Origin of the sequence: Campylobacter concisus (assembly GCF_902460535.1) — a bacterium.
In the GTDB taxonomy this organism is placed as follows: domain Bacteria; phylum Campylobacterota; class Campylobacteria; order Campylobacterales; family Campylobacteraceae; genus Campylobacter_A; species Campylobacter_A concisus_AS.
In genome coordinates this window covers 115,343-173,013 of record NZ_CABPTV010000001.1, presented here as the reverse complement: position 1 = coordinate 173,013, position 57,671 = coordinate 115,343, and the positions used below count along the sequence as shown (strand labels likewise).

49 protein-coding genes, 3 tRNA genes, 4 rRNA genes and 1 pseudogene (2 of these 57 running past the window's edge) are annotated in these 57,671 nt (G+C 40.7%); 29 read left to right on the top strand and 28 right to left on the bottom strand.

Annotation, left to right across the window (positions count from 1 at the left end; all coding sequences use genetic code 11):
• The 3 genes from FZ945_RS00860 to groES all read right to left on the bottom strand — a co-directional run.
• Positions 1-1,278, bottom strand: partial view of a phosphomannomutase/phosphoglucomutase gene (locus tag FZ945_RS00860; protein ID WP_103599582.1) — the 5' portion only. 90 nt of this gene lie to the left of the window's left edge; only the first 1,278 of its 1,368 coding nucleotides appear in the window; its start codon is at positions 1,276-1,278; its stop codon lies off the left edge, out of view.
• A 135-nt stretch (positions 1,279-1,413) separates the two neighbouring features.
• Positions 1,414-3,048: a chaperonin GroEL gene (groL, locus tag FZ945_RS00855; protein ID WP_103599581.1), complete on the bottom strand. Its 1,635-nt coding sequence runs from the start codon at positions 3,046-3,048 to the stop codon at positions 1,414-1,416.
• A gap of 17 nt (positions 3,049-3,065) precedes the next feature.
• Positions 3,066-3,326, bottom strand: a complete 261-nt coding sequence (gene groES, locus FZ945_RS00850; RefSeq protein WP_009293641.1) for a co-chaperone GroES — start codon at positions 3,324-3,326, stop codon at positions 3,066-3,068.
• Positions 3,327-3,494: 168 nt separating this feature from the next.
• Here groES and FZ945_RS00845 point away from each other — a divergent pair, with 168 nt between their 5' ends.
• From FZ945_RS00845 to FZ945_RS00825, 5 genes are all read left to right on the top strand, one after another.
• Complete coding sequence (locus tag FZ945_RS00845; protein ID WP_148801815.1) at positions 3,495-6,038, top strand: translocation/assembly module TamB domain-containing protein; 2,544 nt, start codon at positions 3,495-3,497, stop codon at positions 6,036-6,038.
• The gene (locus FZ945_RS00840; protein WP_148801813.1) at positions 6,039-7,166 is read left to right on the top strand and encodes an MFS transporter; all 1,128 of its coding nucleotides are present in this window, start codon (positions 6,039-6,041) and stop codon (positions 7,164-7,166) included.
• 72 nt (positions 7,167-7,238) lie between these two features.
• A complete protein-coding gene (locus tag FZ945_RS00835) occupies positions 7,239-8,018 on the top strand; it encodes a DNA methyltransferase (protein ID WP_148801812.1) in 780 nt (259 codons plus the stop codon).
• Positions 8,018-8,713: an NlaIII/IceA1 family type II restriction endonuclease gene (locus FZ945_RS00830; RefSeq protein WP_148801810.1), complete on the top strand. Its 696-nt coding sequence runs from the start codon at positions 8,018-8,020 to the stop codon at positions 8,711-8,713. Before FZ945_RS00835 ends, FZ945_RS00830 begins: the two co-directional genes overlap by 1 nt.
• Complete coding sequence (locus tag FZ945_RS00825; RefSeq protein WP_148801808.1) at positions 8,710-9,714, top strand: DNA adenine methylase; 1,005 nt, start codon at positions 8,710-8,712, stop codon at positions 9,712-9,714. Before FZ945_RS00830 ends, FZ945_RS00825 begins: the two co-directional genes overlap by 4 nt.
• Positions 9,715-9,809: 95 nt before the next feature.
• Here FZ945_RS00825 and uvrB read toward each other — a convergent pair whose 3' ends face one another.
• Positions 9,810-11,786: an excinuclease ABC subunit UvrB gene (gene uvrB / locus FZ945_RS00820; RefSeq protein ID WP_148801806.1), complete on the bottom strand. Its 1,977-nt coding sequence runs from the start codon at positions 11,784-11,786 to the stop codon at positions 9,810-9,812.
• A 125-nt stretch (positions 11,787-11,911) separates the two neighbouring features.
• On the opposite strand from uvrB, the gene FZ945_RS00815 reads away from it, so the two are divergent.
• The 8 genes from FZ945_RS00815 to FZ945_RS00780 all read left to right on the top strand — a co-directional run bounded on the left by FZ945_RS00815 (position 11,912) and on the right by FZ945_RS00780 (position 19,079).
• A complete protein-coding gene (locus FZ945_RS00815) occupies positions 11,912-12,145 on the top strand; it encodes a hypothetical protein (RefSeq protein WP_002940382.1) in 234 nt (77 codons plus the stop codon).
• Between the two features lie 23 nt (positions 12,146-12,168).
• The gene (locus tag FZ945_RS00810; RefSeq protein ID WP_012001557.1) at positions 12,169-12,405 is read left to right on the top strand and encodes a hypothetical protein; all 237 of its coding nucleotides are present in this window, start codon (positions 12,169-12,171) and stop codon (positions 12,403-12,405) included.
• Entirely contained in the window at positions 12,402-12,815 is a 414-nt protein-coding gene (locus FZ945_RS00805; protein WP_148801804.1) for a type II secretion system protein, read from the top strand. The genes FZ945_RS00810 and FZ945_RS00805 overlap by 4 nt, the downstream gene beginning before the upstream one ends.
• Positions 12,815-14,665 (top strand): primosomal protein N', encoded by a 1,851-nt coding sequence (locus FZ945_RS00800; RefSeq protein ID WP_148801802.1) that lies wholly within the window; start codon positions 12,815-12,817, stop codon positions 14,663-14,665. The genes FZ945_RS00805 and FZ945_RS00800 overlap by 1 nt, the downstream gene beginning before the upstream one ends.
• Positions 14,666-14,957: 292 nt before the next feature.
• Entirely contained in the window at positions 14,958-16,016 is a 1,059-nt protein-coding gene (gene ispG, locus FZ945_RS00795; protein ID WP_107848391.1) for a flavodoxin-dependent (E)-4-hydroxy-3-methylbut-2-enyl-diphosphate synthase, read from the top strand.
• 4 nt (positions 16,017-16,020) lie between these two features.
• Entirely contained in the window at positions 16,021-17,433 is a 1,413-nt protein-coding gene (locus tag FZ945_RS00790) for a replicative DNA helicase (protein ID WP_107829419.1), read from the top strand.
• Between the two features lie 2 nt (positions 17,434-17,435).
• Complete coding sequence (locus FZ945_RS00785; RefSeq protein WP_148801800.1) at positions 17,436-18,686, top strand: ComEC/Rec2 family competence protein; 1,251 nt, start codon at positions 17,436-17,438, stop codon at positions 18,684-18,686.
• Positions 18,687-18,722: 36 nt separating this feature from the next.
• Positions 18,723-19,079 (top strand): hypothetical protein, encoded by a 357-nt coding sequence (locus FZ945_RS00780; RefSeq protein ID WP_148801798.1) that lies wholly within the window; start codon positions 18,723-18,725, stop codon positions 19,077-19,079.
• Between the two features lie 72 nt (positions 19,080-19,151).
• Here FZ945_RS00780 and FZ945_RS00775 read toward each other — a convergent pair whose 3' ends face one another.
• From FZ945_RS00775 to FZ945_RS00740, 8 genes are read right to left on the bottom strand one after another with little or no spacing between them, the layout of a single operon-like run.
• Complete coding sequence (locus FZ945_RS00775; protein WP_148801796.1) at positions 19,152-20,015, bottom strand: EamA family transporter; 864 nt, start codon at positions 20,013-20,015, stop codon at positions 19,152-19,154.
• Positions 20,012-21,247, bottom strand: a complete 1,236-nt coding sequence (locus tag FZ945_RS00770; protein ID WP_148801794.1) for a TolC family protein — start codon at positions 21,245-21,247, stop codon at positions 20,012-20,014. Before FZ945_RS00770 ends, FZ945_RS00775 begins: the two co-directional genes overlap by 4 nt.
• Positions 21,244-24,270, bottom strand: a complete 3,027-nt coding sequence (locus FZ945_RS00765; RefSeq protein WP_148801792.1) for an efflux RND transporter permease subunit — start codon at positions 24,268-24,270, stop codon at positions 21,244-21,246. The genes FZ945_RS00770 and FZ945_RS00765 overlap by 4 nt, the downstream gene beginning before the upstream one ends.
• Positions 24,267-25,010 (bottom strand): efflux RND transporter periplasmic adaptor subunit, encoded by a 744-nt coding sequence (locus FZ945_RS00760; protein ID WP_148801790.1) that lies wholly within the window; start codon positions 25,008-25,010, stop codon positions 24,267-24,269. The genes FZ945_RS00765 and FZ945_RS00760 overlap by 4 nt, the downstream gene beginning before the upstream one ends.
• Entirely contained in the window at positions 25,007-26,272 is a 1,266-nt protein-coding gene (locus FZ945_RS00755; RefSeq protein WP_148801788.1) for a TolC family protein, read from the bottom strand. Before FZ945_RS00755 ends, FZ945_RS00760 begins: the two co-directional genes overlap by 4 nt.
• A complete protein-coding gene (fliP, locus tag FZ945_RS00750) occupies positions 26,272-26,994 on the bottom strand; it encodes a flagellar type III secretion system pore protein FliP (RefSeq protein WP_196779718.1) in 723 nt (240 codons plus the stop codon). Before fliP ends, FZ945_RS00755 begins: the two co-directional genes overlap by 1 nt.
• An 11-nt stretch (positions 26,995-27,005) precedes the next feature.
• Complete coding sequence (locus FZ945_RS00745; RefSeq protein WP_004318176.1) at positions 27,006-27,785, bottom strand: flagellar motor protein MotB; 780 nt, start codon at positions 27,783-27,785, stop codon at positions 27,006-27,008.
• Positions 27,785-28,552: a motility protein A gene (locus tag FZ945_RS00740; protein ID WP_021086711.1), complete on the bottom strand. Its 768-nt coding sequence runs from the start codon at positions 28,550-28,552 to the stop codon at positions 27,785-27,787. The genes FZ945_RS00745 and FZ945_RS00740 overlap by 1 nt, the downstream gene beginning before the upstream one ends.
• Before the next feature lie 136 nt (positions 28,553-28,688).
• On the opposite strand from FZ945_RS00740, the gene glmU reads away from it, so the two are divergent.
• From glmU to truA, 7 genes are read left to right on the top strand one after another with little or no spacing between them, the layout of a single operon-like run.
• Positions 28,689-29,999 carry a bifunctional UDP-N-acetylglucosamine diphosphorylase/glucosamine-1-phosphate N-acetyltransferase GlmU gene (gene glmU, locus FZ945_RS00735; RefSeq protein WP_103569053.1) on the top strand — a complete coding sequence of 437 codons (1,311 nt, stop codon included), beginning with the start codon at positions 28,689-28,691 and terminating at the stop codon, positions 29,997-29,999.
• A complete protein-coding gene (coaBC, locus tag FZ945_RS00730) occupies positions 29,986-31,158 on the top strand; it encodes a bifunctional phosphopantothenoylcysteine decarboxylase/phosphopantothenate--cysteine ligase CoaBC (RefSeq protein WP_148802027.1) in 1,173 nt (390 codons plus the stop codon). The genes glmU and coaBC overlap by 14 nt, the downstream gene beginning before the upstream one ends.
• Complete coding sequence (locus FZ945_RS00725) at positions 31,155-31,841, top strand: hypothetical protein (protein ID WP_148801786.1); 687 nt, start codon at positions 31,155-31,157, stop codon at positions 31,839-31,841. Before coaBC ends, FZ945_RS00725 begins: the two co-directional genes overlap by 4 nt.
• 3 nt (positions 31,842-31,844) lie before the next feature.
• Positions 31,845-32,516 (top strand): polyprenyl diphosphate synthase, encoded by a 672-nt coding sequence (gene uppS, locus FZ945_RS00720; protein ID WP_148801784.1) that lies wholly within the window; start codon positions 31,845-31,847, stop codon positions 32,514-32,516.
• Between the two features lie 7 nt (positions 32,517-32,523).
• Entirely contained in the window at positions 32,524-33,312 is a 789-nt protein-coding gene (locus FZ945_RS00715) for a prepilin peptidase (RefSeq protein WP_148802025.1), read from the top strand.
• Complete coding sequence (locus tag FZ945_RS00710) at positions 33,305-34,333, top strand: LptF/LptG family permease (RefSeq protein WP_148801782.1); 1,029 nt, start codon at positions 33,305-33,307, stop codon at positions 34,331-34,333. Before FZ945_RS00715 ends, FZ945_RS00710 begins: the two co-directional genes overlap by 8 nt.
• Positions 34,333-35,064: a tRNA pseudouridine(38-40) synthase TruA gene (truA, locus tag FZ945_RS00705; protein ID WP_148801780.1), complete on the top strand. Its 732-nt coding sequence runs from the start codon at positions 34,333-34,335 to the stop codon at positions 35,062-35,064. The genes FZ945_RS00710 and truA overlap by 1 nt, the downstream gene beginning before the upstream one ends.
• 40 nt (positions 35,065-35,104) lie before the next feature.
• On the opposite strand, the gene FZ945_RS00700 is transcribed toward truA, so the two are convergent.
• A tRNA-Arg gene (locus FZ945_RS00700) sits at positions 35,105-35,181 on the bottom strand.
• A 109-nt stretch (positions 35,182-35,290) separates the two neighbouring features.
• On the opposite strand from FZ945_RS00700, the gene FZ945_RS00695 reads away from it, so the two are divergent.
• Positions 35,291-35,476 (top strand): hypothetical protein, encoded by a 186-nt coding sequence (locus tag FZ945_RS00695; protein WP_148801778.1) that lies wholly within the window; start codon positions 35,291-35,293, stop codon positions 35,474-35,476.
• A gap of 50 nt (positions 35,477-35,526) precedes the next feature.
• Positions 35,527-36,351: an adenylosuccinate lyase gene (locus FZ945_RS00690; protein WP_148801776.1), complete on the top strand. Its 825-nt coding sequence runs from the start codon at positions 35,527-35,529 to the stop codon at positions 36,349-36,351.
• A gap of 137 nt (positions 36,352-36,488) precedes the next feature.
• Here the strand turns inward: FZ945_RS00690 and FZ945_RS00685 are convergent, their stop codons facing one another.
• The 13 genes from FZ945_RS00685 to mqnE form a co-directional block, all read right to left on the bottom strand.
• Positions 36,489-37,079 (bottom strand): isoaspartyl peptidase/L-asparaginase, encoded by a 591-nt coding sequence (locus tag FZ945_RS00685; RefSeq protein WP_262367131.1) that lies wholly within the window; start codon positions 37,077-37,079, stop codon positions 36,489-36,491.
• Positions 37,080-37,365: 286 nt separating this feature from the next.
• Positions 37,366-37,484 (bottom strand): 5S ribosomal RNA (gene rrf / locus FZ945_RS00680).
• A gap of 473 nt (positions 37,485-37,957) precedes the next feature.
• A complete protein-coding gene (locus FZ945_RS00675) occupies positions 37,958-38,548 on the bottom strand; it encodes an isoaspartyl peptidase/L-asparaginase (RefSeq protein ID WP_262367131.1) in 591 nt (196 codons plus the stop codon).
• A gap of 286 nt (positions 38,549-38,834) precedes the next feature.
• Positions 38,835-38,953: ribosomal RNA gene (rrf, locus tag FZ945_RS00670) — 5S ribosomal RNA — on the bottom strand.
• A 133-nt stretch (positions 38,954-39,086) separates the two neighbouring features.
• A 23S ribosomal RNA gene (locus FZ945_RS00665) occupies positions 39,087-41,991 on the bottom strand.
• A 434-nt stretch (positions 41,992-42,425) separates the two neighbouring features.
• A tRNA-Ala gene (locus FZ945_RS00660) sits at positions 42,426-42,501 on the bottom strand.
• Between the two features lie 12 nt (positions 42,502-42,513).
• A tRNA-Ile gene (locus tag FZ945_RS00655) sits at positions 42,514-42,590 on the bottom strand.
• A 94-nt stretch (positions 42,591-42,684) separates the two neighbouring features.
• A 16S ribosomal RNA gene (locus FZ945_RS00650) occupies positions 42,685-44,195 on the bottom strand.
• Together the 16S, 23S and 5S rRNA genes with 2 tRNA genes alongside form the textbook arrangement of a ribosomal RNA operon.
• A 399-nt stretch (positions 44,196-44,594) precedes the next feature.
• On the bottom strand, positions 44,595-45,281 hold the full coding sequence (locus FZ945_RS00645) for a type II secretion system protein (RefSeq protein ID WP_148801772.1): 687 nt from the start codon (positions 45,279-45,281) through the stop codon (positions 44,595-44,597).
• Positions 45,282-45,284: 3 nt separating this feature from the next.
• Complete coding sequence (locus FZ945_RS00640; RefSeq protein ID WP_148801770.1) at positions 45,285-46,502, bottom strand: glycosyltransferase family protein; 1,218 nt, start codon at positions 46,500-46,502, stop codon at positions 45,285-45,287.
• 9 nt (positions 46,503-46,511) lie between these two features.
• The gene (locus tag FZ945_RS00635; protein WP_103636256.1) at positions 46,512-46,952 is read right to left on the bottom strand and encodes a phosphoribosyltransferase; all 441 of its coding nucleotides are present in this window, start codon (positions 46,950-46,952) and stop codon (positions 46,512-46,514) included.
• Positions 46,953-46,964: 12 nt separating this feature from the next.
• A complete protein-coding gene (locus tag FZ945_RS00630) occupies positions 46,965-48,257 on the bottom strand; it encodes an NCS2 family permease (protein ID WP_148801768.1) in 1,293 nt (430 codons plus the stop codon).
• Between the two features lie 11 nt (positions 48,258-48,268).
• Entirely contained in the window at positions 48,269-49,333 is a 1,065-nt protein-coding gene (gene mqnE / locus FZ945_RS00625; protein WP_107946109.1) for an aminofutalosine synthase MqnE, read from the bottom strand.
• Between the two features lie 110 nt (positions 49,334-49,443).
• On the opposite strand from mqnE, the gene FZ945_RS00620 reads away from it, so the two are divergent.
• The 7 genes and pseudogenes from FZ945_RS00620 to FZ945_RS00595 all read left to right on the top strand — a co-directional run bounded on the left by FZ945_RS00620 (position 49,444) and on the right by FZ945_RS00595 (position 56,073).
• Positions 49,444-51,942 carry an HD domain-containing protein gene (locus FZ945_RS00620; protein WP_148801766.1) on the top strand — a complete coding sequence of 833 codons (2,499 nt, stop codon included), beginning with the start codon at positions 49,444-49,446 and terminating at the stop codon, positions 51,940-51,942.
• A 3-nt stretch (positions 51,943-51,945) separates the two neighbouring features.
• Positions 51,946-53,757 (top strand): glutamine--fructose-6-phosphate transaminase (isomerizing), encoded by a 1,812-nt coding sequence (gene glmS, locus FZ945_RS00615; RefSeq protein WP_148801765.1) that lies wholly within the window; start codon positions 51,946-51,948, stop codon positions 53,755-53,757.
• Positions 53,758-53,903: 146 nt separating this feature from the next.
• Entirely contained in the window at positions 53,904-54,692 is a 789-nt protein-coding gene (locus FZ945_RS00610) for a CsgG/HfaB family protein (RefSeq protein ID WP_148801763.1), read from the top strand.
• Between the two features lie 49 nt (positions 54,693-54,741).
• On the top strand, positions 54,742-55,110 hold the full coding sequence (locus FZ945_RS00605; protein ID WP_262367124.1) for a gamma-glutamyl phosphate reductase: 369 nt from the start codon (positions 54,742-54,744) through the stop codon (positions 55,108-55,110).
• Positions 55,111-55,219: 109 nt separating this feature from the next.
• Positions 55,220-55,753, top strand: a complete 534-nt coding sequence (locus FZ945_RS00600; RefSeq protein WP_148801759.1) for a DUF4172 domain-containing protein — start codon at positions 55,220-55,222, stop codon at positions 55,751-55,753.
• 5 nt (positions 55,754-55,758) lie between these two features.
• A pseudogene (locus tag FZ945_RS10490) lies at positions 55,759-55,821 on the top strand (hypothetical protein); the annotation flags it as partial.
• 30 nt (positions 55,822-55,851) lie between these two features.
• Positions 55,852-56,073, top strand: a complete 222-nt coding sequence (locus FZ945_RS00595) for a hypothetical protein (RefSeq protein ID WP_262367123.1) — start codon at positions 55,852-55,854, stop codon at positions 56,071-56,073.
• Positions 56,074-56,103: 30 nt separating this feature from the next.
• Here FZ945_RS00595 and FZ945_RS00590 read toward each other — a convergent pair whose 3' ends face one another.
• The gene (locus FZ945_RS00590) at positions 56,104-56,598 is read right to left on the bottom strand and encodes a type 1 glutamine amidotransferase family protein (protein WP_148801755.1); all 495 of its coding nucleotides are present in this window, start codon (positions 56,596-56,598) and stop codon (positions 56,104-56,106) included.
• 11 nt (positions 56,599-56,609) lie between these two features.
• On the bottom strand, positions 56,610-57,671 hold the 3' portion of the coding sequence (locus FZ945_RS00585; protein ID WP_148801753.1) for a tetrahydrodipicolinate N-succinyltransferase N-terminal domain-containing protein. It continues 138 nt past the right edge of the window; the window shows 1,062 of its 1,200 coding nt (coding positions 139-1,200); the start codon falls outside the window, past its right edge; it ends in the stop codon at positions 56,610-56,612.

Below are 57,671 nucleotides of genomic sequence, written 5' to 3'. Positions count from 1 at the left end.
TGGCGTTGTATTTGACGCACGCACCAGCGCCCAGCCATTTTCAAACTGAATTCTTATGCCATCAATGTCGATGATATTTTTTATCTTCGGCAGGTCGCAACTCTCGTTTTTCACGCACTCTTTTAGCTTGGCTACTATCTTAAATTTAGCCTCGTCAGTCGTCTTTATCTTGATCTCATCGGTACTAAAGACAAGTGGCATCTTATCAAGCTCGCCGTCAAGATCAAAGCCCTTATGAACTAGCTCAAGCACCCTCATCATCGCATAAAGTGCATCGTCAAAGCCAAAATATCGCTCTTTAAAGAAGATATGACCGCTCACTTCAGCCGCAAGATCAACATTTAGCTCTTTCATCATCTTTTTTATATTGCTATGTCCAGTTTTTCCCATAAAAACTTCGCCGATTTTTGCGATCTCATCATACATATTTTGTGAGCATTTTACCTCGCCAAGCACCTTTGGATGTTTCATATTTAGCGCATAAAGATATGCTAGCTCATCGCCTTTTATATCTCTTTTTGGCGTTATCACGGCGATCCTGTCGCCATCTCCGTCAAAGCCAAATCCAAGGTCAAATTCCTTCTTTTCGATGAGCGAAAATATCTCTTTTAAATTCTCTTTTTCGCTTGGGTCTGGATGGTGATTTGGGAAATTTCCATCTGGATCTTCATATAAAATTTTCGCATTTAGCCCAAGTGCCTTGACGATAGGCACTAAGCTCACGCCTACAGCACCATTTGCGCAGTCTATGACAAAAGGCTTTTTGAAATTTTTAAGCTCGCTAAATTCTTTTACAAAAAACTCAACATATTTTTCTAAGATATTAAATTTCTCACAGCTCTCATCGTCTGCTATTTGCTCACCAGATGCGATTATCTCGTTCACTTTATCTTTTAAAATTTGCAGGTCTTTGCCAAAAAAACTATCTTTTTTAATGGTGATCTTAAAGCCGTTATAATCTTTTGGGTTGTGAGAGCCCGTGATCATAATGTTTGCGTCGAAATAATCAGCATAAACACTAAAGTAGCCAACAGGAGTTGGTAGCAAGCCGATGTTATAAATTTTAAAGCCACCAGCCTTGTTTAGACCGCTTAGCAGGTACCTAAAAAGTGTGCTAGCACTTAGCCTTGCGTCAAAGCCAACGCTTAAAGTTTTCACGCCAAATTCGTTAAATTTCTTACCCAAAGCAAGCCCTATAGCCTTGACGCTGTCCTCTGTCAAGTCTTTTTCAAAAATACCACGGATGTCGTATTCTCTAAAAATTTCATCATATTTCATTGTAAATTCTCCCTAAAAGAATGCAAAAATGATACAAGAATAAATTTAAAAAGGAGTAAATAATTTTATAAATTTAGTGAGGTTAAATTTAAATATAAATTCGAGCTAGAAAAGGCTCTAGCTCGAAAGGGGCTGCTACATCATGCCGCCCATGCCACCCATTCCGCCCATATCAGGCATTGCAGGCATTGCTTTTTCTTCTTTTATCTCGCTGATAGTTGCCTCAGTTGTTAGTAGCAAGCTAGCCACGCTAACAGCGTTTTGTAGAGCAACTCTCTCAACTTTAACTGGATCGATGATGCCAGCTTCAAACATATTTACATATTCGCCAGTTGCAGCGTTAAAGCCAAAATCTGCATCTTTGCTTGTCTCAACTGCGTTTGCTACTACGCCAGCATCAAAGCCAGCGTTCTCAGCGATTTGGCGAAGTGGAGCACGAAGCGCTCTTCTAACGATCTCAGCACCGATTGCCTCGTCACCTTGTAAATTTAAATTTACACTCTTTGAAGCAAGGATAAGAGCCGAACCGCCACCTACTACGATGCCCTCTTCAACAGCTGCACGAGTAGCGCTTAGAGCATCATCTACGCGGTCTTTTTTCTCTTTCATCTCAGTCTCAGTCGCAGCACCTACTTTGATAACTGCCACGCCTCCACTTAGTTTTGCAAGGCGCTCTTGAAGTTTTTCTTTGTCATAGTCGCTTGTAGTCTCTGCGATTTGAGCTTTTATTTGAGTGATTCTAGCGTCGATCGCTGACTTCTCGCCTGCACCATTTACGATAGTTGTGTTATCTTTGTCGATAACTACGCTTGAAGCTTGTCCAAGGTCGTTTATAGTGGCACTCTCTAGTGTTCTGCCTAGCTCTTCGCTGATAACTTCGCCACCTGTTAAGATAGCGATATCTTCAAGCATCGCTTTTCTTCTGTCGCCAAAGCCAGGAGCTTTAACAGCTGAGATGTTTAGAACGCCGCGAAGTTTATTTACAACAAGCGTTGCAAGTGCCTCACCCTCGATATCTTCAGCGATGATTAGAAGTGGTTTGCCACTCTTTTGTACTTGCTCAAGCACTGGAAGCAGGTCTTTTAGATTTGTGATCTTCTTGTCAAATAGCAATATGAATGGATTGCTTAGCTCAACTTGCATCTTTTCAGGGTTTGTGATGAAGTATGGGCTTAGGTATCCGCGGTCAAACTGCATACCCTCAACAACGCTTAGCTCGTCTTGGATAGACTTTGCCTCTTCTACTGTTATGACGCCGTCTTTGCCGACTTTCTCCATCGCATCAGCGATAAGCTTGCCGATGCTCTCGTCTGAATTTGCAGAGATAGTAGCGATCTGAGCGATCTCTTTTGAGCCAGAAACTTTTTTAGAGATGTTTTTTAGTGCATCTATAAGAGCTGCTACTTCTTTATCCATACCACGTTTTACTTCGATAGGATTTGCACCAGCAGTTACGTTTCTAAGACCCTCTTTAAATATCGCGTGAGCTAGCACAGTCGCTGTTGTAGTGCCGTCACCTGCTTGGTCGTTTGTCTTGCTTGCTACTTCTCTAACTAGGCTTGCACCCATGTTTTCGATAGTATCTTTTAGCTCAACCTCTTTAGCCACGCTAACGCCGTCTTTTGTGATGTTTGGCGCGCCAAAGCTCTTTTGGATAAGGACATTTCTGCCTCTTGGTCCCATTGTCACTTTTACAGCGTCATTTAGTTTTTTTACGCCCTCGTATAGGCGGTTTCTTGCATCATCAGAGTAAAAAATTTCTTTTGCCATTGTCTTTCCTTTTTAAATTATTTAATCACGCCTAAAATGTCGTCGATGTTTAAAACAAGATATGTTTTATCATCTAAATTTACCTCAGTGCCAGCGTATTTAGCAAATACTACTTTTTCGCCAACTTTTACGCCCTCAGCTTCAGCGCCAACTGCTTTTACCTCGCCGCTTAAAGGTTTTTCTTTTGCGTTATCAGGTATAATTATGCCCGAAGCTGTCGTCTTTGTCTCTTCTACGCGTTCGACTAGGACACGCTTGCCTAATGGTTGAAAGTTCATTGTTCATCCTTTTAGTTTAATTGTCTTTTTTAGCACTCTTTATTTTTGAGTGATGAAATCCTAGCATTTTTTTCTGAAAAAGTCAATAATTTATAGTGAATTTTATTAAAAACTTTAGTCTAAGTGACTAAAGTTTTATGATATATAAAACTAATATAAAGGAATTTTATGAAAAAAGTAGCTTACATAGTTGGCACGCTTGTGCTCATAATAGCTTGCATCTTTGGCCTTTTATTTAGCCCATTTGGGAGTAAATTTATCGCTGGCAAGATCGAAAAAGAGGCCCTCGCTCGTGGTATTGATCTTAAATTTAAATATTTTAGCCTAGGATTTAGCACGCTAAATTTAGATGCGACCGTGATGAACGCCATAAATTTAAAGGCAAATGGCGAGCTTTCGCTACTTGCTCAAAGTATGAATTTAAATATAGATATAGATGCCGACAAGGCAAAGGCTAGCGAGCTTGGGCTAAAAAAAGATGTAGCCCTTAAAGCAAACGTGGCTGGTAAATTTAGCGACTTTAAGCTAGCGGCAACTGGCACGGCACTTGGCTCAAACATAAATTTAAACGCAAATTTAAAAGACTACCTGCCAAAAGCGCTAAATCTTGATGCTAAGAACATCGAGCTTTCTGAGATCTCAGCTCTTGCGCAAAAGCCAAATTTAGCTAGCGGCAAGCTTGATCTAACGAGCAATATGCAAGGGGTTGATGAGAAAAATGAGCCCATCATAAACGCTCAAATTTTAGCAAGCGATGCAGCGATAAACAAAGAAATTCTTAAAAATGAATTTGGGCTAAATTTAGCAAAAGATATAAACTTTAAAGGCGGTGTAAATGCTAAATTTGCAAATGAAAAAGTGAGTGCAAAAACCCTTATCATCGCGCCAGAAGCCACTTTAAAAGCAAATGAGACTACTTATGATCTAGCTAGCAAAAATTTAAAGAGCGACTTTTCGCTAAATGTGCCTGATCTTGCCCTTTTTGGCAAGCTCTTGGGAGAGCAGCTAAGTGGTGCAGTGGATGCAAATGGCGAAATTACGATGCAAGAAAATGCTCTTAAAAACCTAAAAGCTGAGATAAATGGCCTTGGTGGCAAGATAAATGCAAATTTTGATAGTAAAAATTTAATCCTAAATGCCACAAATATCAAACTAAAAGAGCTTCTAGCACTTGCCTTGCAGCCAAACTACGCAGACGGGCAGATAAATTTAAACGCAAATTTTAGCGGCTTTGACGAGCTAAAAAAGCTTGCAGGCGAGGCTAAATTTGAGATAAAAAACGGCCTTATAAATAATGGTCTTACAAAGCTTAAAAATGCGGCTAAATTTGAGCTAAAAGGCGGCGCCACTGCAAAAAATGAACTTGTAAATTTTGAAGCAAACGTGCTTAGTGATCTTGGCGAGCTAAAGGATATAAAGGGCGTTTTTGACCTAAAAAACAGCCAAATTTTTAGCAAATTTGCCATGCTCATTAACGACCCTGAGAAATTTAAAGCGGTTAGCGGCTTTGAGGTGGGCTCAAAGATGGCGCTTGCTGGCGATATAAAGGTCAAAGCAAGCAAGATAGATGAGCTAAATTTAGGCGGTGATGCCTTTGCTGGCAAGCTAAACGCCACCATAAAAAATGAAAATCTTGATCTTAACCTAAAAGAGGCGCAGCTAGGAGAAATTTTAGCACTTAGCGGCAACGACAGACTAGCAAACGCCAAGGCAAATGTCCAGGCAAAAGGACAAAATATCTTTAGTAAAAGCCCAAGCGTCACCGCAAAGATCGCCCTAAATGATGGCAAATTTAACGCCGCAGCGCTTAGCAAAATGCTTGATAAAAAATTCCCTGAAAATGAGAAATTTAGCTCAAATTTAAGCCTAAGTTGCAAAGGTGATGTAGCGAAATTTAGTGGCGACTTTCTTAGCTCACTAGCTGATATAAAGGGGATAGATGGCAGCTTTGATGTGGGCAAAAGCACGCTAAACTTAAAGCTTCAAGCGGTGGTTTCAGAGCTAAATAAGCTTGCATTTTTAGCTGGTCGTGAACTTCACGGTAAATTTGTAGCGCTCGTAACGGCAGAGGGCAAAGTGGATGATCTAAGCGTAAAAGCCACTTCAGATGATCTATTTAAGGGCAAACTCGAGGCAAACTACAAAGGTGGCGTGCTTGATGCGGTGCTAAAAAACTTCGAGGTAAAGGGGCTAACGCAGACCCTAGCGCTTGATCATCTCTATGACGGCAACGGCGATGCTAAATTTGACTATGAGACAACGCAAAGGGTGGGTAAATTTGACATCTTGCTAAAAGAGGGCCACCTAGCCAGCACAAATCTCACGAACAACATAAAAACCTTCACCGGCAAGGACATCACAAAAGAAATTTACAAAGACGGCAAAATTTATGGCGATATAAAGGGCGACAACGTCATCTTTAACGTAAATTTAAGCTCGCCAAAGAGCGATATAAAGGTTACAGGCGGCACTTATAATACCGCCACAAAAATGCTTAACGTGCCGCTTGTTTGCAGGCTAGAAAAGACCGATCTAAACGTGCAAATTTCAGGCACGACAGACAAGCTAAAATACGACGTCAGATCGCAATATCTTGAAAATAAGGTCAAAAAAGAGATAGGTAGATTTTTAGATAAAAAGCTTGGCAAAGATGATGAAAGTACAAACGGCGACAAGCAAAATTTAAAGGGGCTTTTAAAAGGGCTATTTTAGATGAAAAAGGCGGAAAATTTAAAGTATCTAATGGGGCTTGGGCACTTTTGTAGCGACATAAACCAAAGTGCCCTTGGCGCGATGCTGCCATTTTTCATCGCGAGCTACCACTACGACTACGCAACAGCCGCTTCGCTCGTGACCGCCACAAATTTAGCAAGCTCGCTCATCCAACCGCTGATAGGCCGCTTAAGCGACAAAAAAGAGCTGCCCTACGTCATCCCGCTTGGGCTACTGCTTGCAGGCGGGGGCATGAGCCTAACTGGCTTTGTCACAAACTACTACCTCATTTTACTCTGCGTGATGATAAGCGGTATCGGCGCTGCGCTCTTTCACCCAAGTGCCGCAAGGATCGTAAACTACGCCTCAAACGCCAAAAATAGAGCCAAAAGCATAAGCATATTTTCATTTGGTGGCAACGTAGGCTTTGCCGTTGGGCCTATTTTGGTCGCTGTTTTTGTGGGAAATTTTGGTCTAAAAGGGACGCTAGTTTTCATCATCCCTCAAATTTTTCTAACGCTTTTATACCTTAAAAAAGGCAAATTTATAAAAGCGCTAGAAGGCAGTCATAAAAAGCAAATTTCACAAAAAACAAGCGCTCTAAAAGACGATCTGGGTGCATTTTTGAGGCTTTGTCTATGTATATTTTCACGCTCTATCGTCGCATTTGGCTTTGCGGCATTTTTTAGCATCTACCTCATCAAAATTTTTGGTCTTAGCAAAGAGGCTGCAAATGTAAATTTAAGTATGTTTTTTGCTGCTGGTGCGATCTCTACGCTATTTGGCGGGGCTCTAGCTGATAGATACGGCTTAGTTAAGCTCATCAAAATAAGCCTAAGCATCGCCGCGCCGCTAGTCGTGCTAATGCTCTTTATCGACAGCTACGCACTATTTCTCGTGGCCTCCATGTGCGTAAGCGCCTGCATCAGCCTATCTTTTAGCCCCTCAATCGCCCTTGCGCAGCTTTATCTGCCAAATCAAATCGGCCTAGCCTCTGGCGTAACTCTTGGACTTAGCATAACAATCGGCGGTATATTCGCGACGGTCATCGGCAAGATCGCTGACATCTTTAGCCTAACGCACTCATTTTACTTTATCGCCGCAGTTTCGCTTATCTGCGCGGTGTAGAGCTATTTTTTAAAGTCAGTTAGTAGAACTTAAATTTTTAGTATAATTCAAATAAATTTTTTGGAACTTTTAATGATAAACGACATAAATTTAAATGACTGGAAAAACTGCGACATAAATACTGATAGTCTATGGATTATTGCTGAGCGTGACAAAAGCGGTAAACATAAAAACATCTATCACGGTAATTTTATCCCGCAGATCCCAAATCAACTCGTGCGCAGATATACCAAAAGGGGAGAATTTGTGTTTGAGCCTTTCATGGGTAGTGGTACGACGCTGTTTGAGTGCGAAAATTTGAATCGAAAATATATCGGTTTTGATATAAATCCATTGATGTTGGATTATGTGCGCCAAAGTATGCAAAGCTCTAATTTTAGTGATTTTTTTATAGCCGAATGTGATTCGATGAACACCCAAAGTGTTGATAAAAATTTTGATAATATTGGAATTAAAAGTGTACAATTCGTCCTTATGCATCCACCTTATATGGATATCGTTAAATTTACGGATGACAAAAACGACCTATCTAAATGTAACAACATAAATGAATTTATAACAAAATTTAAGCTTGTCTGTGAAAATTCTTTAAATTTTTTGGACAAAAACCGCTATTTTGCCGTAGTGATCGGCGACATTTATAAAAATAGCGAAATTTTGCCGCTTAGTTTTTACTGTATGGATATGATAAAGAGAAATTTTAAAGTCAAGTTAAAAGGCATAGTCGTAAAAAATATCGAAGGTAATCGTGGCAAACTCGGAGCAGGTGGCATATGGCGATTTAGAGCTTTAAAAAATGACTATTATATTTTTAAACACGAATATATATTAATTTTTAAAAAGGAGTTTTGATGAGTAAAAAAAGCAAATGTGATCTATTTTTGGAACTTGCAATACCAGATAAAAATGGATTTTCTCGCTGGGTAAATGTTGGAGAATTTGTCGGAAAATACAAGGAGCTTCAGCTTGGCAATGGCGGTAGTTGGTGTAGGGGCAGTTCTGCTTTGGCTAAAAAATATATAGTAGAATTTGACAAAAAACAAACTAGAGGTAATTCTATAGATAGAATTATGTTAAACGGTTTGAATACAGTCCAAATTTTTAATCAAACCATAAAAAAAGATATAAAAGATTTTTATAAAGACAAAAACTGTGTAATGCTTGGCGTAAATGGAAATTCGGAAAATACTAAAATTGAAATAGATCATAAAGACGGCAGAAAAAATGACCTAAGAGTAAGTGATGTTACTACTCAAAAACTTGAAGATTTTCAACCCCTTTGTAAGGCAGCAAATGATATAAAACGTCAAATTTGTAAAAAATGCAAAGAAACAAATAAACGCTGGAATGCCAAAAACATACTCGGCAATCCATATGAATTTTATCAAGGTGATGAGAATTATACGGAAGAACTTGGTTGTATAGGCTGTTATCAATACGATCCAGTTGAATACCGCAAAACATGCGTAAAGAAAATTTCAGATGAAGCCTCAAAACATACTAGCGAATTTATATTTAAAAAACTTTATCCGAGCGATCAGCAATGAACTATATAGGCTCTAAATTTAAACTTTCAAACTGGATAAGAGACGAGATTTGCAAAGTTGTTGGCAACGATTTATCGCAAAAAATCTTCTGCGATATCTTTGCGGGTACTGGCATAGTAGGGCGGACTTTTAAAACTTACGTTAAAAAGGTTATCGCAAACGATATAGAGCCATATAGCTATGTCTTAAATAAAAATTACATCGGTAATCATATAATTTTAAGTCAAACGGACGATTTGATAAATGAATTAAATGATCTTATACCAGTTGAAGACGGGTTTATTTACAGGAACTACTGCTTTGGCAGCGGTTCAGGTCGTCAATACTTTAGTGATGAAAATGGTCAAAAAATAGATACTGTCAGGCAGGAAATAGAAAGCTGGCATAAAATCGGAAAAATAACCGATGAAATTTACTATTTTTTGTTGGCTTCGCTTATAGAAAGCGCAGATAAAGTCGCTAATACTGCATCTGTTTATGGAGCGTTTTTAAAAAATATCAAAACTTCTGCCTTAAAGCCATTGGTTTTAGAAGCAGCCAAATTTGAAATAAGCGATAATGTTCATGATGTTTATCAACTGGATGCAAATGAATTGATAAGAAAAATTGATGGTGATATTTTGTACCTGGATCCACCATACAATGCTCGCCAATATGGCGCAAACTATCACTTATTAAATACCATAGCACTTTATGATAAATTTACGCCAAATGGCAAGACTGGATTACGAAACTATTTACGCTCAAAATATTGTTCAAAAAATGATGTTGCAACTGAATTTGAAAATTTAATAAAAAATGCAAAATTTAAATATATTTTTTTGAGTTACAACAATGAAGGGCTTATGGATAAGCAAAAAATTAAAGAAATTTTACTTAGATATGGCAAATATGATTTAGTAAAAAAAGAATATCAAAGGTTTAAAGCTGATAAAAGCGAAAATCGTAAACACAAGGCCAACTCTACATTCGAATATCTACATTTTATAGAAAAACAATAATTGTTTATCTATATAAAACCGAACGACATTTTTATATAGTTCATCAAGGGAGAAAATTTCTAGTTCATTTAAAAGCGCACAAGAGACGAGCCTTTTTACAACTTTCTCATCTTTGCTATCTCATCACGTAACGCCGCCGCCTTCTCAAACTCTAGCTGCGCCGCCGCTTCAAGCATCTGCTTTCTTAGCTCTTTTACGATCGCAGCCCGCTCGCTAGCTGGCATCTTTTCTAAATTTTTACCACACTTGTAAATTTCGCCGTCATCCTCGACGTGCAAGCTCTCTTCGATATTTCTGCTGGCAGAGTGCGGCGTTATGCCGTGAGCTTTGTTGTATTCATCTTGAAATTTACGCCTAGCAGTCGTCGTATCGATCGCCTCTTTCATCGATTTTGTTATATTTTTGGCAAACATCAGCACCTTGCCATTTACATTTCTGGCCGCGCGCCCCATCGTCTGTATAAGGCTCGTTGTCGAGCGCAAAAAGCCCTCTTTATCGGCGTCCATTATCGCTATCAGGCTCACTTCAGGCAGGTCCAGCCCCTCACGGAGCAAATTTATGCCTATTAGCATGTCAAATTCGCCACTTCTAAGCCCTCTAATGATCTCATTTCGCTCGATCGCATCGATGTCTGAGTGCATATACTTGACCTTGACGCCAAGCTCGATGTAGTAGCGGCTTAGCTCTTCGGCCATCTTTTTAGTTAGCACCGTAACTAGCACACGCTCACCTCTAGCGATCACCGCCTTTGCCTCGTCAAATAGCGCCTCGACTTGATTGTCGCTATCTTTTATCTCGATGATCGGATCAAGCAGTCCCGTAGGACGCAAAATTTGCTCATAGACGTGGCCCTGGCTGATACCAAGCTCATACTCGTTTGGCGTGGCTGAGACAAAGAGAAATTTCGCCTTTTTGCTTATAAACTCATCAAATTTAAGCGGCCTGTTGTCAAGCGCTGAAGGCAAGCGAAATCCATACTCCACAAGCACCTCTTTACGGCTCCTGTCACCCGCATACATACCCCTAAACTGCGGCAAACTCACGTGGCTCTCATCGACGATAACCAGATAGTCCTCGCCACTTATCTCAAAGTAGTCAAACATCGAGTACGGCGTCTCTCCAGCCTTTTGACCAGTCAGATGTCGCGCGTAGTTTTCGATGCCTTTACACATGCCAGTGCTCGCCATCATCTCAAGGTCAAACTCCACTCTTTGCTTTAGCCTCTGAGCCTCAACTAGCTTGCCCTGCTCGTTAAATTCTTTTAAGCGCGCATCAAGCTCCTCTTCGATCTCTTTCATAGCGATCTTTAGCCTATCAGCACCCACGATGAACTGACTGGTGGCGTAAAGTGTAAATTTAGAGATGTCCTTTAGCCTTTTGTTATCAAGCACGTCAAAATGATACATCGCATCGATCTCATCGCCGAAAAACTCGACCCTTAGGGCTTCATCGTTGTAGTATGCTGGATAAATATCCACCACATCGCCATTTACACGAAAGTCGCCCCTGTCAAAGTAGTTGTCATTGCGCTTGTAGCCCATATCGACAAGCTGTTCTAAAAGCTTTCTTTGGCTTATCTTCTCGCCCACGCTAAGATATGCCACCATCCCTTTATACTCGCTTGGATTACCAAGGCCGTAGTTTGCAGAGACTGAGGCAACGCAGACGACGTCATCAAAGCTTAGCAAGCTAGCCGTCGCAGAGAGGCGCAGGCGCTCAAGCTCCTCATTTACCGAGCTATCCTTTTCTATATATAGGTCACTTCTTGGGATGTAGGCCTCTGGCTGGTAGTAGTCGTAGTAGCTTATGAAGTACTCGACATGGTTTTTTGGGAAAAAGCCCTTAAATTCGCTGTAAAGTTGCGCGGCAAGGGATTTGTTATGTGTCATGATGAGCGTTGGCATATTTAGCTCACGTATGACATTTGCCATGGTAAAGGTCTTGCCAGATCCTGTCACGCCTAGAAGTGTTTGGTATTTATTGCCTGATTTTATGCTTTTTACTATCTCTTTTATCGCTCTTGCTTGGTCACTGCTTGGGCTAAATTTAGATGAAATTTCAAATTTACTCATTGATCGCCTTTAAATTTGGGCGAATTTTATAGCAAAGATAGTGCTTTGTCAAATGAGAATTTTAAAAAGAATTTAGCCTCTGCGTGTTAGAATACGGCATTAATTATTATTTTAAAGGAACCTTTATGTTTGAAGATAATGCGATCTTAACCACACTAAGCGATAAAGTAAATGACCTCATCACAAAATACGATGAAGTTTGCAGAGTAAATGAAGAGCTACGTAACGAGATCGTAACATTAAAAGCACAAAATGAGGCAAAAACCAACCAGATCATGCGCCTAGAAGAGGATCTAGATAAGAAAAATAGCGAAGCCGATGATGTAATGAAGAAGATCGAAGCCGTCCTTGGTAGATAAGCTAGGCATTTTTGGCATAAAAAATGAAACAGATCACGCTCACCGTATCATCTCGCGACTACACGATAACGCTTGATGATGATTTTGCTGAAATTTTTGAGCGCGACTGGCAGAAATTTATGGGGGGAAAGAAATTTATCGAGCCTCGTGAGCTTATAAACGCCTTTGTCGAAAAAAGCTACGAGAGCTACACAAATTTGCGCGTCGTAAAGGACGTCACAAAAGAGATAGAAGAGATACTAAAACCGGAAAATAAATGAAAAAAAGAGCTTTTACCCTAATAGAAATTATATTTGTCATCGTCATACTTGGCATTTTAAGTGCTGTTGCGATACCAAAGCTTTTCTTTACTAGAGGCGACGCCATAGTCGCAAACGCAAGAACACAAATAGCCGCCATAAAAAGTGGCATCTCACTAAAATACAATGATAGCGTCCTAAAAGGCACTCCAAAGTATCCTGATACGCTTGAGAGCCCAGGAAGTAACCTTTTTCAAAACGTTGTGAGCGTGCCTGTAAAAGACAACGGCACAAAAAACGGCTGGCACAAAACTGGAGCAACAACTTATACCTTCAAACTAGACGGACAGATAGCAAATTTCACTTACAAAAACGCAACTGGCGAATTTGACTGCACGAGCAGCGACGGACTTTGCAGCGCTCTTGAGTGATGAGATACTACGAGGTCGTATTTAGCGGGGTAAATTTAGCTACACTCACATATAAAAGCGAGCTAGATATTACGCCGTTTCGCGCCATCACTGCAAAACTTAGAGGCAAAAGCCTAGTTGGCTTTATACTGCGCGAAGTGGATGAGCCAAGCTTTAAAACAAGCTTTATTGATGAAATTTTACCTATTAAACTAAACGACATCCAAGCAACTTTGGCTAAATTTATCGCCTACTACTACACCTGCGAGCTTGGCGTTGCTATAAATTTATTTGAGCCACAAAGCCTTGTGGATGATGAAATTTATAGTGGCACAACCGACTTTAAAGCGCCAAATTTAAGCCAAAAGCAGCTTGAAGCGCTAAATTTTATAAACGCACGAAAAAGCTCGCTCATCTTTGGCGACACTGGAAGTGGCAAAAGCGAAATTTATATAGCAAAGATAAGAGAAATTTTAAACGCGGGTGGCCAAGCGCTATTTTTGATGCCTGAAATTTCACTAACACCGCAGATGCAAAAGCGCTTAGAGAGCTTCTTTGGCGAGGCTGTGGCTGTGTGGCACTCAAAGATCACGCCAAAGAAAAAAGAGCAAATTTTAAAGGATATTAAAAGCGGCAAGGCAAGGCTCATCGCAGGAGCTAGGTCTGCCCTATTTTTGCCACTTGAGCGGCTAAAACTTATCATCATCGACGAAGAGCACGACGATAGCTACAAAAACACAGGCTCAAAGCCCCACTACAACGCAAGAGACCTAGCCCTCTTTTTAACTAGCAAATTTGACCTACAAGTGGTACTTGGAAGCGCCACGCCAAGCCTTACTAGCTTTTACAAGCAGGAGCATTTTCGCCTAAAAGGGACATATTTTGCGTCGCAAAAGAGCTATATATTTGACGAGAGCGAGACTGGCATAAGTGAAATTTTAAAAGAGCAGATCGCAAAAACACTTGAAAATAAAAAACAAGCCGTCATCTGCCTGCCAACAAGGGCAAATTTCAAATATCTAGTCTGCAAAAACTGCGGCGAGACGGTGAAGTGTCCATTTTGTAGCATCGGCATGAGCTACTACAAAAAACAAAACGTGCTAAAGTGCCAATACTGCGAGCACAAAATGGCCGTGCCAAAGAGCTGCCACCAGTGCGGCAGCGAGATGATAGAGGCTAAAAAGATCGGCACGAGTGAGCTACTTGAGAGGCTGCAAGCCGAGTTTGCAAACGCTAGGATCGCTAAATTTGACAGGGACGAGATCACGACGCAAAACAAGCTCGTAAAGGCCTTGAAGGAATTTAACGACGGTAAGATAGACATCCTGCTTGGCACGCAGATGCTAAGCAAGGGGCATGACTATCACAACGTCGAGTTAGCCGTCATCATGGGCTTTGACGAACTTTTAAATTTTCCTGATTACAGAGCTAGAGAGCGCACACTTGCCCTTGCTATGCAAGTAGCTGGAAGGGCTGGTAGAAACGGAGCTGGCAGGGTCATCATCCAAAGCAAGCAAAGGGAGTTTTTCGAAAGCTTCATTAGCGACTACGACGCGTTTTTAAAGGATGAGATCGGCTACCGAGAGGGACTGTATCCGCCATTTACTAGGCTTCTTCGCGTGGTCGTTTCGCACAAAGATGAGAGCACTGCAAAGGGTGCAATGAACGAATTTACAAAAAGGCTAGAGCCACTAAAAGGCGATGAACTAGAGATCGTGGGATATGGCAAATGCCAGATCGAATATCTTGGGGGCAAATTTAGATATGAAATTCTGCTTCGCTCAAACTCGCACACCATACTTTTAAAAGCGGCAAACCTCTGCAAAAGCGAACTTAGCGATATCGATATAGATCCGGTAAATTTTAGTTAAAGGCAAGTGAATAAATTTTTAAAATTTGCAAATTTGTTTCGTAGCTTATAAATATCAAACAAATTTTAAAATTTCATGAACGACTAATTTCGGCTCTAAAATTTGAGCTAAGCTGCTAGCGAAGCCAAATTTTAGTAGCTAACTCTTAGAGGTGAATGAAAGTTTAAAATTTGCATTTACGATACATGAGCCTTAATTGCAAACTGCCTGTATTTAAAAACTTTATTAATTTTTCAAGCCTTTTAAAAGCCATTTTTTTTTATAATCCCCAATAAAATTTAAAGGCAAAATTTTGCAACGATACCCGACAAAACAGATAAAAATTCGCGATGTTTTAATAGGCGGTGACGCACCGATCTCCGTGCAGTCGATGACATTTTCAAAGACAAAGGACGTAAAAGGCACGCTAGAGCAGATACAAAGGCTATATTTTGCAGGCTGTGACATCGTGCGTTGCGCAGTTTTTGACAAAGAGGACGCCAGCGCGCTAAAGCAGATCGTCGCAAGCTCCCCAATCCCAGTCGTTGCAGACATACATTTTAACCACACCTATGCGCTCATCGTTAGCGAATTTGTCGATGCTATCCGCATAAATCCAGGCAATATCGGCTCAGCTAAAAACATAAAAGCAGTCGTTGATGCCTGCAAGCAGCGAAATTTACCTATTCGCATAGGCGTAAATTCTGGCTCGCTTGAAAAGCAGTTTGAAGACCGCTACGGCCGCACGGTGGAGGCCATGGTCGAAAGCGCCATGTATAACATCAAGCTTCTTGAGGATTTTGACTTTACAGACATTAAAATTTCGCTCAAATCAAGCGACGTCGAGCGCACTATGCAAGCTTACAGAGCGCTTCGCCCAAAGACAAACTACCCATTTCATCTAGGTGTAACGGAGGCTGGCACTACTTTTCACGCTACCATAAAATCAGCCATCGCACTTGGCGGGCTTTTGCTTGAAGGCATCGGCGATACGATGAGAGTTAGCATCACGGGCGAGCTTGAAGAGGAGATCAAAGTCGCAAAGGCGATCTTAAAAGATAGTGGCCGCCAAAAAGAGGGGCTAAACATCATCTCATGCCCAACTTGTGGGCGTTTGCAAGCTGACCTCATGGCAGCAGTAAAGCTCGTAGAAGAAAAGACAAAAGGGATAAAAGAGCCGCTAAACGTCTCAGTAATGGGCTGCGTGGTAAATGCGATCGGCGAGGCAAAAGGCGCAGACGTAGCCATAGCATTTGGCAAGGGAAATGGCATGATCATGCGCCACGGCGAAGTGGTCGCAAGGCTGCCTGAGAGCGAGCTTGTGGATAGATTTTTACAAGAGATCGACGACGAGATAAAGAGCAGAGGATAAAGAAGTGGCAAAAGAGAGACTTAACGAGATAGAATTTAGCAACCTTTACGACCTTGATATGGAGCGAGCCATACTAAGCTCGATCATCGCAAACAACGACGCTTTGGGCGAAATTTTTGACACGATAAAGGCTGGAGACTTTTACCTAAAAGCTCACGCACAAATTTACAAAGCGATGGTTGATTGTCTAAACGGTGACGTGCCTATCGCATCGACGTTTATCAAAAACAAGCTTGGCGAAAACTACGATGACAACGTCATGGCGAGTATTTTAGCCACAAACTCGATCATCGATATCCAAAGATATGCAAACGAACTTAAAGAAAAGTCGATAAAACGAAGCCTTGTTAAGATCGCCCACGACATCCCAAGCAAGGTAAATGAAGACAAAGCCAGCCGCGATATGGTCGATGAGCTAAGTCAGGAGTTTTACTCGCTAGTCGACGGCAGCGGCACTGGCAGTATCAGAGATAGCGAAGATATCATAAAAAGCTTGATAGTGCATATGCAAAAGCAAGCTGCCCTAAACGAGCGTGACATCATCGGACTAAACACCGGCTTTAAAAAGCTAAATGAGATGATAAAGGGCTTTAAAAATGGCGACCTCATCATCATCGCAGCGCGCCCTGGCATGGGTAAAACGACGCTTTGTCTAAATTTCATGGGGCACGTTTTAAAAAGTGGCGCAGGCGTCGTCTTTTTCTCACTTGAGATGCCAGCAGAGCAGATCATGATGAGGATGCTAGCAGACAAGACCTCGATCCCACTTCAAGAGATAATGACAGCGAGCCTTGACGATGAGAAGCTCGCTCACTTTAGCCACGCATGCAGCGAATTTTCGCACGCTAAACTCTTTGTGCATGATAGCGGCTACGTAAATATCCACCAAGTAAGGACGCAGCTTCGCAAGCTAAAGTCAGCTCACCCTGAAATTTCACTCTGCGTCATCGACTACATCGGCCTTATGATGAGTACAAACAACTTCGCCGACCGCCACATACAAATAGCTGAAATTTCTCGTGGCTTAAAGCTTCTAGCGCGCGAGCTGGATATGCCTATCATCGCACTTTCGCAGCTAAACCGTGGCCTTGAAGCACGCGCGAACAAGCGCCCTATGCTAAGCGATCTAAGAGAGTCAGGCGCGATCGAGCAAGACGCCGACATCATCCTTTTTGTCTATAGGCACGAGGTCTATCTGGAGCAAGAAGAGAACGAGAAAAAGAGCAAGGCAGCAGCCGAGGGCAAACCTTATCAAAGCGAGCACGTTTTTAACAAGCTTCAAGAAAACGCAGAGATCATTGTTGGCAAAAACAGAAACGGCGAAGTGGGATCCATCGACGTGCTCTTTCAAAAGCAATACTCTCGCTTTTGCGATATCGCCACCACACCGGTGCAATCAACTGAATTTAAAGAGTAAATTTGCCAAAAAGCAGGCGTATATTTTATTTTCTCCTGCTTTGCCTATTTATTTTTGGCCTAAATTTAGCGCTTAAATTTCATGAATACAGCGCTTTTATGGAGCTTGGCGAGCAAGATATCGTTGGCAAAGTAAGCGTAAATTTCACCAAAGAAAAAAATGGCAAAAAGCGCCAGATAATAAGGATCGACACCTCAAATTTTAGCTTTTACACAACCGCCTCTAAAAAAGATGAGATCAGCCTTTATGACGTCGTAGCGCTTAGTGTTCAGCCAATAGACGTGAGCTTTACGGACTATCTTAGCGGCACATTTTATATGCCAAGCTACGATAGAGCCGTCATCAAAAAGGATGATAGCCTAAGGCAAAGGGCTATAAATTTCATCTCCGCCCAACACCAAAACGCTAAAATTTCGCAGCTCTACACGGCGCTCTTTCTTGGCACAAACGTTTTTGGCGAGCTAAGAGATGACGTCTCAAACTGGGGCGTGGCGCACCTCATCGCCATTAGCGGCTATCACCTTGGCGTTATAAGCGCAGTTTGCTTTTTTGTTTTAAGGCTCGTTTTAAGACCTTTTTACGCAAGGTTTTTGCCATATCGCTCATATATCTTCGACATCTCTATCGCCGTATTTTTAGTGCTTTGTTTCTACTTTTATATGATTGGCTTTATCGCAAGCTTTTTGCGGGCATTTTTGATGAGCGTGGCTGGCTTTTACATGATCTGCAAAAAGATAAAGATCTTAAATTTCTACACGCTCTTTGGCGTTATTTTATTTAGCGTCGCCCTATTTCCGCAGCTTCTTTTTAGCGTTGGCTTTTATTTTTCATGCCTTGGCGTCTTTTATATATTCGTCTATCTTTTCTATTTTGCGCCCAAATTTAGCCTGCTAGCGAACTCGCTACTTTTAAATTTATATGTCTTTTTTGCGATGGAGGTTGCGGTGCTTTACTTTTTCCCGCTCATTAGCCTCTTGCAGCTTAGCGTGCTAGCTTTAAACTACATATTTAGCATATTTTATCCGCTAAGCTTTTTACTTCACCTCTTTGGATATGGCGGCATTTTTGATGAAATTTTAAGCAAGATGTTAGCCTTTAGACTAAATCCTAGCAGCTTAGAGATTAGCACATTTGTATTTTTGCTTTATAACGCTTGTGCGCTTTTATCCCTTAAATTTAAAGTCTTGTCTTTGCTGCCACCTCTTTTTGGCATAACCTCATTTTTACTCTATCTACTAAAAAATTTTATTTAAATTTGCCGATATGCTTTTAAATTTAAAGGTGTGGCGATGCAGATAAACTCAAATTTTATAAATTTAAACAAAAGCGGCTCTACGGCTACTGCCGATGAAAATTTAAAAAGCAAAAATTTGCCAAAACCAGATAAGAGTGAAATTTTACACGACGCTTCAAATTTAGCTAGCGAGGTAAATAATGAGAGCGAGAGTAGCGCCGATGTCATAAAAAAGCAGTTAGAAAAACTGCAAAAACAGCTAAAAGAGATTGATAGCGCGATAAAACAGGCAAGTGCTAGCAAAAATCCATACGCAAAAGAGCTGGTTGCTTCGCTTCAGAGCAAAAAGGGAGCTATCTTTGCTCAGATAATGCAGCTAAACGCCCAGCTTGTAAAGATGCAAGGCGCTTAAGTAGATCAAATTTGATACTTTTAAAATTCTCTACTTAACTTAAATAACTCAAATTTGATCTTAAATTTTACCTCACACAGCCTTTACGCCGTAAAATTTCATGATTTTATTGTGAATTAGTAGCGAGATGTACATTATCACAGCTCCTAAAATGAGCCTAGTTAGGTTGGCGTCCTTTTGCCAAAAGAGTAAATTTACGATGATAGCAGCTGGTATGAGAGCGTTGTTCATGATGGCAAGCACGCCGCTATCGACCTCGCAAGCCCCTTTGTTCCACATAAAATATCCCAGCCCGCTAGCGACTACGCCAAGCCACAAAAGCACCAAAGTTTGGGTTAGATCTACATGAAATTTAGCTGGATTGCCAAGGGTTATGAGCGCTATGACAGCCACAAAAAACGCCCCAAAGTGAAAGTAGCCAAAGACCTTTTTTTGATCAACTTCAAACTTCTCCAAAAGCGCCTTATAGGCGCTTTGCCCTGCTCCAAAGCATATATTTGCCCCTTGCACCAGCAAAAAGCCCTTTAGCACGCCCTCATTTATCGCGCCATACTTTATGACAAGCGCGCCAAAGACCGCAACGCCCACGCTAAAAAGATAAAGCGGCCTAAATTTAAAGCTAAACGCATCATATATGAGCGTCACATAAAATGGCGTAAAAATGGTGAAAAGTGCTACTTCTGGCACGCTTAGATACAAAAACGAGTTGTAGTAGCAAAGATACATTAGCCCTATTTGCACCGCTCCGATTGCCATGATGCCAAGGGCGAGCTTTGGATTTATCCCGCGAAATTTCGTAAATGGCAAAAAAACTAGGCTTGCAAGTGTCACGCGCACAAAAACGGCTAGATAGCTATCCACCTTGCCCGCTAAAAACTCGCCTATCAAGCTAAAGCTAAATGCCCATAAAATGGTCACGAAGATCAGTTTATTCATTCTATCACCACCTCATTTATATTTCTTGCGCATTCAAAAAAGTATTCAAGCTTGTTTAGCTCGAGCAGATCGCCATTTAAGATGAAATTTGCCCTGTCGCTAAAATTTTTCTCGCTCACAAATAAAAACTGCTCAAATTTTACCTTGCCGCTAAGATAGCCATTTAGCAGGTCATTAAAGTCGTTATCAAGGTTATCTTGCTTTAGCGAGTCTAAATTTAGCCTAGCACTTAAGCCCTCTATCACGCCTCTTAGATCCTTTAGCCTAGCCATTATCCTGTTTTCTTCATCGCTTAAATTTAGAGCCGCGCGCTGCTGCTCGATACGCTTTGTCTGAGCTTGTTTGCTAAGACTTAGGCTATCTGGTAACTTCCACTCAAACTCCACTCTAGGCTTGTTCGCATCAGCGTATGCCTCAGCCATCTGCGTAGCCGTCCTCTCGCCTTTTTTAAAGCTGTTATTATTCACACTTTGCGTATCTTTTAAGTAAATTTTTGGAGCAAATTTACTCTTTTGCTTCTCATTTTCTTGCTCTTTTATATATTTTTCTTGCTCCATCGCCCCAAGCTTGGCGCTTAGATCATCCTTGCTAAAATCAGGCATCACTATCTTTGAGCCAGCATTAAAGCCGATCTCGCCGTTTGAGAGCAAATTTATCCTTGAGTTTAGCTCAGCTAGCTTAAGCCCAAGCTCGTCTAGCTCGGCTCTTTTTTTATTAAGAGTGAAATTTATCGCATCAAACTCGCTCTTATCTATCCAGCCAAACTCAAACCAAAACTCATTTTCAGCCGCAGCCTTGGCAAAGCTATCAACAAATTTAGTCTCTAAATTTATAAGAGAATTTAGTGCAACAGCGTTAAAATAGACCTTTGCGACCTGAAAAGCAGTGAGATTCATAAGCTCTTCATCTTTGTAAATTTTCTCCACGCCCTTATGGTCTAAAATTTTATCCGCAGCCTCACTCGCACCGCCGTCAAAGATGAGATACTCAACCTTTGCCGTGATCGATCCAGTCTTTGTCATATACCCGCCCTTTAGCTCGTCAGGCACAAAGGTATATCTGCCATCAAGGGATAAATTTAGCTTGTTGCTCTTATTTTTATTTATATATTCGTTTTTATTAAATTCTTTCAAACTCTCAAGCTTCGCACTTTGCGCCAGAGCGATGATCTCTAGTAAATTTCCAGCCCAAAGAGGCAAAGCAAAGAGCAAAACCGCCAAAATCTTCTTCAAATTCTCTCCCTTTCATAAAATTTTCTTATAAATTTATCAAGATTATAGACCCAAGCAAAAAGCACTGGCACGACAAGCAAGCTTAGCAAGGTCGAGCTAATGAGCCCAAAGATGATACTTATAGCCATAGGCGAGTTGGCTTCAAAGCCAGCGGCTCTGCCAAGCGCAAGTGGCAGCATGGCAAATATCATCGCAAAAGTGGTCATCAAAACGGCTCTTAAGCGCTTTTTAGCAGCCATTTTCACAGCTTCATTTGCCTCTATGCCGCTATTTGCAAAGTGATTTGCAAAATCAACCACCAAAATGGCGTTTTTACCGACCATGCCAAAGAGCAAGATGACGCCAACCATGACAAATAGGCTAAATGGATTGCCGCTTATAAAAAGTCCAATCACCACGCCACAAAAGGCAAGCGGCATGGCTAGCATGATGAGAAATGGCAGCAAAAAGCTCTCATAAAGCGCAGCAAGCACCATGTAAATAAGCACCGCACTAGCGCTCACTGTAAAGATAAAAGAAGCGTTCGTATCGTCCATCAGCTCGACAAAACCAAGAAATTTATACTTGAAATTTGCTGGCAAAATTTCATCAAGCTTCTTTGAAATTTCATTTGCCACGTTATTTAGCGGAGCGTTGTTTTTTGTATTTGCTAGAAATTTGATCTCATCGGCTCTATTAAACCTTGAAATGCTAGCTGGCTTTTGCTCAAAACTAATCGTCGCCACATCGCCAAGTGTCACGAAAAAGCCATCATTGCTTCTTATCTTGGTCTTTAAGATATCATTTGTATCGCTTCTAAATTTATCATCAAGACGCATGTAAAGCTCATACTCTTTGCCATTTTCGTTTTCAAAAACAGAGACCTCGTTCTGGCTAAATGCGCTATAAACGGCGCTTGCAATGCTAGCTTTATCTAAATTTAGCCTCTTAGCCTTATCTTCATCGATAGAAATTTGCACACGCTTTAGCAGATCTTCTTCAGGCGAATTTACATCCGTTGCGTCATTTATCTCCTTTAGCATCTTGCTGATCTTTGGTACAAATTTCTCTAGATCTTTGCCATTTTCAGATGTGATAGTAAGCTTAACTGGCTGCACATCGCCACCTTCAACTACCGGAAGATCAGCCACGATGACGCTCATATCGTCACTTTTTAGCTTGTCGCGAAACCTCTGCATGATAGCGTTTTGCCGCTCGTGATTAGCTCTATCTTTTAGCTCCTTTAGCCTAACGTAAGCTTTTACAAGATAAGGCTGCTTGGCGTCTGTGTAGCCAAGGATGAAGTAGACGTAAGCGACCTGAGGATCGGCGTTTATGAGTGAAATTTTATCTTTTAGCCTCTCTTTGCTAGCTTGCAGGCTAAGTGGAGGATCAAGCTTAAAGTAGATGTTAAACTCCGAGTTATCCTCGCTTGGCATGAAGTCGCCACCTACAAATTTAGCCAGTCCAAACGAGCAAACAACGGCCACAAGCGTTATGGCTAAAAATATGAGCTTAAATTTAAGCGCTAAAGTTAAAAGCTTTTCATAGAAATTTTCAAGCGCTTCAAAAAATGGCTCGCTCTTTATATAAAATTTGCTCTCCTTAGCATCTACAAACCTAGCGCTAAGCGTTGGCACAAGAAATATACTCACAAAAAACGATATGACGATGCCAGCTGCTACGCTCATCGCAAATGAGTTAAAGTACTTGCCAACGATGCCACTCATAAAGGCTATTGGCACAAAGACGCAAAGCAGCACGAGTGAGATCGCAAAGACGCTAAATGCTATCTCTCTTATACCTGCAAAGCTTGCCTTGAGGGCATTTGGCTCATCTTTTAGCCGGCTAGCGATGTTTTCAGTGACGACTATCGCATCATCGATAAAAATTCCAATACCAAGCGTAAGCGCTATAAGGCTTAAGCGGTTGATGTCGTAACCTAGGGCATTTATGATGAAAAATGTCGCCACGATGCTAGTTGGTATCGCCACGACCGAGATGATGGTGATCGAGAAATTTCTTAAAAACAGATATACGATCACGATGGTTAGCAAGACGCCAAGGATCATATCAAAGGCGGTTTGATCGATGTGCTTTTGTATCACTTCGCTCTTATCGTAGGCTATTTTTACGTCGTATTCGCTGCCAAGCAGGCTTTTAAACTGATCTAGTTTTGACTTAGCTAGAGCGATAACCGTTAGAGCGTTTGCGTCTGGAGCTAGCTCAAGACCCAGCAAGACGCCACTTTTTTTATCCATTATCGCTGCTTCGTTTGCATCTTTGTAAGCAAGATCAACACTTGCGATATCTTTTAAAAAGACCCCTTGCTTGATCGTTAAATTTCTTATCTCATCTATGCTTTTGGCGCTGAAATTTGACTTGATCGCCATTTGAATCTGCTCATTTTCTATCTTGCCAAGTGGCGCTTTTAAATTTTCAACCTTTATCAAATTTGCCACTTCGTTTGCACTAAGGGCGTTTTTATCAAGCTTAAATCTATCAAGTAAAATTTTCACCGCTGGCTCTAAAAAGCCATTTGTCTTGACCTTCGAAACGCCGCTTATGCGCTCCAAAAATGGCTTTGCCACGTCATCGATCTCTTGCATGAGCCTAGTTTCATTGCCATCAAGCCTTGTGATAAAAAGGCTAAATACAGAAGAAGAGAGCCCGTTTAGCTTTTCTATCTCGTAGTTTGCGCCAACTCTCGCCTTTTGCATCTTGTCACGGACGTCGTTTGTAGCGCTCTCTAGGTCTTTGTTTAGCTCAAATTCGATGCTTACCACACTTAGGTTGTCAAAGCTAGTTGAGTAAAGCTTTTTTATCCCCTCGATGCTTGAGACCTCGTCCTCGATCTTTTGCGTGATCTTTGTCTTGATGTAGTTCATATCGCCATTTGCGTAGGTCGTGATCTTTACTATCGGGATATTTACTTGCGGATATAAATTTACATTCATCGTCTTTAGCGAGTAGACGCCAAAGACAACAAGGCTTAAGAATATCATAAGCGTAGTTATGGGGCGGTTTATAGCTGTTTTTATCATTTATTTTCGCCGATTATCACTTTTCCTTGACCAAACATGCCTGGCTTCATCCCCACATCGTAAGCTTCGGCGTAAAATTTTCTAGTTTCTCTTTTTATCTCTGGATGAATGAGCGCGATTTTAACCTCTTTTTCTTCACTTGTTGCGTCAAGCTTAAATTTAAACATGTCGCCTATTTTTACTAAATTTGCATATTTTTCGTCGATAGCTATTAAAATTTTAACTTCCTGTGAATTTAGCACAAATGCTGGCTGAAGCGGCGAAGCGCTCTCGCCAAGCTCGACATTTTTACTAGCTATGACGCCATCAAAAGGAGCTTTTAAAACGGCCTTTTTAAGATGATCATCTGCGTTTAAAATGGCGATCTGGGCACTCTCTACCCTAAGAGCTGCCTCGTCAAATTTATACTTCATCTCATCAAATTCTTGCTTTGAGGTGACGTCCTTTACTTGGCTAAATTTATTAAAGGTGTTTTTAGCAAATTCTTTGGCATTTTTGGCAAGCGCTAGGTCGTTTTTTGCCTTTTTTAGAGCGATATCTAGGCTCGTTTGATCAAGACTGGCTAGCATGTCGCCCTTTTTAACGTGACTTGAGACATCTACAAAAATTTTATCTACCTTGCCGCTGCTCTCAAATGCAAGCTTTGAGCTTTGCTTGGCATAGACTTCAAAATCAGCAAAAATTTCCTCCCCTGCAAATGAAAAAATGCAAAATATCATTAAAATTATCAGCTTTTTCAATCCCTAATCCTCTCTAAAATACTCTCCCCACTCTCAAAAAAATACTCCGCCTTTTTTATCTCCAGCTCATCTTTCGCCCCTTCAAAAAGGCTAATGGCGTCAAATTTTTGTGAGAGCGCCTCAAGCAGGTCGCTATATCCTAAAAGCCCAGAGTTATACTTCTCAAAACTCGCTCTTAGCGCAAGCTCGCTCGCCTTTACATACTCATTTAGCGAGGTGATCTTTGAGTTAAGTGTGGCGATCTCGTTTTGTAAATTTTTAAGTTTTGTCTCGTTTTCACGCTTTTTATACTCTAAATTTAGTCTCGCTTCATCAAGCGCGATCTTGCTAGCTTGGCTCATCTTGCTAGTGGCAAAAAAGTCAAAAATTTTCCACCTAAAGCTAACGCCAAATTTATTGCCGTGCGTATCTTCTTTTAGATATTTATCAAGATATGGGCGGTAAGCGCTATACTTGCCAAGGTCGATGTCATAGTTGTTTTTGTAAAATCCATAGGTGTCATAGAGCATTATTTGGGGTAAAAAGCCAGCTCTTGTCTCGCTAAGCTTAGCTTCGCTTATAAAAATATCTTGATTTAGCCTGTCAAGCTCGGCGTTTTTTGAAGCTAAATTTAAGCCAGTCTCAGCCATTTTTGCCCCGCTAAGTGGCGAAATTTGCTCACCTGTTAGCAAATTTATCTCGTTTAAAATTTGCTCCATTTTGTTTTTGTATTCAAGCTGCGTGCTATTTGCCAAGTGATATTTTGCCCGCACATTTTCTAGTTCGTCTTTTGCGGCAAGCCCTGCTTTATTTGCCTTTTCAAGCTTGTCTAAAACGCCTTTTAAGAAATTTGCCTGAGCATTTTTGGCAGCTATTATATTTTCAAGCGCGCAGGCGTTAAAGTATAAATTTACAGCCTTAAAGGCAAGGTAATTTTTAGCCTCATCACTTGCGATGGCGGCTTTATTTTTTAAAAGCTGGTTCATCTTTAACCTAGCCTCTCTCGCCCCGCCGTCGTATAGTAAAAAATCGATCCTTGCTAGCACTCCAGCTGACTCTTTAGCGACTATGCTTGGGAAGGTGCTTGCGTTTTTGCCGTATGAGCCCTCCAAACTAAGACTTGGCAAGTAGGCACTAGTGGTAGCCTCGCTATTTAAATTTGCTCTTTTTAGCTCAAGCTCTTTGATCTTTGAAATTTCGTTTTGAGTAGCCTTGTTCGCTATCTCGCTCAAATTTGATCCAAGCAGTGCCAAAGGCAAAAGTGCTAATAAAATTTTTTTCATCAGTGAAAGCTCTTTACTAAATTTCCTATTAGCAAATTCCAGCCATCAACTAGCACGAAGATGAGTAGTTTAAATGGCAGCGAGATCATGACAGGAGGTAACATCATCATACCCATCGCCATCAAAACGGAGCTTACAACCATGTCGATGACAAGAAATGGCAGATAAAGCAAAAAGGCTATCTCAAAAGATGTCTTTAGCTCGCTTATCATAAAGGCTGACATCGCGATGCTTAGCGGGATATCCTCGATATTTGCTGGATTTTGTAAATTTCTTATCCTAAAAAATAGCGCAAGATCTTTTTCTCTAGTGTTTTTAACCATAAATTCTTTAAACGGCTTTAAACTCTTATCAAGCATCTCCTCATAGCCTATCTGCTCGGCTATATAAGGCTTTATGCCCTCATCGTAGCTTCTTTGGCCAACTGGCTCCATGATAAAAAATGTAAGCACCATCGCAAGCGAGATGAGCACCGTTGAAGGCGGCACTTGCTGTGTGCCCATCGCTTGACGCAAAAATGAAAAGACAATGACAAGGCGCAAAAAGCTAGTCATCATAAAGATGAGTGAAGGAGCGAGTGCAAGTGCGGTGAGGATTAGTAAAACATTTAGAGAATTTACAAGCTGCTCGGCATTTTGCGGTGAATTTAGGCTTAAATTTATAGTTGGTAGCGCAGGATCAGCGCCAAAAACTACACAAAACAAAACCGCTAAACTAAGCAGTGCTTTCACGACTAATTCCTCGTATCAAGGATACTTTTCTTAGTAGCCTCTTTATTTTTTGGCTCGAGCGAAACGAAGTGAATTTCCACCCTATTGTTTTTAGCTCTGCCCTCGTCTGTGCTGTTGCTAGCGATCGGATCAAAAGAGGCTCTGCCAGAAGTGATAAGCCTCTCTTGTGGTACGCCATCGCTAACTAGCTCTTCAAGCACGCTTAGCGCCCTTGCAGTAGAGAGCTGCCAGTTATTTTTATATATAGAGTCTTTACTTGGATTTGTATTATCAGTGTATCCGATGATATCTGTTTTTACCTCATTTGGCATTTTGGCTATGATCATGCCTATTCGCTTTAAAAAGAGCTTTGCATCCTCGCCAGAAATTTCAGCGCTATCTTTGTCAAAGAGCATCGCAGCTGGAAGCCTAACGATAAAGCCATCCTCGCTCTCCTCCATCGTGATCTCAGGTGCTCCACTAGCCGTTAGTAGCTCATTTATCTTTTTAACAGTCGAAGTGACCTCATTTTGAGCGCCTTTTTGAGCTTTTGGTTTTGGAGTGCGTCTGCTTTCAGGATCTGTCTCTTTTTCTACCTGACTATCTGGTCTTGCGCCACCCTCTAGCACACTTAGCGCACCAGCTAGCGAGCCAACAGCAGCCTCCATCTTTTTAGCATCCATCGTCGCCATAGAAAGGAGCAAAACAAAGAAGCAAAGTAGGAGCGACATAAGGTCGCCAAAGGCAGCCAGCCACTCAGGCATGCACTTTGGGCACTCTTCTGGTTTTATTAACTTACCCATTATTCAAACTGACTTTTTCTATCTTTTGGAGGTAAAAATGCTAAGAGCTTAGCTTCAAGCGTTCTTGGGTTATCCCCTGCTTGTATCGCCATGATCCCCTCTAAAATGACTTGCTTCTCAAGTGCCTCATCAGCATCGCGGATCGAGAGGATGTTTGCAACAGGCGAGCCGATGATGTTACCTATCATCGCACCATAAAGTGTCGTAAGCAAGGCAACCGCCATAGATGGACCGATCGCACTAGGATCTGACATGTTAAGAAGCATCGCAACAAGGCCAATGAGCGTTCCGATCATACCCATCGCACCTGCAAAACCGCCTACTTGCTCGAAAATTTTGATGTTATTTGCATGCCTTGTGCTAGTTTGATCGATGTCAATCTCTAAAAGCGCCCTTATCGCATCTGGCTCATTGCCATCGACTGCCATTGAAAGGCCTTTTTTTAAAAACTGATTTGTCTCATTATTTACTTCGCTCTCAAGTGCTAAGATGCCATCTCGCCTAGCTTTGGTTGAGTAATCAACTACTTTTTTTATAGTCTCAGGTAAATTTACAACAACTGATGGCTTAACAGCGACTCCGTAAAATTTACCGATACCTTTAAGCGTCTCCATCTTGAAGCCAACCATCATAACGCCGATAGTACCACCAAAAACGATCATCACAGAAGGGATATCGATGTATGGTCCTATACCAACGCCTATCGCCATTGATCCAAACAAAAGCACTAGGGTCAAAACCCAGCCGACGACGGTTCCTAAATCCATTTAAACTCGCTTTATTTATAAATTCTTAAGAATTGCTATTTTATTAGCTTTTTGTTGAAACAATCGTTAAATTAAAAAAAATGTTTGCCATTTTTTGCTACAATCTGCGAAATTTTTAACGTTAAAAGGCTTAAAAATGAACAATAATACTTCAATCATAATCCTAGCTGCTGGTCTTGGCACCAGGATGAAATCAAAACGTCCAAAAGTCCTATTTGAGCTATGCGGCGAGCCGATGATCATTCACATCTTAAAGCAAGCTTATGCGATCACAAATGACGTTAGCGTCGTGCTTCACTACGAAAAAGAGTTAATTAGCAAAAAGATAAAAGAAATTTTTCCTCAAACTAAAATTTTCGAGCAAGATCTAGCAAATTTCCCAGGCACAGCTGGCGCGATAAAAGGCGTAAATTTAAGTGGCGAAAAGGTGCTTGTCACTTGCGGCGACATGCCACTTGTTAGATCAACTGATCTTATGCGTCTAGCAAATGCCGAAGCAGACGTAGTTATGAGCTCATTTGAAGCGGCAAATCCTTTTGGCTACGGCAGAGTCATCATAAAAAACGGCAAAGTTGAGGCCATCGTTGAGCAAAAAGATGCGAGTGAAGCGCAGCTTGCCATAAAGAGCGTAAATGCTGGCTGCTACTGCTTTAAACGCGAGGCGTTAGAGCAAATTTTACCGCTCATAAGCAACCAAAACGCACAAAAAGAGTACTATCTAACTGACGCCATCAAAATAGCAAATGAAAAGGGTTTAAAGTGCGTTGCAGTAAATGTTAATGAGCAAAATTTCATGGGTATAAATGATAAATTTCAGCTAAGCATTGCTGAGAAAATAATGCAAGATGAGATCAAGCAAAATTTGATGAAAGCTGGCGTTTTGATGCGCATGCCTGAGAGCATTTTCATAGACAGCAGGGCTAAATTTGAAGGCGAGTGCGTGCTCGAAGAAAACGTAAGCATCCTTGGCGAGTGCGTCATAACTGAGAGCATCATCAAAAGCTCGTCGGTGATAGAAAGCAGCGTCATCAAAAATTCAGACATCGGCCCACTAGCCCATATAAGGCCAAATTCTGAAATTTCTGACACACACATAGGAAATTTCGTCGAGGTTAAAAAAGGCGTTCTTAGCGGCGTAAAAGCTGGACATCTAAGCTATCTTGGCGACTGCGAGATAGAAAGTGGCACAAACATCGGTTGTGGCACGATCACATGCAACTACGACGGCAAGGCAAAATACAAAACCAAAATCGGCAAAAACGTCTTTGTTGGCTCAGATACACAGCTAGTTGCCCCTGTAAATATCGCCGATAACGTCATCATCGCAGCTGGCAGCACCATAACAAAAGACGTTGAGAGCGGCGCTCTAGCTATCAGCAGAGGTCGTCAAGAGAACAAAAGCGGCTTTTTTGAGAAATTCTTTGGCAAAGACGATGTTAAAAAATAAGAAAATTTTACTTGCTGTTTGCGGCAGTATCGCCTTTTATAAGGCATTCGAAATTTTATCGTTGCTTAAAAAGCAAGGCGCTGATGTTTATGTGGCTTTAAGTGACGGAGCGCTTGAGTTTTGCAGTGTAAGCGGCTTTGAAGCGCTAAGCGAGCATAAAATTTTAAGCTCACAAACGCAAAACTGGCAAGACGGCGTAAATCACATAGCCTACTCTAAAATGGATCTAGTCATCATCGCACCTGCCTCGGTAAATACGATAAATAAACTAACAGCTGGCATCTGCGACAATGTCTTCATGCAAACGCTAATCGCCGCCTCGCACGTACCTTTAGTCGTTGCCCCTGCTGCAAATAACAATATGATCGAGCACTTAGCGACGCAAAATTCACTTGAAATTTTAAAGAAGAACGGCGCTTTAGTGGTTGAGCCAGTCCTTAAAACTCTAGCTTGTGGCGACGTTGGCAAAGGTGCTTTAGCAAGCCCTGAAGTGATAGCAGAAGCTGCCATTAAAAGGCTTAGCAAGCCACTTTTTGCAGGCAAAAAAGTGGTGATAACTGGTGGTGCGACAACTGAAAAGATAGATGATGTTAGAGCCATTACAAATTTTTCAAGCGGCAAGATGGCAAGAGCCTTGGCTAGGGCCTTTTACTACGCAGGTGCAGAGGTAAAACTGCTTGCTAGTTTTGAAACTAGTAACGAGCCGTTTCTTAGCCTTAAATTTAGCTCAAGTAGCGAGCTTTTAGAGCTTTGCAAGAGTGAGTGCGAGGGGGCAAATTTACTTGTAATGTGTGCTGCGGTGAGTGATTTCGTACCGACAAAGATAGATGGCAAGATAAAAAAAGAGGACGTTGGAGAAAGCTTAAATTTAAGCCTAAACAAAAATATAGATATTTTGCAAAGTTTAAGTAAATTTAGCTGTAAAAAGATCGGCTTTAAACTTGAAATTTCAAGCAAAAACGCTCTTAAAAGCGCTAGATCAATGCTAGAAAAAAAATCGCTTGATGCAGTTTGTCTAAATATTTTGGGTGAGAAAAATGGATTTGCAAGCGAGCAAAACGAGGTAAATTTCATCACAAGGGGTGGCGAAACCCTAATGCCGCTTGCTTCAAAAGATGAGATCGCAGGGCGCATAGTGGAGCTAGCAGCAAATTTATGATAGAGCAGATCTCACGCGTCCAAAAGATAGCAAAAAACAGCCAAGCCCCGCTAGTAGCGATAAATTCGTCCTTGCCGCTTAGCATTTTGGTGAGCCAAAAGGTCGGCTTTAATAGATATATCTTAAATTTTGCTAATAGAAATTTAAACACAAAAAGCGTAAAAGAGCTAAACGTGGGCTCAAGATACTGGGGCGAGGTGCATAGTCAGGGCGAAAACATCGTCATAAAAAATTTATACGAAAAGACAAAAATTTTAGATGAAGACGTTTTGTCCGATGGGCTAAATTTGATAGAAAATTTGGTAAAAAACGAGAATTTATCGTGGCTTTACAGCTATTTATTTAAAAACTTAAGCGAAGTTAAAACAAAAGATGAGATGAGAGTGCTGGCAAAAATGCTCTTTGCTCTGCAAGAAAACGTCGTGCATATACCCTTTGCATATAGCGGTATAAACGGCATTTTCCAGCTCAAAAAAGAGGCAAATGAGATGAGAATTTTTCTAGTATTTTCAAATTTTGCGCCGCTTATTTTTAAATTTAAAGATGAAAATTTATATGAGATCGCAACTCCATTTAGCAACGTCGCAAGCTTGCTAAAAAGCGAATTTGACACGCCAGTTTTGGTGCAAAACGTAAGCGCTCTTTGGAGTAAAAAAGAGCAGATAATTGACTTTAAAGGCTAGATATTGAACAAACTTAACCACCTCGCTATCATCATGGACGGCAACGGACGCTGGGCGAAAAAGCGTGGATTTTTGCGGATAAATGGGCACGAGGCCGGAGCAAATGTGGTGAGCGATATGTGCGAATTTTGCATCGACAATGGAGTGAAAATTTTAAGCCTTTACGCATTTAGCACCGAAAACTGGAAAAGACCGCAAAAAGAGGTTGATTTTTTGATGAATTTGCTTAAAAAATTTCTTCTTTTAAAGCGTGATGATTTTATAAAAAATGGGATCAAATTTAACACGATCGGCGACATCTCGCCATTTAGTGATGAGCTAAAAAATGAGATAGAGATCACCAAAGACGCAACAAGGGAAAATACAAATTTGCTTTTAAATTTAGCGATAAACTACGGCTCAAAAGATGAGATCATAAGAGCCATAAAAAAGCTAAATTTAGAGGGTGCTGATATAAATGAAGCGAGCCTAAATGCGGCACTTGATGAGAGTGAGCCAGTCGATCTTCTCATTAGAACTGGGGGCGAGAGTAGGCTTTCAAATTTCATGCTTTGGCAGGCTAGCTATGCGGAGCTCTTTTTCACGCCGACACTTTGGCCAGACTTTGGCAAGGATGAGCTTGCAAGCATCGTTGCCAAATTTAAAGATATAGAGCGAAGATTTGGCGGAGTTTAGTGAGATAATGGATATTTTAGTCATCTTTTTTGCCGTTTTTGCTTTTGTTTTTGGCATCTGCGTGGGATCATTTTCAAATGTGCTAATCTACCGCTTGCCACGAAGTGAAAGTATAAATTTCCCAGCCTCATACTGCCCAAAGTGCTCTCACAAGCTAAATTTTTATCACAACGTTCCACTTTTTTCATGGCTATTTTTAGGTGGAAAATGCGCCTTTTGCAAGCAAAAGATAAGCCTTGTCTATCCACTAGTTGAGCTAGCCTCTGGCCTGCTTTTTCTGATCTGCTTTTTTAAAGAGTGCGGCGAAGCTTTAAGCATAGAAACCTTGCTTTATGCGCTATTTTTAGGACTTTGCTTTATCATGCTACTAGCCCTTAGCGTCATAGATATAAGATATAAAGCCGTGCCAGATCCGCTTCTTTTTGCAGCGCTATTTTTTGCATTTGCCTATGCATTGCTACTTTTTATCTTTAAAGGAAATTTTGCTCAAATTTTAAATTTAATCCTCTTTGGATTTATATTTTGGGCGCTTAGATTTGTCGTGAGCTATGCGATGAAGCGCGAAGCCATGGGCAGTGCTGACATATTTATCGCAGCGATCATCGGAGCCATTTTACCAGCCAAGCTAGCCCTTGTGGCGATCTATCTGGCCGCACTTCTTACGCTTCCAGTCTATGCGCTCGTTCGCAAAAGGGGCTACGAGCTAGCCTTTGTGCCGTTTTTAAGCCTGGGGCTGCTTGTCACCTACGCTTTTGACGCACAAATTTTAGAAATTTTAAGGTTCATTTATGAGTAGAGTAAATAAATATCTTTTGTTTAACTTTTTAGGCACGTTTGCATCGCTATTTAGTACGCTTTTTTTGATCATGTCGATCGTCTTTTTCATCCAGATCGCGCGTATCACCTCATATATCGAGATCAGCTTTGGCGAGCTCTTTAAACTCTACTCATTTATGCTCCCACGCGTGCTGCTCTTTGTCGTACCTATCGCGTTTTTCGTCTCACTTGCGATGACACTTTTTAGGCTATCAAAAGAGAATGAAAGTATCGTCATCTTTACACTTGGTGGCTCGCCAAATAAAATAGCAAGGTTTTTCCTTGCATTTTCAGCCCTTTTAAGCGCTGCCTTGCTGGTAGTTGCCATCGTCATGATACCAATAGCCGCCCAGCTAAATGCAAATTTCATCGACTATAAAAAGACAGTTGCTAAGCTAAATTTAAAGCCAACCCAGTTTGGACAAAAATTCTCCGACTGGATGGTCTATGTGGGCAGCGAAAGTGAAGACAAAAATGGCACGACCTACAAAGATATCGTCATGTTTAACCCCTTTGTCAAAGACTCACAGCGCCTAATAACCGCCAAAAACGCAAAGATAACAAATGTCAACCAAAGCATCGAACTTTCCTTAAATGAAGGAAAAATGTACGACATCAGAGATGAAATTTATCATCAAAGCAACTTCAAATCGATGAAGATAAGAACCGCCCAAAGTGAGGAGATAAGCGACGTTGGCAGCATCAAAGAGTACTGGATGGAGGCAGCTAGCAGCGATAAACGCAGAAAAGACCTTAGCACTTACGTCCTAGTGGCCCTCTTCCCGCTTGCTAGCACGCTTTTTGCGATCAGCCTTGGCATCGTCACATATAGATACGAAAAGGGCATGGTCTATGTGGGCACTTTTAGCGTATTGTTTGGATATTTTACGCTCATCATGCTCTTTTCATCAAAGCCATCGCTTGCAATACCGCTCATATTTTTCGTCTTTTTGATAGCTGGCGCCTTGCTTTATAAAGCCAAGATCACACGCAGATACTAATGAAAATTCAGCTAATCTACAGCTACGATGGCTCGAAATTTCAAGGCTCACAGACCCAGCCACACGAAAATGGCGTAGAGGATGAGCTTGCGCGCGCCTTAGCTCACGTTGGCATTTTCGAAAGAGTAGTCTCTAGCTCGCGCACTGATAAAAGCGTGCACGCAAATAACCAAAGCTCAAGCGTCGTTTGCGGCGATCACTTTAAAGACTTAAATCGCCTAAAAGATATTATAAACCGTCACGCACATCCAAGCATTCACATAAAACGCATAAATTTGGTGGATGAAAGTTTTCAAGCAAGATTTGATGCGGTCGCAAGGTCTTATAGATACGTGATAGATCACGGTAAATTTGATGTTTTTAGCTCAAACTACAAGGTGTTTTTGCCTAAATTTGACATCAAAAAAGCAAATGAAATTTTGCGAAATTTTATCGGCGAGCATGATTTTAGCGCATATATGAAAACTGGAAGCGACACAAAAAGCCCAGTGCGCGAAATTTATAAAGCGTTTTGCTACGCACGCAAAGAGCAAACTATCATAGTTTTTAAGGCAAATGGCTTTTTACGCGGACAGGTGCGGCTCATGATTGCAAATTTACTAAAAGCGCTGAAGCAAAAAAATGGCGACAAGCTCATCAGAGCTTCGCTAAATGGACGTCCTGCCCTAACTCGCATACCTGCACCTGCTGAAGGGCTATATCTAAATAGAGTTTTTTATAAATTCAACTAATCTCAAAAGTGGTCTGAAATAAAATGTGGGAGAAAAAGGATGGTGCGCCCGAGAGAATTCGAATCTCTGACCTTTTGAACCGCAATCAAATGCTCTATCCAGCTGAGCTACGAGCGCACATGAAAAATTAAGTTGTGATATTAACCAAACTTTCCTTAAAAAGAGATTGTATTCATTTTAAATTTATAACCTTTTTAGTAAAATCCTTTGTACAAAAGGAGCAAAAATGAACGATTTTTTCGATAGTCTAAAAGAGATCAAAAAAGAGCTTGCAAAAGAGCAAGGCTTGACTAAAAAGCCTCAAAAAGAGGCAGTTTCACACACAAAAGAAGAGGCAATCTTGCACAAAGAACAAAAGTTAAGAGATGAGTTTTTGGCATATACAAAAGATAGCAATATCAGGAAAATTTAACTTTGGAACACTAGTTGCTTTAAATGGGGATATTTTGAATGGAGAAACCCATGAATATAACCCAAACTTTAGAATCTTTAAGCATTTTAACCGATAGCGACGCTCTTTTTTGCGAGCTTCGCGCACTGATAAGTAAAAATTTCACAAAAACCCTAGCAAACAAAGACAAGATCATCTCTTTTTACGAAGAGAGCGAGATCCCGCAACGAAAATGCTTCTTAAAATTTATAAAAAAACTCTACGAAAAACAGGGCAACGAGCTTGACGTGACCTTTGCAAAATACAAAACCATAAAACTATCTTTAGTGCAAAGAAATGCCCTAACAAATATCTACAACATCGACATTGAGTTTTTATATGGCGAGATGATCTTTATGCTAAACAACACTCCAAAAGCTTTTGCTAGCTACATTTTGCAAAATTTCAAGAGCAATGAGTCTAAATTTGACGAGAAAAATCATAAATTTAGCCTAAAAATAAAAAAAGATAGCGATTTTGACTTAATAGAAGAGATCATTTCAAGACGCGAGCATCTAAAATTTATAGTAAATTTTAACTACAATGAAGTCAAATTTAAAGAGTTCAAAAGAAACTACAAGGTTCAAAACTCAGCCAAATTTAAAAGTCGCTTCAGTGCTTTAGCAAATTTACTAGAAGAAAATTTTGAAATTTTAGGTTGCTCAAATAGCGATAGCTTCGAAATCGTAAGAGATAGCTACCTGACCCTTGCTAAAATTTACCACCCAGACAGACACTCAAGCAAAAGCGAAAGCATAAAAAGTGAGTATAACGCTAAATTTAAAAAGATCCAAGCAGCTTATGAGGCGCTAAAACCGTTCTTTAAAAACCAAGAGAATTTTATAAAAGTTGGTTAAATAAGATAACACTTAATATAAATTTGCTTAGCGGTTTTTGCCTAAGAGCATTTATCGTTCTTGGAGCAATTTATATATTTTAATAAACTTTCTCCCTTTAAAAACTAGGCCGGATATAATCCGACCTAGCTATCTAATCATTTCTCGCCAAGTGGCCAGTAAACAACTGGTTTAGCTCCTAGTCTTGCCTCACCATGATACATACCAAGTTTATCTTTAGTCCAAGCAAAGCCAGTCTTACCAGACTTATCAATAGAGATGATACCACCACTACCGCCTAGTGCTACTACCTCTTTTACAGCCTCCTCAGTTGCTTTTTGTACATCTGAAGTTTTGTATTTATAAAGAGCTGAGACCTCATGAGCAGCATTTACACGCATGTAGATATCACCTGTACCTGTGCAAGAGACTGCCACTGAGCCATTATCTGCATAGGTCCCAGAGCCAATTATCGGACTATCGCCTATACGGCCAGTCATTTTATTTGTCATACCACCAGTGCTGGTTGCTGCAGCTAGATTGCCATTTTTATCAAGCGCAATCGCTCCAACAGTGCCAAGATATGGACGCTCATATAAATTTAGCGAAGTTTTCTTTGTCTTTTCACTATCAAGCATGAGCTTTTGTTTCTCTTTAGCCCTTTGGAGTGCGTCATATCTAAACTGTGTGAAAAAGTACTTTTGATCAACCATCTCTAGGCCGTTTTCTTTGGCTAGTTTGCAGTCTATACATTTTTTATGCTTGAAAAATTTAACATCATCATAAGTATTTTTTTACAAAGACCTATTTCATACTATTAACCTATATTATCATAGACCGAGAGCATCATACCTTAACACCATCTCGTCATAATTTGCAATTTTTCATTAATAAAAATAAACATATTAACTAAATAAAAAATTTTAAAAAAACAAGAAAATAAATTTTAAAAAGGCAAACAACTCAATAATATAAAAAACATAAAAAATTAATTAATCAATTAAACATATAAGAATTAAAGCAGATTAACAACAAAGCCCGCAACGACCTACTTTCCCAACATCCCAGTAAGGGAGAGTATCATCAGCCAGGACGAGCTTAGCTTCTTGGTTCGAGATGGAGCAAGGCGTTTCCTCGTCTGTATAGTCACGGGCAGTGTTAAATAAAAGATATATTAGATAAATCTCTTATTTAACACTACTAGATAAAGTTAAAAGTCATAAACAAAGTTTTGTAAAAACATATCTTATTAAGTTTTTATCCTTAACAAGGAAGTGATGCTTATTAAAAGATAAGCAGACGAGCTATTAGTACTGGTCAGCTAAAGGACTTTCATCCATTACACACCCAGCCTATCAAACACATAGTCTATATGAGCTCTTAAAAGAAGATTCATCTTGGAGTTGGCTTCCTGCTTAGATGCTTTCAGCAGTTATCACATCCCAACATAGCTACCGAGCGGTGCCCTTGGCAGGACAACTCGTACACCAGTGGTTGGTTCGACCCGGTCCTCTCGTACTAGGGTCAACNCCTAAGAGCATTTATCGTTCTTGGAGCAATTTATATATTTTAATAAACTTTCTCCCTTTAAAAACTAGGCCGGATATAATCCGACCTAGCTATCTAATCATTTCTCGCCAAGTGGCCAGTAAACAACTGGTTTAGCTCCTAGTCTTGCCTCACCATGATACATACCAAGTTTATCTTTAGTCCAAGCAAAGCCAGTCTTACCAGACTTATCAATAGAGATGATACCACCACTACCGCCTAGTGCTACTACCTCTTTTACAGCCTCCTCAGTTGCTTTTTGTACATCTGAAGTTTTGTATTTATAAAGAGCTGAGACCTCATGAGCAGCATTTACACGCATGTAGATATCACCTGTACCTGTGCAAGAGACTGCCACTGAGCCATTATCTGCATAGGTCCCAGAGCCAATTATCGGACTATCGCCTATACGGCCAGTCATTTTATTTGTCATACCACCAGTGCTGGTTGCTGCAGCTAGATTGCCATTTTTATCAAGCGCAATCGCTCCAACAGTGCCAAGATATGGACGCTCATATAAATTTAGCGAAGTTTTCTTTGTCTTTTCACTATCAAGCATGAGCTTTTGTTTCTCTTTAGCCCTTTGGAGTGCGTCATATCTAAACTGTGTGAAAAAGTACTTTTGATCAACCATCTCTAGGCCGTTTTCTTTGGCTAGTTTGCAGTCTATACATTTTTTATGCTTGAAAAATTTAACATCATCATAAGTATTTTTTTACAAAGACCTATTTCATACTATTAACCTATATTATCATAGACCGAGAGCATCATACCTTAACACCATCTCGTCATAATTTGCAATTTTTCATTAATAAAAATAAACATATTAACTAAATAAAAAATTTTAAAAAAACAAGAAAATAAATTTTAAAAAGGCAAACAACTCAATAATATAAAAAACATAAAAAATTAATTAATCAATTAAACATATAAGAATTAAAGCAGATTAACAACAAAGCCCGCAACGACCTACTTTCCCAACATCCCAGTAAGGGAGAGTATCATCAGCCAGGACGAGCTTAGCTTCTTGGTTCGAGATGGAGCAAGGCGTTTCCTCGTCTGTATAGTCACGGGCAGTGTTAAATAAAAGATATATTAGATAAATCTCTTATTTAACACTACTAGATAAAGTTAAAAGTCATAAACAAAGTTTTGTAAAAACATATCTTATTAAGTTTTTATCCTTAACAAGGAAGTGATGCTTATTAAAAGATAAGCAGACGAGCTATTAGTACTGGTCAGCTAAAGGACTTTCATCCATTACACACCCAGCCTATCAAACACATAGTCTATATGAGCTCTTAAAAGAAGATTCATCTTGGAGTTGGCTTCCTGCTTAGATGCTTTCAGCAGTTATCACATCCCAACATAGCTACCGAGCGGTGCCCTTGGCAGGACAACTCGTACACCAGTGGTTGGTTCGACCCGGTCCTCTCGTACTAGGGTCAACTCTCCTCAATCTTCTTGCGCCCACGGCAGATAGGGACCGAACTGTCTCACGACGTTCTGAACCCAGCTCGCGTACCGCTTTAAATGGCGAACAGCCATACCCTTGGGACCTGCTCCAGCCCCAGGATGCGATGAGCCGACATCGAGGTGCCAAACCTCCCCGTCGATGTGAGCTCTTGGGGGAGATCAGCCTGTTATCCCCGGGGTACCTTTTATCCTTTGAGCGATGGCCCTTCCACACAGAACCACCGGATCACTAAGACCGACTTTCGTCTCTGCTTGACGTGTATGTCTCGCAGTTAAGCTGGCTTATGCCTTTATACTCTACGAACGATTTCCAACCGTTCTGAGCCAACCTTTGTAAGCCTCCGTTACATTTTGGGAGGCGACCGCCCCAGTCAAACTACCCACCAGACATTGTCCTACTTGAGGATAACTCAAGCTAGTTAGCTATCAGAATAAAAAAGAGCGGTATCTCAACAATGGCTCACCATAAACTGGCGTCTATGGATCAAAGCCTCCCGCCTATCCTGCACATTTTTATCCCAATAGCAGTGTCAAGCTGTAGTAAAGGTCCACGGGGTCTTTCCGTCTTGCCGCGGGTAGGAGGAATTTTCACCTCCACTACAATTTCACTGGATCCCTCTTCGAGACAGCTCCCATCTCGTTACGCCATTCATGCAGGTCGATATTTAATCGACAAGGAATTTCGCTACCTTAGGACCGTTATAGTTACGGCCGCCGTTTACTCGGGCTTCGATCAAACGCTTCGCAGAGCTAACGTCATCAATTAACCTTCGAGCACCGGGCAGGCGTCACACCCTATACATCCTCTTACGAGTTAGCAGAGTGCTGTGTTTTTGGTAAACAGTCGGGAGGGACTCTTTGTTGTAACCTTCAATGCTTACGGAGTAAATCCTTCACAAAGTTAGGCACACCTTATACCGAAGATACGGTGCTATTTTGCAGAGTTCCTTGAAGAGAGTTCTTCCACGCGCCTTAGAATACTCATCCCACCCACCTGTGTCGGTTTACGGTACGGGCAACTATAACTAAACTTAGAAACTTTTCTTGGCTCGACAGTATCAAGGATTTACGATTCATTCCGAAGAACTTCACGCACCTGTAAGGCCTCGGCTTAAAGGAGCTCGGATTTGCCTGAACTCCAACCTGCACCTTTCGACCAGCACTACCATCCGCTGGCTCCTCTAACTCTAAGCGTCCTTCCATCGCACATTATAGTTGGCATTGGAATATTAACCAATTTTCCATCGCATACCCCTTTCGGACTTTGCTTAGGACCCGGCTAACCCTACGATGACGAGCATCGCGTAGGAAACCTTGGGTTTACGGCGTTGGGGATTCTCACCCCAATTATCGCTACTCATGCCTGCATGCTCACTTGTATTCGCTCCAGCACTCCTTACCGGTATACCTTCAACACAAATACAACGCTCTCCTACCACTTAGTAAAACTAAGTCTAAAGCTTCGGTACTCATTTTAGCCCCGTTATATTTTCCGCGCAGAATCACTAGACCAGTGAGCTATTACGCTTTCTTTAAAGGATGGCTGCTTCTAAGCCAACCTCCTGGTTGTTTAAGTAACTCCACATCGTTTTCCACTTAAATGAGATTTAGGGACCTTAGCTGTTAGTCTGGGTTGTTCCCCTCTCGACGACGGATTTTATCACTCGCCGCCTGACTGCCATGATTACACACTAGGTATTCGGAGTTTGATAGGGTTTGGTACATTGGTGTATGCCCTAGCCCATTCAGTGCTCTACCCCCTAGTGTTACTACATGACGCTATACCTAAATATATTTCGGAGAGAACCAGCTATCACGATGTTTGATTGGCCTTTCACCCCTATCCACAAGTCATCCCATAGCTTTTCAACGCTAGCGGGTTCGGTCCTCCACCGGCTCTTACACCGGTTTCAACCTGCTCATGGATAGATCACATCGTTTCGGGTCTGCAACGTCTGACTAAACGCCCTATTAAGACTCGCTTTCGCTACGGCTCCGGGTTTCCTTAACCTCGCCAGACATCACAACTCGCAGGCTCATTATGCAAAAGGCAGTCCATCACCCTGATAAATCATAGGGCTCTGAATGATTGTAAGCAAATGGTTTCAGGTTCTATTTCACTCTGATCACCTCAGTTCTTTTCACCTTTCCCTCACGGTACTTGTGCACTATCGGTCTAGTAGTAGTATTTAGGGTTGGATAGTGGTCTACCCAGCTTCAGACAGAATATCACGTGTTCCGCCCTACTCAGGATACTGCTAAGTAAAATAAAGCTTTCATATACGGGGGTATCACCCTCTGTGCCTAACCTTTCCAGGTTGTTCTATTAGCTAAGTTTAGTCTATATTGCAGTCCTACAACCCCACTAGTAAACTAGTGGTTTGCCCTCTTACGCGTTCGCTCGCCGCTACTAGCGTAATCTCTTTTGATTTCTTTTCCTGAGGGTACTAAGATGTTTCAATTCCCCTCGTTCGCTCCGTTATACGGTAACTAATATCTCTATTAGTTGGGTTGCCCCATTCAGAAATTCCCGGATCAAAGCCCCTTGACGGCTCCCCGAGACTTATCGCAGCCTGGCACGTCTTTCATCGCCTCTACTAGCCAAGGCATCCACCACTTGCTCTTTGTAGCTTACCTTTTCTATATTAGATTATTCTAATTCGCATCACTTCCTTGTTAAAGATAACTTTATGTTACTACATTTAAATTCTAACTCTCAAGACGGAAAGCATTGACTACTATTTAGATAAGTTTTAAATCCTAAATAGATTGTGATGTCAAACTTTTGCATTAAATGCAAAGAGAATAGAAATTTAAATCTTTAACAAGTCCTGTAAAATTGTTTTTAAAACTTGCTTGTGACTATTAACAATATTAATTAAAAGAACATTTAGACTTCGCAGACTAGCAAGCTAGTCTTTACGACCAAAGAGTTACACCCTTTGGAAACCCCTAAAGCACAAAGTTACTTTCGGCAACTTCGTCATCAATAAAGATTAAGTACGCTTAAAAGTCTAAAGTAAATGTTTCTAAAAACACTTAATATAGACTTTTACTGTTAAACTATTTTATGGTGGAGAATAGCGGGATCGAACCGCTGACCTCCTGCGTGCAAAGCAGGCGCTCTCCCAGCTGAGCTAATTCCCCAATTAAATTCTCTGGTGGGCCTAACAAGACTTGAACTTGTGACCTCACCCTTATCAGGGGTGCACTCTAACCAGCTGAGCTATAGGCCCCTATAGGTCTATCAATCTTTCAAAACTAAACAAGGATGATTGAGAATATCTTTCTTATAGATATCTTGTGAGAGAATATCTATATGTACTCTAGAAAGGAGGTGATCCAACCGCAGGTTCTCCTACGGTTACCTTGTTACGACTTCACCCCAGTCGCTGATTCCACTGTGGACGGTAACTAATTTAGTATTCCGGCTTCGAGTGAAATCAACTCCCATGGTGTGACGGGCGGTGAGTACAAGACCCGGGAACGTATTCACCGTAGCATGGCTGATCTACGATTACTAGCGATTCCGGCTTCATGGAGTCGAGTTGCAGACTCCAATCCGAACTGGGACATATTTTATAGATTTGCTCCATCTCGCGATATTGCTTCTCATTGTATATGCCATTGTAGCACGTGTGTCGCCCCGGACATAAGGGCCATGATGACTTGACGTCGTCCACACCTTCCTCCTCCTTACGAAGGCAGTCTCATTAGAGTGCTCAGCCGAACTGTTAGCAACTAATGACGTGGGTTGCGCTCGTTGCGGGACTTAACCCAACATCTCACGACACGAGCTGACGACAGCCGTGCAGCACCTGTCTTAACATTTCTGCAAGCAGACACTCTTCTATCTCTAGATGATTTGTTAGATATCAAGTCCGGGTAAGGTTCTTCGCGTATCTTCGAATTAAACCACATGCTCCACCGCTTGTGCGGGTCCCCGTCTATTCCTTTGAGTTTTAATCTTGCGACCGTACTCCCCAGGCGGTATACTTAATCCGTTAGGTGCATTACTGCCAAGACTAGCTTAGCAACAACTAGTATACATCGTTTAGGGCGTGGACTACCAGGGTATCTAATCCTGTTTGCTCCCCACGCTTTCACGCATTAGCGTCAGTTGAGTTCCAGCAGATCGCCTTCGCAATGGGTATTCCTGGTGATCTCTACGGATTTTACCCCTACACCACCAATTCCATCTGCCTCTCCCTCACTCTAGATTATCAGTTTCCCAAGCAGTTCTATGGTTAAGCCATAGGATTTCACAAGAGACTTGATAATCCGCCTACGCGTCCTTTACGCCCAGTGATTCCGAGTAACGCTTGCACCCTCCGTATTACCGCGGCTGCTGGCACGGAGTTAGCCGGTGCTTATTCGTTAGGTACCGTCATTGTTCTTCCCTAACAAAAGGAGTTTACGCTCCGAAAAGTGTCATCCTCCACGCGGCGTTGCTGCTTCAGGGTTTCCCCCATTGAGCAATATTCCCTACTGCTGCCTCCCGTAGGAGTCTGGACCGTGTCTCAGTTCCAGTGTGACTGATCATCCTCTCAGACCAGTTATGCGTCATAGCCTTGGTGAGCCATTACCTCACCAACTAGCTGATACAATATAGCCTCATCCTACACCGAAAAACTTTCCCTATCTAACTTATGTCAGACAGGAGTATAGAGTATTAGCAGTCGTTTCCAACTGTTGTCCTCTAGTGTAGGGCAGATTAGCTATACATTACTCACCCGTGCGCCACTAACTCATAAGAGCAAGCTCTTACTTGTCCGTTCGACTTGCATGTATTAGGCACGCCGCCAGCGTTCACTCTGAGCCAGGATCAAACTCTCCATATTAACCTTCTTTAGCGTAAAGCAAAGCTTTACTAAGAAGCAACACTAAAGACTAAGATTGCTAATGCAATCTAGTAATAATGTTTTTACTAAAATTGCTTTTAGTATTTATTATGAAGTTTTTAATCAAAAAAACTTTTAGTTTTTATATTAGTTTGTCTAATCTATTATTTAATCATAATAGACTGGCTCAATCGATCACTTGTTTAGATTTCAAAGATTGACTAATAGTTTAACAATTGTAAGTTAAAAGAACAACGATAAGAAAAAGGCTTTATTAACGTTGAAGTTAAAGGTGGTTTCTCGTTTCGTGAGCTGGAATTATATATGAGGGATGCTTAAAGGGAGATTAAAAAATGGCAACTTTTTTAAAAAATAAAAACTATAAATTTTTAATCAAATTTAACTATTTTCTTTTATAGATGCAAAGCCACTTTCTTTTTCTATAATAATGGTTGTTTGATTACCACGTTTGTCAGTTATTGTTATACTGCAATCTTTTTTAACAAGTCTATCGTATGGTCGCTTTATACCACCACCAACAGTGCTTATTGTCCACATCGGTCGTCCCATCTCATCAAAGGCTACTTTTTTATTTGCCTTACCTTTTACACATCCACCAGATAGAGTTACATCTATTATGCCAAATCTTTTTTCTATATTTAGCTCTTTGTTTATCTTTTTGCAGTCACCACCTGGCATACCACTCCAGCCAGCTGTTAATAACTTTCCAGTCTTATAAATATCACTTGCAAACTCATCTTGTGAATTCGGGTTTCCAGTCATACTTTTATCATAATAAACACTATATTTCCAAGTTAGCTCATTATTTTTATCAACCGAACAGCCATCTACTTTATCTTTCGCAAAGGCTATCGTCCAGCGCTGTTTTGCCCATCCTTTTTCGGTGATAGAATACTTATCATCCTGCATAGCAAGGTGTTGTGTGTATCTTATGTGAGTTAAAATTTGAGTTGCAGCTTCTCTTGAGGCATTTCTATTTAGTTTTGGGATCATAATGGCAGCTAAAATTCCAACAACAACAATAACAAAAACAAGCTCTATCATCGTAAAAGCTCTTTTTTTCATAGCTTATCGTTCCTTGATATTGAAATTTGCAACTACTTTTCCCATTTTTTCTATACTAAATTTTGACTTCTCATCTAAATCGGCACTTGCTAATAAATTTTTAGAGTAGCTTTTTGTTTTTATCCCATAAAATTTAAGCCTTAGTGCAAGCCTTGTGTCATCAGTCGCTATATCTTGCACTCCAGCCTCTTTTAGCTTATCTGCTAGCTCTTTTGCTACATCAAATTTATAAGTGAGATGCTTTGTAGGATCGTTTAAAAAGAGGTAAAAAATTTGATTAAAGATGATCGCTGACCAGTTAAATACCAAAAAAAGCATCACTAAGCTAGTGCAAATTTTGTGTCCTTTTCTAAATTTTGGCAGTCTCACGCGATACGAGTTGAAAAAAACTCTTACCATAAGTGGCGTTGCGATCACGCAAAATGGCAAAAACTGCTCAAGCTCCAGCCTTTGGCGCACAGAGACTATCATACAAAAGCAAAATGAGCAAATGGCGATAAACCACAAAAGATCCTTCTTCTCCTTAACCCAAATTCTATAAATCGTATATACAAAAAAGATAAAGACAAATGGCGAAAATACAGCAGCAAATATGCCAAAAGTATCGATAAAGTGCCCACTTGGTCTGCCATTTGTTTCAAAGCCAAAAAAGTAAAGTGTCAGCAAAAATAAAATGGCACTTAGCCAAGCAAGAGGCGGCTTTCTTTTATAAAGCGCAAATATAAAAAATCCTGCATAAAATATCAAAAAATCGCCATCTATGAAAAAGGCTAGGCAGAAAAAGAGACTAAATAAAATTTTCTTTTTAATATGGAAAAGATATATGCACAAAAGCGCTAAAGTGATGCAAATTCCAGCGTTATTTATGATAAGGGCTGAAGCTAGCGTGCCAGGAAGTAGCACAAAAAGTAGGACCGCTACGATCCTGTCAAACTCAAGCTTGATGTAAAATTTGCTCACCTTATACATCAAAACTACGCTTGCGATGTGAAAAAAGATCATCACGCCTCGCACAGCAAGGTCATTTTGACCAAAAAAATGGGCGCTTAGTTTTAAGATATAGCCAAGAAGGCTGTGCTTTTGAAAGAAAATTTCAGCCTCGTTGTAGCTTATGCTAAGAGAATTTGCCGCATAAAGTAGAAATACAAAATCAATCAAACATATCAAAAATACGCTAAAAGCAATGTGCCTACTAGCAAATTCTCTAACTCTTTCTAACAAATCGCACCCTTAAATATGTATATCCCAGAAAAACTCAACCCAGTCATGAGCCTCTTTTACTTTAAATTCAGGCAAAAGCAGAGCCTTCTCTTTATAAAATACAGTAGCTATCTTTATATCTAAATTTGGATAGCGTTTAAGCAGCTCTCTTTTTATCTCGACCATGCTCTCGCCGCTATCGATGATATCATCAACAAGCAAAATTTTAGTGTATCTGCTAAGATCTGGCACATTAAAAATTTGTATCGTATCAAGCTTGTTTGTATCCTCGTAGTGGATAGAATTTAAAGTAAATAAATTTCTATTTTCAAGTGCAACGGCTAGCGAGTGGCCAAGCGTTAGACCGCCTCTTGCCACAGCTAGTATCACTTCTGGATCAAACTCATCTTTTATCTGTTTTGCCATCCTTTTGGCATCAACGGCAAATTCATCGTAGCTATAAAATATCATCTTTCATCCTTATCAATGCACTAAAAATACGATAAAACTAATGAGTGCTAGCACGACTACGCCTAAATTTATATCGCTAAATTCTCTCTTTATGAGCTTAACTATGACGTATGACATAAAGCCAAATGCAAGGCCATTTGTGATCGAGTAAGTAAGCGGGATGAGCACAACTATGAAAAATGTCGCAACGGCGATGGCTGGATCTTTGAAATTTATACTAGCAAGCTCAGCAAACATAAGCACGCCAACCATTACAAGGATCGGATAGATGGCGTTACCAGGGATCGCTTTAAAAAGTGGCAACATAAATAATGTAAGTATAAATAAAAGTCCGCAAAATACAGCCGTTAGACCAGTCCTACCGCCCTCTTCTACGCCACTAGCGCTTTCTACAAACGATGTGGTCGTACTTACACCTACAAGCGAGCCAGCTGCGGTAGCAACAGCGTCAGCTTCAAGAGTTTTTTCAAGTTTTACGACGCCATCTTTTTTGTTTTCGTCAAATATCCCAGCCCTCGTGCCAACTCCAGCTAGCGTGCCTATCGAGTCAAAAAGATCGGTCACAAAAAATGTGATAACAACTGGAAGCAATGCTAGACTAAACGCACCTTTTATATCAAGCTCTAAAAATATCGGTGAGATAGAGGCTGGAGTTGAGAAAATTTCTGTTGGATGAGGAGCGATGCCAAGCACCCAAGCTATCACTGAAGTGACAAGCACAGCTAGGATAAATGCGCCCTTTATCTTCCATGCCCAAAAGCAGATAACCAAAAATAGCCCCAAAACGCCAAGAAGCACGTTTGGATCTTTGAATTTTCCTATGCCAACTAAAACCGCATCGTTATTTACGATAAAGCCCATTTGCTGAAATGCCACAAAGCTGATAAATGTGCCTATACCAGCGCTTATCGCTCTTCTTAGATCAAGTGGGATGGATCTTATTATCCACATCCTAAAATTTGTAAAAGATAAGACGACAAATATCACGCCACTTAAGAAAACAACGCCAAGAGCCGTTTGCCAAGGCACTTTCATGCCGATGCAAAGACCAAATGTAAAATAAGCGTTAAGCCCCATACCAACGCTCATCGCAACTGGCGTGTTCGCCCAAAGACCATTTAATATCGTAGAAAATATGGTAATTAGCGCTGTTGCAGTGATTAGTGCCTCATAAGGCATGCCAGTTTTGCTCATAATGATCGCATTTACTGGCACAATATACATCATCGCTAAAAATGTCGTAAGTCCCGCTCCAAATTCCTGCTTCACACTCGTTTTGTTTTGTGCTAAGTCAAAAAACTTCACCCCAAGCTCCTTTAGTAAATTTTAAGTTCGTTATATAAGCTATCACGCTCAACCGGCGTAAAACCAGATGTTTTTATGAGATCGCAAAATGTCTTTAGTGTAACGCCATTTGCGCTATTTGCACCAGCTGCACTTTGTATGCTCTCTTTTTCTATCGTGCCATCAAGATCATCAGCGCCAAATTCCTGAGCGATCATCGCTAAATTTAAGGTCGATGTAGCCCAGTATGCCTTTATGTGTGGGACATTATCAAGGACCAAGCGAGATATCGCCATAGTCTTTAAAATTTCAGCCGATCCTAAAAATTTCACATCTTTTAAGTAGTTATTTTCTCTTTGATAAACTAGCGGGATAAATGCGTTAAATCCGCCAGTTTCATCTTGCAAGTCCCTTATCCTTAGCATATGATCGATCCTATTTTCACGACTTTCTATGTGGCCAAAAAGCATTGTTGCGTTGCTTTGTTTGCCGTGATCGTGCCACATTTTGTGGATCTTTAGCCAGTTCTCGCTACTTACTTTGCCTTTGCAAATTTTAGCCCTGATCTCTTCATCAAAAATTTCAGCCCCGCCGCCTGGCATGCTATCGACGCCATATTCGAGCATCTTTTCTATCACCTCATCGTAGCTTAAGCCGTAATGCCTTGACAAAAAATCAATCTCAGCCGCCGTCATCGCCTTTACATGAAGCTCTGGATGGGCTGCTTTTATCTTTTTAAAAATTTCTAAGTACCACTGCCAGCCGCTAGTTGCGTTGTGGGCGGAGACGATGTGTATCTCTTTTGCGCCGTGGCTAACGCTCTCATCAACGATCTTTAAAATTTCTTCGTGGCTCATTAGGTATGGATTTGGATTTTTTCTGTGGGCTGAAAATGCACAAAATTTACAGATATCAGCACAGATATTTGTTGGATTGATATGGCGATTTACATTAAAAAAGACCTTGTTGCCGTGCAGTTTTCTGCGCTTTTTATCGGCAAATTTAGCCAAGGTAAAAAGATCAAGCTCATAAAGCGAAAAAGCCTCTTGCTTGCTTAATCTCTCGCCACTTTCTAGTTTTTGTAATAGATTCATTATTTATATCGTCCTAAAGCTGAACTTAAGGCTTCATTATAAGCAAATAAAGCTTTGTTTTTGCAAAAATTATGTAACATTTGCCAAGATATTTTTAACAATGGAAACACTAAATGCTAGCTGATAAAAGTGCCAAAAATAGCGATAATTATTCAAAGATCAAAGAGAAATTTCTTGATTTTAAGGCAAATTTGCCAAAACATTTTCAAAAAAACCAAGGCAGAAATTTCACAAATTTCTTAGCCAAAGAGTATGATGATTTTATAAAATCTTATTTAAATGAAACTATGCGAGAATTTTTTGATGAGTTTGTACCACAAAACGACAGCTTTGCCTTTAGCGTTCTAGCCACTGGCAAATACGCCCAAACGCTACTTAGCGCAAATAGCGAGCTTGAAATTTTGCTAGTTTATAAAAATTTAAAGGGCTACAATATAAAAAATTTCTTAAAAGAATTTTCTGAAATTTTAGATAGCTCTGGCATGAAATTTGTGATAAAAAGCGCCGAAGTGGATGAAATTTTCATAAATTTCAAAGATGACCTTAAATTTAAAAGCGAAACCTCGCAACTTCGCTATATCTGCGGCTCAAAAAGCCTTTACCGCTTAGTAAAAAGCGAGATCGTAAAGATAAAAGAATTTGATAAAAAAGCCTTTTTAAACTACCATTTAAAGGCATTTTTGCCATTTTCTAGCATAAGCTACTTAGCACAAGAGCCAAATTTAAAAAGTGGCTTTGGCGGGATCGATGAAATTTATCATCTAAACTGCATACTAAACTGCCTAGATAGCGACGTTTCGGTTAGATCGCAAGCCCTTAAAGTGATGAATGAAAAAGAGATAGCAAGTTTTAATCTAAATGTGGATTTTTTACTAAGCTTGCTAAGTGCTTTAAATTTAACTCAAAACACCGATACTTTCAGCGCTTCAAGTGTCGAGATCACGACAAATTTCATGCAGACAAAGTCCAAAAAGCTGCAAGACAACGAGAGCGTCATCAGCCAAAAGATGCTAAGCTCGATGAATAACGTAGCCATTTATTCAAGATTTATCGCAGCTTCGCTTTGTAGGCCATTTTTCAAAAGCGAGTTAAGCTTCGAGCAAAGAAAATTTGCTAGGCTAAAAAATGGCTTTTACGAGATAAATGGCGTCATCTACGTGCCACTTCACAAAAAGCCAGCCCTTATCGAGGATCTCATAAATGAGCTTTTAGAGCTAAAAGATGTGGATTATAAATTTGATATAAGCGCTATCTTTTATATCAAGCGAGCCATCATCACAAAAGATGGCTTAGAGCGCGCTATAAGCGAGTTTAAGAAGATATTTTTAAGAGAAAATTCCTACGCTATCTTAAAATCCTTGCTCGATGCACAGATGATACAAATTTTGATAAAACCGATGGAGCATATCTCCCAGCTAGCAGAATATGACGGCTATCACGAATTTACGGTTGATGAGCATAGCATTTTAAGTGTCAAATTTCTTGAAAATATAAAAGATAAATTCATAAAAAATCTCTACGCTGAGCTTTGCTTGGAGGGCAAAACGATGCTAAAGATCGTGACGCTTATGCATGACGTTGGTAAAGGACTTGGCGGCAAAGATCACGCAAACATCGGCGCAAACATCTTTAGAGCCTACGCGAACAAGCTAAATTTGAGTCAAAAAGCTATCAACGTCGGCGTCATCTTGATAAAATACCACACCCTAATGAGCAACGTCTCAAACAGAGAGGACATCTACTCGCAGCGCGTCATCTTTGCCTTTATCTCAAAGCTTGGCGACAAACAGGTTTTAAAGCTACTTTACATCCTTAGCTACTGCGTGATAAACGCCACAAATGAGAGGCTTTACAACGCCTACACAGCAAAGCTTTTAAGGGAGCTTTATGAAATTTCTCTTAGCGCATTTAGCGATGAAAATTTACTTGATGAAGCGACAAGGCGAGTAAAAAAAGAGCAGTCTATAAAACGAAATAGCGAGTTTTTGGCGCTTGAGCCAAAGCTACAAGAGAAAATTTTCAAGATCACATCAAATTTGGTCTTTACAAAATATAGCGCGAGCGAGATCATAAATTTAAGCAAAGTGGCTGATAGCTTAAACGAAACAGAAATTTTCATAAACAATAGTAAAAATTTAAGCATTCAAATTTATACAAACAAGAGCCTAAATTTAAGCGCCCTGCTCTATGAATTTGCCAAATTTGACCTTGCATATATGGAGATATTTGAGCTTTTTGAGAAGAAATTTTATATCAGGCTTGACTTTAATCAAAATGTAAAAAATCACGAGCTTGAAAACACTAAAATTTTAGCCATAAAATCCCTAAATAGCGAGGTTTTAAGAGAGCCTTTGAAACCAAATATTAACAAAGATGAGATAAACTTCGAGCTAAATCACTCAAAAGATTACGCCAAACTTAGCATCAACGCAAAAGATCAGCGCGGGCTAATGGCTTATGTGATGAGTGTTTTTGACAGGCTTCATTTTCAAGTAACGAGTGCGAGAATTCAGACGGTTAAAAATAGAACGAGAAATCTCTTTTTGATCGAGAAAAACGAGCGACTTGAGAGTAAAGGCGAAGAGATATTAAATTTATTAATAAGCGAGTAAAACATGTGTGGAATCGTAGGATACATCGGAGATAAAGAGAAAAAAGAGGTCATTTTAAGCGGGCTAAAAGAGCTTGAGTATCGCGGATACGACAGCGCTGGCATGGCTGTGATGAGTGATGGCAAGATCGACTTTTTCAAAGCGGTCGGCAAGCTTGAAAATTTAGTCCTAAAGACAAAGGACTTTACATCAGAAGGTTTTGGCGTGGCGATAGGTCACACACGCTGGGCGACTCACGGCAAACCAACCGAGATAAACGCTCACCCGCACCTTGGCGAGCACTCATTTGTCGTTCACAACGGCATCATCGAAAACTACAAAGAGCTTAAAGATGAGCTTGAGGCAAAGGGCGTGAAATTTATGAGCCAAACCGACACCGAAGTGATCGTGCATCTTTTTGAAGAAATTTTAAAAGAGAAAAAAGACCCATTTAAAGCTTATGAGGCGACTATCGCAAAGCTAAGAGGCGCTTATGCGACGCTGCTTATCACCAAAACTGCACCTGATAAGATATTTTTCGCAAAAGATGCCGCTCCTATGGCGATAGGCAAAAGCGACAAAAAAGAGCTATATTTTGCCTCATCAGATGCCCCACTTATCGGCAACGCAACAGAAGTGGCATATCTTGATGATAACAACTACGGCTACGTGAGCTTAGACGAGATAGCTGTTTTTAAACACGGCAAAAAGGCTAGCATAACATTTAACGCTTTGCCAAAGGATAAGAGCTATGCCCAAAAAGAGGGTTATACATTTTTTATGGAGAAAGAAATTTACGAGCAAGGCGCAGTCGTATCTGAAACCATCATGGGCAGAGTTAAAAACCACAAAGTCACCCTTGAAAATTTAGACGATGAATACCTAAAAGGTATCGATGATATCGTGCTTTGTGCGTGCGGTACGAGCTACCATGCAGCGCTTGTTGCAAGCTATCTTTTTGAAAGGCTTGCTAAAGTTAGAACAAAGGTCGAAGTGGCAAGCGAATTTAGATATAGAAAGCCTTATCTAAACAAAAACTCGCTCTTCATCGTCATCTCTCAAAGTGGCGAGACAGCTGACACTCTTGAAGCACTTAGGATAGCAAAAGAGGCTGGGCTAAAGACGCTTGCGATTTGCAACGTCGATAACTCATCTATCGTTAGACTAGCTGACAATACGCTTCTAACTCGCGCTGGCATCGAAAAAGGCGTGGCAAGCACAAAGGCCTTTGCAACGCAGATCATCGTGCTTTGGATGCTTGTACTTCAAATGGCATCAGCAAAGGGATCTATCAGCAAAAAAGAGCTTGATCACGAGATCAAAACGCTTCTTCACATCCCACAAATTTTAAATATAGATAACTCTTTGCAAGAGAAGCTTCACCGCCTAAGCAAGCACTATTTGCACGGTCATGGCTTCTTCTTTATCGGTAGAGATATCTTCTATCCGCTAGCACTTGAAGGTGCGTTAAAACTTAAAGAAATTTCATATCTTCACGCCGAGGGCTATCCATCAGGCGAGATGAAGCACGGCCCTATTGCGCTTGCAGATGAGAAGCTATTTACGATCGCTTTAATGCCTCAAAATTTACTTTATGAAAAGACAAAGAGCAATGTCGAAGAGCTCGCTGCAAGAGATGCATATATCCTAGCGATAAGTCCGCTTGAGCTTGAACTAAGCGATGACTACGTAAAAACAAGTGTTCAAGATCACTATATGAGCGAATTTTTCGAGATGATGCTTGTGCTTCAGCTACTTGCACTTGAAATTTCTGTTAGACTTGGCAACAATGTCGATATGCCAAGAAACCTCGCAAAAAGCGTAACTGTCGAATAATTTATGTGACTGGCATCTTGCTGGCCGCTTAAATTTTTGTGAAAAATAATTTTGCATTATGTTATTAAACATAAATTTTATATTAATATTTTTATAATATTTACTCATATATAATGCTAAAACTAACTTAAACATTAAGGATAAAAATGAAGTTAAGTTCATCTTTACTAAGCGTAGGTCTTGGAGTTTTACTTTTAAGTGGTTGTGCAACTGGCAATAGCAATGGCGTAACTGGTAGTGCTGCTGGCAGTAATAACAATAATGCTAATACTAAAATAGAAAAATGTAGTAGCACTCTTGGAACACTTGCGTTTTATGAGGACCAAAATTCTGATTGGTATTCATATTTGACACGCAACTACAAGCTAACATCAACTATTCCTGTTCTGCGCCTTCTTGCACAACAAACTGGTTGCTTTGTTATAGTCGAGCGTGGTGCTATGATGGATAATATGATGCAAGAGCGTGCGCTTGATAGATCAGGCGAACTACGTAGCGGTTCTGGCTTTGGCAAAGGCAAAATGGTGGCAGCTGATTATACTATTCGCCCTGAAATATTCTTTAGTAATGAAGATACAGGTGGTGCAGGTGGTCTTGTTGGAGCACTTTTTGGTAGTGTAGCGGGTGCTATAGCTGGTGGTTTTTCAACAAAAGAGACACAGACTACATTGGTTCTTATAGAAAACCGTTCAGGCGTTCAATTAGCAGCGGCCATTGGCTCAGCTTCTAGCACTGACTTCTTTGGCATGGGCGGCGGTGCTGGCGCTTCTCTTGGTGCTGGACTTGGCGCATATTCAAGAACACCTGAGGGAAAAACACTTGTAAATGCTTTCCTTGATTCGATGAATCAATTAGTTATCGCCCTAAAAGACTACAAAGCACAAACCGTAAAGGGTGGTCTTGGCAAAGGTGGAAGCCTAAAAGTAGGAGATTAATATGAAATTTATAGCCATTTTATTTTGTTCATTAACTTTTTTGTTTTCTATGAGTTACGAAAAAAAAGTTGAAGCTAGGCTTTGTGGTCTTATAAATCAAAGAGAAATGGCTAAAATTTATGGCGACATAAGAAGTATTGATAGCTTTGATAAAAAAATAGAAAGCTATAAATTTCGCAACGGAATAGAAAAATTTGACGAGGATAGTTGTCGTGCAAATGGCTACTATCCTGTTGATCCAAACTATGCACCATATCCTCCTAACTACCGTCCATACTATCAAAATGGATATGATAGATTCCAGCGTGATTATCGCGGAGGCTACTATAATGATGACGACGACTATGATGATGGTTTTGATCGTGGTTATAGACGTGGTTATAAGGATGCCAGAAGAGATTATAGGCTAGGTAGATAATCTTATCTAGCCTTAACTTTCCTTGGCTCTATTTTCTAACAAAAAATTATTTTTACAAAATAACAAATCAAAATATTGATTAAAAAAATACTCTACTTTTAGGAAAATAATGCAAAACCTTTGGATATGGCAACATCCTAACTATCCAAATTTCTCTTTCGATAAAAGAGAGATAGACACCATCATAAAAAAGCTAGAGCAAAATCACGAAATCTTAAAAGAGCTAACAAGCAAGATCAACAGAAACGATCTTTTAAAGGCGCAAATTAGCACACTTGAAGATGAAATAATAAGCTCATCTCTCATAGAGGGCGAGAGACTTAATATATCAAGCATTCGCTCGTCGGTAAAAAAGAGACTAGATGAAAATTTTGACTGGCTAGCTGACACTCATGCGACTAGACATAGCGATAATCTAGTCTCGCTAATGCTTGATGCAAATTTAAACAAAGCTCCTATGAACTTCAAACGGCTATATGGCTGGCACAATGCCTTGTTTGAATATAGCCAAAGCAAAAACCACAAGATAAAAAGAGCTAAATTTAGAGATGATGAGACGAACGTAGTCTCAGCTCCTTCAAAAAATGTGCAAATCCACTACGAAGCCTTGCCAGCAGAGCACGTAGAGGATGAAATTTTTTAAATTTTATCAATAAAAGCTCCGAAAACGCCTATATAAAAAGCGCCTTAGCGCACCTTTGGTTTGTGATCATCCATCCTTATGATGACGGCAACGGACGCATGGCAAGGGCTTTGGCACACTACTGCTTAGCTAGTGAAAGCATTAAGCCGTTTTCTATCTCGAGCATTATTTACGCAAATAAAAAAGTTTATTATGAAATTTTAGAGCAGACAACAAAGCTTGAAAATAATTCAAATTTTGACTTTACGGCATGGATAAAGTGGCATTTAGAAGCGGTAAATAGAGCCATAAGTCAAGCCATAAGCTCATTAAAAAGATAAAATTTCTATCAAATTTAAGAGCCAAAGCCCTTAAATTTTATCTTTAGTTAGGATTTTTGCGAGCTGCTCTTTGATCTCGTCATCAAATTCACTAACACTTATGACGCCCCTACTCTCACACATCTTGGCGTCATTTACCTCGCAGTAGCCACTTAGCGCGTTTTTGTATCCACCCCTTATGCAAGCCTCTCTATCCTCTAAAAATCCAGCCCCACCAAGTATGAGCACGCCAAGGTCAAAGCCGATCTTAAATTTCGCACTCGCTGAGCTTTTTATCCAGCTTAAAAATATCTCATCATATCTTAGCCCAAGCGCTCCGACGCCATCTGGTACGACCAAGATATCCACGCCATAAAGGCTTTCAGCGTAAATTTCAGGATGAAGTCTAATGCCAAATTCATCGACTATTTCAGGCTTTAGCGCATATGTTTTGATGTTAAAACCTTCAAATTTATGCAAAAAATCATAAATTTTGGCAAAGCTTAACAAATTTAACTTATCAAACATCAAAATGCCAACTTTCATGTTAGCTCCTTTTAATGAAGTGCCTCATTTAGCTTGATAGCCCTTTTGCTCGCACTCGCGGCGATCTGTCCTGTTTGGCTATTTTGCCTAAAATGAAGTCCGTTTAGTCCGCCAAGCTCAAGCGCTTTGTAAATTTCAGCCTCAAATTTAAACTCTGGATTTATCTTAGCTAGCTTTTCGCGCTCGCTTGCCGAGATATAGACCTTTGTGCCCTCAAGCACCGCTATGCCAGCATCCACGATGCAGTTATCACCAAGTGGCACGCCAGTGACTGAGTTTGCGCCGAGCAAGCAATGTTTGCCGATGCTTACAGGGTTGCCGTTTGTGCCGCTTAGCACGCCAAGTATGCTAGCTCCGCCGCCAACGTCACTGCCCTCGCCCACGACGACAGAGCTGCTAACCCTGCCTTCAACCATGACGCCGCCAGTCGTACCTGCGTTAAAGTTGATGTAAGCAGCCCCTGGCATGACCACCGTGCCAGGATGCACAGCTGCACCCATGCGAACCTTGGCAGCGTCTAAAATTCTCGTGTTATCAGCTGGGATGATGTGACTTAAAAATCTTGGGAATTTATCCACGCTCACGATCGCTGGATACTCGCCAAACATCTTTAGAGAAATTTCATTTTCTCTTAGCCACTCAAGCTCGATCGGGATGTTTTGACTAGTCCATGCGACATTTGGTAGCACTCCAAAGGCTCCGTCAAGCACGATCGTCCTAGGTGCGACCTTGCCAAGTGAGATCAAGTAGAGCTTGAGATAGACGGCCTCCACGCTAAGTGGCTTTGCGTCATCGAACAAAAATACAAGCTTAAATTTATTCTCATTTAGCTCAAGATCATCCTCAAATGCCATCTTCACAGCGTGTAAATTCTCTACGTTTTTATGCGATTTTATATCTTTTTCAAAGACGCTAAAGAGCTTGCTAGCCTTTTTTGCTACCTTTGGTGTGAGATCAGTCACGAACTCGGATGCACCAAAATCAACCTCAACATCACACTTTTGCAAGGCGTAGATAAAAGCAGCTGCGCTTAAAAAGCTCTCTTTATAATTTACAACGGCGTAACTTGCTTG

Bases quoted from the DNA above. Each gene is read 5' to 3' on its own strand.
- glmU (WP_103569053.1), top strand. From the start codon at position 28,689: ATGAACAATAATACTTCAATCATAATCCTAGCTGCTGGTCTTGGCACC.
- groL (WP_103599581.1), bottom strand. From the start codon at position 3,048: ATGGCAAAAGAAATTTTTTACTCTGATGATGCAAGAAACCGCCTATAC.
- FZ945_RS00620 (WP_148801766.1), top strand. From the start codon at position 49,444: ATGCTAGCTGATAAAAGTGCCAAAAATAGCGATAATTATTCAAAGATC.
- FZ945_RS00690 (WP_148801776.1), top strand. From the start codon at position 35,527: ATGAATATAACCCAAACTTTAGAATCTTTAAGCATTTTAACCGATAGC.
- FZ945_RS00745 (WP_004318176.1), bottom strand. From the start codon at position 27,785: ATGGGTAAGTTAATAAAACCAGAAGAGTGCCCAAAGTGCATGCCTGAG.
- glmS (WP_148801765.1), top strand. From the start codon at position 51,946: ATGTGTGGAATCGTAGGATACATCGGAGATAAAGAGAAAAAAGAGGTC.
- FZ945_RS00645 (WP_148801772.1), bottom strand. From the start codon at position 45,281: ATGAAAAAAAGAGCTTTTACGATGATAGAGCTTGTTTTTGTTATTGTT.
- FZ945_RS00715 (WP_148802025.1), top strand. From the start codon at position 32,524: ATGGATATTTTAGTCATCTTTTTTGCCGTTTTTGCTTTTGTTTTTGGC.
- FZ945_RS00840 (WP_148801813.1), top strand. From the start codon at position 6,039: ATGAAAAAGGCGGAAAATTTAAAGTATCTAATGGGGCTTGGGCACTTT.
- FZ945_RS00595 (WP_262367123.1), top strand. From the start codon at position 55,852: ATGGCAAGGGCTTTGGCACACTACTGCTTAGCTAGTGAAAGCATTAAG.
- FZ945_RS00775 (WP_148801796.1), bottom strand. From the start codon at position 20,015: ATGAATAAACTGATCTTCGTGACCATTTTATGGGCATTTAGCTTTAGC.
- FZ945_RS00710 (WP_148801782.1), top strand. From the start codon at position 33,305: ATGAGTAGAGTAAATAAATATCTTTTGTTTAACTTTTTAGGCACGTTT.
- groES (WP_009293641.1), bottom strand. From the start codon at position 3,326: ATGAACTTTCAACCATTAGGCAAGCGTGTCCTAGTCGAACGCGTAGAA.
- FZ945_RS00590 (WP_148801755.1), bottom strand. From the start codon at position 56,598: ATGAAAGTTGGCATTTTGATGTTTGATAAGTTAAATTTGTTAAGCTTT.
- truA (WP_148801780.1), top strand. From the start codon at position 34,333: ATGAAAATTCAGCTAATCTACAGCTACGATGGCTCGAAATTTCAAGGC.
- FZ945_RS00765 (WP_148801792.1), bottom strand. From the start codon at position 24,270: ATGATAAAAACAGCTATAAACCGCCCCATAACTACGCTTATGATATTC.
- FZ945_RS00605 (WP_262367124.1), top strand. From the start codon at position 54,742: ATGAGTTACGAAAAAAAAGTTGAAGCTAGGCTTTGTGGTCTTATAAAT.
- FZ945_RS00755 (WP_148801788.1), bottom strand. From the start codon at position 26,272: ATGAAAAAAATTTTATTAGCACTTTTGCCTTTGGCACTGCTTGGATCA.
- FZ945_RS00725 (WP_148801786.1), top strand. From the start codon at position 31,155: ATGATAGAGCAGATCTCACGCGTCCAAAAGATAGCAAAAAACAGCCAA.
- FZ945_RS00830 (WP_148801810.1), top strand. From the start codon at position 8,018: ATGAGTAAAAAAAGCAAATGTGATCTATTTTTGGAACTTGCAATACCA.
- FZ945_RS00800 (WP_148801802.1), top strand. From the start codon at position 12,815: ATGAGATACTACGAGGTCGTATTTAGCGGGGTAAATTTAGCTACACTC.
- FZ945_RS00740 (WP_021086711.1), bottom strand. From the start codon at position 28,552: ATGGATTTAGGAACCGTCGTCGGCTGGGTTTTGACCCTAGTGCTTTTG.
- uvrB (WP_148801806.1), bottom strand. From the start codon at position 11,786: ATGAGTAAATTTGAAATTTCATCTAAATTTAGCCCAAGCAGTGACCAA.
- coaBC (WP_148802027.1), top strand. From the start codon at position 29,986: ATGTTAAAAAATAAGAAAATTTTACTTGCTGTTTGCGGCAGTATCGCC.
- FZ945_RS00805 (WP_148801804.1), top strand. From the start codon at position 12,402: ATGAAAAAAAGAGCTTTTACCCTAATAGAAATTATATTTGTCATCGTC.
- FZ945_RS00695 (WP_148801778.1), top strand. From the start codon at position 35,291: ATGAACGATTTTTTCGATAGTCTAAAAGAGATCAAAAAAGAGCTTGCA.
- FZ945_RS00835 (WP_148801812.1), top strand. From the start codon at position 7,239: ATGATAAACGACATAAATTTAAATGACTGGAAAAACTGCGACATAAAT.
- FZ945_RS00815 (WP_002940382.1), top strand. From the start codon at position 11,912: ATGTTTGAAGATAATGCGATCTTAACCACACTAAGCGATAAAGTAAAT.
- FZ945_RS00780 (WP_148801798.1), top strand. From the start codon at position 18,723: ATGCAGATAAACTCAAATTTTATAAATTTAAACAAAAGCGGCTCTACG.
- FZ945_RS00810 (WP_012001557.1), top strand. From the start codon at position 12,169: ATGAAACAGATCACGCTCACCGTATCATCTCGCGACTACACGATAACG.
- FZ945_RS00610 (WP_148801763.1), top strand. From the start codon at position 53,904: ATGAAGTTAAGTTCATCTTTACTAAGCGTAGGTCTTGGAGTTTTACTT.
- FZ945_RS00845 (WP_148801815.1), top strand. From the start codon at position 3,495: ATGAAAAAAGTAGCTTACATAGTTGGCACGCTTGTGCTCATAATAGCT.
- FZ945_RS00600 (WP_148801759.1), top strand. From the start codon at position 55,220: ATGCAAAACCTTTGGATATGGCAACATCCTAACTATCCAAATTTCTCT.
- FZ945_RS00825 (WP_148801808.1), top strand. From the start codon at position 8,710: ATGAACTATATAGGCTCTAAATTTAAACTTTCAAACTGGATAAGAGAC.
- FZ945_RS00635 (WP_103636256.1), bottom strand. From the start codon at position 46,952: ATGATATTTTATAGCTACGATGAATTTGCCGTTGATGCCAAAAGGATG.